The sequence below is a fragment of the bacterium genome (assembly GCA_030530825.1).
Taxonomy (GTDB): Bacteria; Patescibacteriota; Saccharimonadia; order Saccharimonadales; family Saccharimonadaceae; genus Nanogingivalis.
The window spans coordinates 45622-94689 of record JAUMUF010000002.1; the positions used below are offsets into that span (position 1 = coordinate 45622).

Genomic DNA, 49068 nt, shown 5'->3' on the forward strand with positions numbered 1-49068 from the left:
CGAAAGAGATGGGCCGAATTAGATTACGAACGCGGTAAGTTGGGAATGCCTACTGGTCCAGAAATCTGGAGTGGAAAAGGATGGTACCAATCTTACGAAAAAGGCTTCATCATTGGAACTGGCAGAACTGGATACTGGGAGTCTATGGGCGAAATTCGAAAGAGATGGGCCGAATTAGATTACGAACGCGGTAAGTTGGGAATGCCTACTGACGGAATAAAAACCAACGAAGACGGTTTAGAGAGTCAAGATTTTGAAGGTGGATACATATCAAATAAAAGTGAAGAATTCGTTGAATATATAACTAAAAATAGCCTTTGAGTAGGCTATTTTTTAGTTATATTAATGAAGTTATTATTCAATAATGAATAATTCGTTATTTGTTTGGAATTATGGAATTCAAAAAAGCAAGATTCATCATCCTTTGAATATTTTATCATATTGTCTTGGTGATGCTTATTAGAATATCTTAAAGATGCATATATCTTCATTTTACTACTATTAAAAATATCTAAATCTATGTGGAATTTATGAGTATTGACACCCTTTTTAGCGTCGTAGTTTTCACTATTGAAGACTATTCCGCCACGACCAACATCGACAATAACAAAATTAAAATAGGTTTTTTCTTTAATTTCATTATTATATTCTATACTAAAGTCAAACCCTTTCTCTGCTGTGGTGATATGCTTATCTGAATAAACCTTAATATAATTATTGTCGTCCTCAGACTTACTCTTTTTGGTCTTAGATGACGAATTTGATTCAACATAATAGTTAACAGCATCTTCAACGCTACCATCTACAGTTAAATCACCCCCATCTATCACAATCGCTTTATTACAATATTTGCGAACACTTTCCATAGAGTGAGTTACAAGAATAACCGTCTTTGTTTTATCTTTCTTTATCTCAGAGAAGAAATTATCGCACTTTCTCTGAAAAGCCTCATCGCCAACAGCCAAAACTTCATCCAAGACGAGAATGTCGCCCTGCGCTTTGATCGCGATAGAAAACGCCAAGCGCACCTGCATTCCGCTCGAATAATTCTTGAGTTTCTGATCCATAAATTGCTCAAGTTCAGCAAATTCGACAATATCATCATACATCGCCGAGATTTCCTCCCTAGAAAATCCTAACAATGCGCCGTTCAAATAAATATTCTCGCGACCAGTTAGTTCTGGATTAAAGCCAACACCAAGTTCAATAAACGGAATCAGCGTGCCATTCACCTTGACCGAGCCTTTTTCTGGCGTGTAAATTTGCGAAATAATTTTAAGTAAAGTTGATTTTCCGGAGCCATTTCGACCAACAATTCCAAAGAAATCACCCTTTTCAACCTTAAACGAAATATCCTTCAAAACTTGATATTCTTTATATCCCTTCACCCCTTTTGTCCAGTTAACAAAAGCCTGCTTTATCCCATTAGCCTGTTCTGTCGGCAGACGAAAACTCTTCGATACATTTTTAACTTCTAAAGCATATTTACCCATTACATCATCTCCGCAAATTTCTTTGAATTCTCACTAAAATACCACAGTCCAAAAACGACAAGACCCACAACAATAACAATAGGAATGACAACTAGTAAGTGATTGGGAAAAATCGTCCAAAATGTCGGAACTTCTCGCGCTACAAGATTATGTCTAAGATCTTGAATAGCAAAAGCAATTGGATTAATCATCATAATCTTAGAAAGAGAAATACCGAAAATCGCAACCTTTGACACTAATGAAATTGGGTACATTATCGGCATCGAATACATCAAAATCTGCATAAACACGTCCCAGATATGAGAAATATCACGAAATTTAACATAAAGCGTTGCGAGGATCAGCGAGAATCCAAACGCTGCACCAAACAGAAGCAGAATATCGAATGGAACCAAAATAATCTTCCAACTAAATCCGACCCCAGAAATAATCGCAAAAAGCAAAACTACACCAAGGTTAATAGTTAGCGAAATTAACGCTGTCGCCATTGACGATAAAATCACGATATATTTTGGAAAATTAATCTTTCGAAGTAGGTCGCCACGCGCCACAATAGAGTTCATGCCAAGACTTGTCGCTTCAGTAAAGAATCCCCAAAGACTGATACCAAGAAGAAGTGTTATTGGATAATGCGGAATATTAGGATCTGTAATTTTCAAAAATCTAACAAACACAAAATACATCACCACAAACATCATCAGCGGCTTCAATACACTCCATAAAATGCCAAGAAAAGACCCTTGATAACGCAACTTGAAGTCGGTTTTTATGAGTTCATAAAGAAGCACACGATTCTTCTTTTCAAATAGTCCAAAATTCTTCATACTAATTTCAATTATATCAGATTTTATGTTAAAATAAAAGAATGAAACCGCTTATAACTATTATGATTCCTGCTTATAATGAAGAAAAAGTCTTGCCGCTTCTCTTTCAGCGTCTCGCAAATTTGGCGAAGAAAACCGCAGATTACGACTTCGAGTTCTTGTTTATTAATGACGGCTCAAGAGATAAAACCTTTGAAATCATCAAGCAAGCATCAACTCGTGATCAAAGGATTTCTTATGTCAACCTTTCTCGAAACTTTGGTAAGGAGCGTGCGATGCTCGCTGGGTTTGATACAGCAAGTGGTGATGCAGTGGTAATTATAGATGCTGATCTTCAAGACCCGCCAGAGTTAATTCCACGGATGATAAAATTCTGGGAGCAAGGTTATGATGATGTCTACGCCAAGCGCGAATCTCGCGAGGGTGAAACTTGGCTCAAAAAAGCAACTTCCAAGTGGTTCTACTCAATCTTGGAAAAAATTTCCGATGTCGAAATTCAGCGCGACACAGGCGATTTTCGCCTCCTCGACCGTCGAGCAATAGAGGAACTAAAAAAACTTCGAGAAAACAATCGATACACCAAGGGTATGTTCTCTTGGGTGGGTTTTAATAAAAAGGAAATAACTTACGCCCGCGACCCTCGTGCGGCTGGAGAAACTAAGTGGAATTATTTCAAACTAACCAATCTGGCGATTGAGGGTATCACCAGTTTTACAACTTCACCACTTAGAATTTCATTTTTTGCAGGACTTATAATTTCAACATTTGCGTTTTTTTGGATTGCATATCTTTTAATTCGGCCTCTATTTGGAGTGCCTACTGGTGATGGATATTCTTCTTTGATGAGCGTCATTTTATTCCTTGGTGGAGTTCAACTGCTCTCGCTTGGAATTATTGGCGAATATATCGGCAGGATTTTCACCGAGACCAAGAATCGCCCCGTCTATATCGCGCAAGAAATTAAAAAATATCAAAGGAATAAAAATGAAAAATCTCGCAAGTCTATCTAAAAATCAAGGCTTCCGCTTTGCTATTATCGGCGGATTGAATACAATTCTCGATATTGTAATTTTGGTGATTTTGACTAATTTTGGAGTGAACAAAATTATTGCCAATATTTTTTCAACTGGCATTACTTTTTTGAATAGTTTTGGCTTAAATAAAAAATACACCTTTAAAAGTGAGTTAAAATCAAAAAAACAATTAGCAAAAGAAATGGTCCTTTTCACTATAGTTACACTTTTCGGGCTTTGGGTAGTTCAAGGTTTTATAATTTTTTTGCTTAGCCCAATTGCCAAAAACTTAATAAATAATGATGGGATCGCCACAATATTGGCTAAAATCCCAGCCACAGCCGTAAGCATGATTTGGAACTTTATACTCTATAAAAAAGTCGTTTTCAAAAAATAAACCTTATAAAACCCGAGAATTTACAACTCGGGTTTTAGTTTACTTTTTAGAAATTATCAAGTATCGCTCGCGTCCCTCGCCCTCAGAATGCGTCTCAATGTCGGAATAATCTTGGGCAACTTTATGGACGATTCGGCGGTCTGCCGCGTTAAGATTGAGTTTGAAGTCCTCACCGTTTTCTCGGACCTTGCTGATCCAGCCTTCGGCTTTCTTAGCAATTCTGTCCGCTCGTTGCTTTTTATAATCGGCAACATCAACATTAACTCGGATAAGTTCTGCGTTCTTTATCGCCAAAGCACCAGAGATAAGTGATTGAAGCGAGCGGATATTCTCAGCATTCTTACCTATTAAAATCGAATTTAATTCGCTCGAAGGCACAGAAAGTTGTATAACATCATCTTCCGCCGTCGAGTAAACGGCCAAATTCACCCCATAAAAACTCAAAATATCCTCTAAAAACCTTGTAGCAAAAACAATTGATTCTTCCCTATTCATTACTTTTTCCTCCCATCTTTTGCTTTAATCCGCCGGACTTTTGCCCCGCTTGAAGTCACCCTTTCGACGACTTTGGCTTCTTTAGCCTTCTTGACTTTTTTGTCGATAGGTGAAGTTTCTTCTTTTTGATTCAAAATAATTCTCTGTTGAATCAATTGAATCAAGTTGGAAACAAAGTAATAAAAAGTTATCGCACCATAAAAGTTAATCATTGTCAAAAACATTAGGATCGGCAACATTGTGCTCATATTTTTTGAGACAATCCCGTTAAGTTCGGCTTGATCAGCCTCTTTACCTTCTGCCGCTTCCTTCATAATTTCACTAAATTTACGCATCTTTTTGCCGGCGTTCACCTGCTTCATCAGATAATATTGAACCCAACTCGAGAAAATCGCCGTCACGAACAAAAACACGCTCGAACGACTCTCAAAAGGATATGCCTTTTCAGAAAGATGAATCACGCCAAACAACTTTGGCTTAAACTCTTTGTCAGAGGTCAATTCCTTTACGCGAGAAAATTCCGCCACTGGTTTATATGCGAATTTGGAAATTTCTGTTCTTCGGACCACAATATTTAACGCAGTAAAAAGCGTAATAAAAATCATAACTTGAATAATCGAAGTTAAGATCGTCCTGCCTTGCTTGATGCCATTTTCTCGATAAAGCGCCATCGTTTGGATCAACTCGGCGTTTCGATTACCCTTGGTGTTCTTTTTAATTTCTGCCAATTTCGGCTGAAGATCGCGGATTTTTTTGCTTTGTTGAAGGTTAGCGCGGGTAATTGGCCAGAGAGCAAACTTCACAATTACCGCAAAAAGAATAATTGAAACTCCAAAGTCACCAATAATTTGATAAATGGTCAAAAGTAAGTTCAAAATCGGTTGAGTAATCAGTAATTCAAATAAATTCATACTTTTAATTATATCAAACCCCGTTATTTTTTACAATAAAATCCGGCTTCGCTGAAAATCTCTTTAATTGAATCTCGCAATTCTTCGTGCGGCATCTCGCGAACACTTTTATGAAACACCATCACCGCAACATCAAAAACACCTTCGATCTCGGGTAATTCGTGGCGAATAATCTCATAAACTCGCCTCCGAATCCGGTTGCGCCCAACCGCAGACTTCAAGACTTTCTTCGAAACAACCACCGCAAATCGACTATCTTTTCGTCGTGAATTTGGTGTAAATTTGACAACGATTTTCTGCGTTCGAACAGCATCACCTTTGGCGTAAACATACCGAAGGCTCCCGTGTCCATGAAATCTGTTTTTATAGGCTAACATTTCTTTAATTTTACCATATTTCCGCGCAAAATAAAAATTGCTTTTTCAAAAAACTTATGCTATAATTTCAATAATGAAAACGGGTAGGCAAAACAGGAAGGCTTTTGAAGTTGACGAATTAGTGAAGACCATCGCTGAAGAGATTTTGAGCGAAGGATTTTCTAAAAAAGCAACTGATATCCACATCGAACCAAGAGAAAATCACACCTTGGTTCGTCTTAGGATTGGTGGAATGCTCAAAACAGCCAAAACTCTTCCGCTTGAACTTTCTGCCAAACTCGCCAAATATTTCAAATTTTTAGCAGAACTCAATTTTTCAGAAAAGACTTTTACCCAGATTGGGCAATTTTCGAGAGAAGATTATCGCGTCCGAGTGTCAACTTCGCCAGTTTTTTTGGGCGAGAAAACAACTTTAAGAATCCTTCGGAAGCAAAATTCTGTTCGTAAATTAGATCAGATTGGTCTATGGGGCAAAAATCTTCAATCTGTTGAAAAGGCATTATCGCAACCCCGTGGCGTGATTATTACTTTTGGTGAAGGCAAAAATTCAACCAACTTTGCACTTTTGGAGCGTTTGATTTCAGAAGAAAAAAATATAGTTTCCGTAGAGCGACAAATCGAGAAGATTTTGACGGGCGTTAATCAAATCGCTATCAATCCTAAAATAGGACTGGACTATCCGCAAGTTCTTCATGCCGCACTTTCACAAAATCCAGATGTGGTTTTGGTTGACTCTGTTAAAGATAAGCAAACGGCTGAAATTATCTTTGAAGCCGCAATGAGCGGAAAACTCATCATCGCATCCCTCCCTGTCCATAAAACCAGCCAAGTTGTGCCGTTTTTAAAATATCTCGGCGTGGATTATTTCTTGAGTTCCGCCAATATTTTAGCGATTATTGGTCAAACTTTAATCCGCACAACAGATGAAAAAAATCTTATTTTTGAAGAAATTCCGCCACAAGATAGTCAAGCGATTTTGTCAGATTTCAATATTTCAGCGCAAAATCTTCATAATCTTGAGATCGCCGCTCGAGAATATTTTAGCCAAAATTCACCGCTAAAAACAACTTCCGCGTCAATCAAAAAACTCGCTAAATTCCCTGAAAATAAAGAGATTTTTACGGGATCAACTGCGATTTTCGAAGCTATCAATCTATATGAAGCGCCTATTGGTAAAGATTTTCGAAATTTTCTCTCAACTCAGCCTAATTCATCCGAGATTGAAGAATTTCTGCTCGAAAATAACTATATTACAATTAAAATTGACGGACTTGTCAAGAGTTTAAGAGGACAAACTTCGCTCAAAGAAGTTATAAGAAGGACTGGGTTTTAACTAAAACTTGCCTTTGGTTGTCGCTTATGTTAAAATAATACTATGCTAATCCTATCTTCACGCCTCGAGAATACCCCTGTTATGGCTCTTCAAACAGGTTCACAGTTGGCTGTTGCGGGCGAGCCTGTAATTGACCCCCGCAATCTACAGATCGTAGCGTATCATTTGGAGGCTAATGTTTTTTCGAAAGAAAAAATGCTTCTTCGAATCGCAGAAATAAGAGAGCTCTCTCGTCTTGGCTACATCATCGACTCTGGTGAAGATTTTATTTTACCTGATGACGTTATCAAAATTAAAGAAATTCTAGACCTTGACTTTCATCTTAAAGGCATTAAAGTAGTTGATAAAAATGGAAAAAATGTCGGAAAAGTCGTAGATTTTACTATAAATCTTGCAACTTTCACAATTCAGCAACTCATCGTAAAAAGAAGTCTTTTTTTACGACTGTCCGACACTGAACTTACAATTCCAACCCAGAAAATAGTGGAAATAACAGATGAAAAAATCATTATAGATAACGAGATCGAAGAAATACATACAAGAAGCAAAAAAGAAGATTTCATCCCTAATTTTACTAATCCGTTCAGAAATTAATATCGCTTAGCGCCCGATTAATATCATCAAAAGAGAAGCCTTGTCTGGCTAAATATGCAACCAACTTTTGCTTATCAGGATATCTTTTTGCTTTTTTGTCAATGATTTTACGAATTTCTTCCATATCATTTCGCCCAGATTCTTCAAAAATCCTATCTTGAATCTCTTTCGAAACACCTTTTTGAGTTAATTCTACTCTAAGTTTTTTTATCGAAGATCCCTTTCTAAGATTGCGATTTTCTACCCAAAATCGAGCAAATTTCTCATCATCAATATAATTCTTCTCTTCAAGACGAGCCAAAACCTGCTCAACACTCAACTTTAAAACTCCAGATTTTTTATAAAATTCTCCTGTTTTACGATTTTTAAGATTTTTGTCAAGTGTCTTTTTCATTAAATAATCGCGAATTTCCCTTTCGGAATGCGGCCGCATCAAGCAATAATTGAGAGCCAAGGCGTATAATTTTCCAAACTCCGACTGTTGCTCAAGGTGTAAAATTTCACTTTTTGAAAAAACAGCGCCAACTTTAATACCCAAATCCGTCAATTGGAAAATATCCAATGAAAAACGATACTTCCCGTTAATAAAAATATTCGCCCTATTGGGGTTTTTGACGGCTTGCTTTATTTCTGTTATAATAAATTCTTCTTGGGGGCTTCGCTCAATTTTATCACCAATTCTAAGCCTTTTCGAAAGTTTTTTCTCTTTCGAATCAATAAAATCATTTTGCGAAAAAATCTCCAGCGCCATTATTCTTCAACCTTAAAGTTATCAAAAATAATCTTAACTATCTTAACAAAATCATCTTTTGTGACTTTGTCAAATTCAGCAAGAAGATCTTCCAAACCATATCCGCCAAAAAGTAAAAAATTCCAAACGTGCCAGTTTACGCGAAGTTCAACTTTCCTTAGTTTCATACAAATTTTATTTTTAGAAATAATACGTAATCTCTCAAATTCTTCATCGGAAAATTCAGCATTTTTAGCAAATGAAATCCACTTTTCTATAATTTCAATAATTTTATCAAAATTTTCACTATCAGCAGAAAACGAAAACTCGAAATTAGGTAAACTATTCTGATCTAAATTAAGCCCCAGATAAATTGAGTAAAGCAACCCATTATCTCTAACCTCTCGGTAAATCTTGCCAGTTTCAAAATCCATCAAGAAATTTCGCACCAAGAGCCAAGCCGCACGTAAACGAGGATCACTTCTGATTTCAGCAGAGTACGGTATATACATCAGATGTGTTTTATCTTCATTTTTTGAAATTTTAGCACCCCTCTTATCTGATATTTTAATCCCAGGAAATGTTTTTTCTTCTCCGCGAGGTAAAGCAAAATTCTCAATTCTTTTAATAACTCTGGAAATCTCTTCTGTTGAAAAATTTCCGAATATTAAAATTCGAACATTATCTGTAGTATAAAATTGATCGTAATGGCGACGAATATCCCCTAAAGTAATATTATCAAGACTACTCAGTGCAGTCTGATCATTGATAGTATTAGGGAAAATTTCCTCCATTTTTATATCATAAAGTTTATTAAGAGGTGTTTGGCGACGATTAGAAAATTCACTTCTAACATTGGAAATTTCACGCTTCACCGACTCATCAGAAATTTTAGGATTTTCAATAGCCCGAAGTTGCAAATCAACCGCTTTTTCAAAAAATTCAGGGAGAGTCTCTATAAAATAGCGGGTATATTCTTCCCAAGTCTGAGCATTAGTTTCAGCACCAGATCGAGCAATCCAATCTCGATCCTCATTCGATAAATCACACAAAATATGCTCTAAAACATGCGCGATTTGATTCTTTTCACGAGATTCACTTAAGTATCCAGAATTAAATTTTACGATAATTTTACTAGACTTAAATTCTTCGGAATTCAAAATCCTTAGTTTAACGCCGTTTTTTAATTTTCTGTCAATAACTTTCACTTCTTCAAACTCCCTCCCGCTACTAACAGGAAAAATATAAATGCAATAGCTAAAGAACGCTTAAGATATTACTTTTCTTCAGGGTTAGGAACTTCTTCTTCAATAATCTCTTCACCATTAACTTGAGCGCGAACTTTGCGTTCAATTTCAGCCATAACTTCTGGATTTTCTTTCAAGAAAAGTTTAGCCTTTTCACGACCCTGGCCGATAGTTTCATCATTATATTTGTAGAAAGCACCAGATTTAGCGACAACTTCATACTCAACAGCGAGGTCGAGAATGTCACCAGTTTTGGAAATTCCCTCGTTATACATAATGTCAAATTCAGCCACACGGAACGGCGCCGCAATCTTATTTTTTACAATTTTCACCTTAGTGCGGTTACCGATAACGTCATCGCCATTTTTAATTTGCGCGATCCTTCGAATATCAGCACGAACAGAAGCGTAAAATTTAAGCGCATTTCCGCCAGTTGTGGTTTCTGGGTTGCCAAACATAACACCAATTTTCATCCTAATTTGGTTAATAAAAATAACCGTTGCCTTGGACTTATTGATAATTCCAGTCAATTTTCGAAGGGCCTGCGACATCAAGCGTGCTTGAAGACCCATATGAGCGTCGCCCATATCGCCATCAATTTCCGCTTGCGGAGTTAGGGCAGCAACAGAGTCGACAATGATCAGGTCAACGGCATTTGAGCGCACAAGCGTTTCACAGATTTCGAGAGCCTGCTCGCCGTTATCAGGCTGGGCAACAAGGAGATTATTAGTATCTACACCGAGTTTTCGGGCGTAGGCTGGATCGAGAGCATGTTCAGCGTCAATAAAAGCAGCAGTTCCGCCCTGCTTTTGAATTTCCGCAATAGCATGAAGAGTCAAAGTTGTCTTACCAGAAGATTCCGGGCCATAAATTTCAATAATTCGACCTTTTGGATATCCGCCACCAAGCGCGAGGTCAAGGCTCAAAGCACCACTCGGCAAAAGTTCAACATCAACTTTAGAATTTTCACCCAAAGTCATAATTGCGCCATCACCAAATTGCTTCGAAATCTGCGCAATCGCCAAATCAAGCGCTTGTTTCTTGCCGCTATCCGCTACATTTTCCGTTTTTTTAGCCACTTTTGCCATTTTCAATCTCCCTTAAGTTAAAATATACCTTAATTATATCTGTTTTCACACCAAAAATCAAGCAAAACGCTTGCGATTTTCAGGCATACTCTTGACTTATTATTATTATGCTATAATACAGTCAAGGTTGAAATCAAGAGATTTTAACCAGAACTTTCAAAAAGAGTTAGAGATACTTTTCCGTTTAGGCCGAAAGATTTTATTTCTTGCGAAGATTTTTCGAAAAATAAAACTGCTTCGAAATTTCCTCGCAGGAAATAAAATTCCAGCAAAAATAAATGCTGGCGAGCAAAAAACGCGAAAGGAAAACTATGTTTAACGCAATAAAGAACCTATTTAGCCGCAAAAAAATAAATCCGGAAGAAATCCGTATGGATGTACGTCCAGATTATACGATGAAGACATATCAAATCCCAAGAGTCGTTACAAGACTCAGCGGTGAAATGATACTGTCATCTGGGCTTAAAAGTAAACCGCATAAAAGCGGCAAAATCCTTAAAGTCCAGTGTACGGAAAGACTTGAGTATGACAGAGGTGCACTACATTACTTAGTCGCAACAAGCGACGAACTAATAAGGGTTTTGGTTTATATCTAACTCTTCGCCCCTTCGATATTATTTCGAAGGGGCTTTCTCTTGGCTTAAATTATCCCCAGATGGATTCAATAGTATCTTGAATCTTCTTCGAAGTAGAAAAATCGCCCCGTCTCGAAAATTCATCCGCCCGTTTTTCTAAAAATTCAAGCACGAATTTTTCCGTATCGTCCATATATTCTCGGCCCTGCTTCTTGATAGAAACAGATCTCGCTTCACCACCATCGGATTTTTCAAGACATCCAAGCATTACAAGATTGTCGATATGTTTAGCGACAGTAGCCACAGACTTATAGCCAAGGCCCGCCATAATCTCACGATAGGTTGGGCTATAGCCTTGGCTGACAATAAAATTGTCAATATACTCCAGAATCTCGGCTTGCTTTTTAGTTAAATTCACTCGTTCTCCCCCAGAATAACCAAGATATCGGCTTTATTTTTCCAAGAATTTAATTTCGAAGGTAAATCTTCTACTTTTGAAATGCTCAATTTTTCTTGAAGTTTTTTCAATGTTAAGGGTTTTTCTTTAGATATATCATAAATCTTGGTGGACTTAATGCCCTTTTCCGCAGAATCGCCAATTTGCGCAACCTCGAAGCCATCTTTCTCTAACTGTGCTTGTTTTTTACCTGCTAAACCAGAAATTTCCGTCCCGTTTAAGATAATAATTTTGGCTTCTTCGCTTATGAAGTCACCAGTTTTGGTGTTTTTGGCCACAAATTTACGGATTGCGGAATAATCATAGAGTCCAGCCGTTGGCACAACCGCACTCACACCACCGATATTATCGTTGGTTAAGAGATTGGTTTTTTCATCAACCATAGGTAGAGATTTAACCTTATCCGCAGAAGTTTTTAGCGCCAAGTCAAGACCCGAGCGAATATCTTTGATAGTGAAGTCGGATTTAACATTATCGCCAAGTGCATTCGAAATCTCCATCAAGGCATCAATGTTAAACTTTTCTTTATTAATTTTTTCAAGCGTAGCCTTTAAGACTTTTTGCTGATTGCGTTCACGGTCAAAGTTGCCACCGCTCAAACCATATCCGCCAGCCGAGCCTCGAGCGCGAGAAAATGCCAAAGCCTGCTCACCGTTCATGTGGGCAACTTCGCCATTTTTATAGCGCACTTTGGTTGCCACATCGTACATATAAGGTGAGCCGTCCCAAACTTCGACCTTAACGTCAATTCCGCCAATCGCATCAATCGCTTGAACTAAAACTTGCCAGTTAGCGTGAACAGAATAATGAATTTTTAATCCTAAAACTTTCTCAGCCGCAGCGGCGATTTCTTGCTGACCCAACTTTTCACCCTGCTTCTTTTTTTCTTCTGAAGCGGTTTTATTATTATAAATTCCTTCGCTGAATTTTCCGCAAACATAACTCTCATTCAATTTCCCAGCCGTGGTACCAAGAAGATATGGACAATTATGCTTCACCCATAGGTCGCGGGGTAGTGAGATCGTGTAAGATTTACCTGTTTCTTGATTAGTGGACAGCACCATAATTGAGTCCGCCAAGTCTTCTCCATCCCAACCTTCTGGCGAAGTTCCAAAAATCAAAATATTAGTACGGCCATCCTCATCCTGTTTGAGTTTTTCAACAGGAGAAAGAACGTCAAAAATATTGCCGCCACTACTAATTTTATTCAAATTACCGATTCCATTAGAAATTATCGAATAGATTTTCGAACCAAAAAACAACAATCCAATTATCAAAAATACAGCCAGCACCCTTCGAATTTTTCTTCGAAATAAAAATCGCTTAAGAGAAAGTGGGTTTTTACCCTTTCTATCGCGTTTACTGTTGACTTTGTCCAACTTTTTTTCAATCTTGGGGGAGATTTTTTCTCTTTGTTCTCTCCTTCGAGATCGCTCACCTCTTATGTGGTCGGTTTTTTGTTGAGGGCTGTCTTCAATCTCGATAGTATTTAGAGCATCATCAAGAGATTTTTCTCGCTCGGCTACCTGCTTTTTTCGCTCAATAGCAGGCTTTTTGTCATTTTTTTCAATTTTCGAAACAGCCACTCTAGGCCGTCTTGGGGTAAATCCATCAATAGTTTGGCGTTTTTTATCCATAATCATTTTCTATTTTAGCAAAGTTTGGACGAATTTTCAAATTCTACCCGCCAGCAAATTGACAATATCACGGCAAGAATTAAATAAATGTGAAGCGCATTTGGCAGTCCAGAAAAGAAGTTCCACTGCAATAAAAATGCCACCAAAATTGCCCAAAAATGTTTTTTGTATCTAGTGATTTTGAAAAATCCAATAATTATCACCAGCCAAATAATCGCTCCGATAAGCCCATTTTCTAATAAAATATTAAGATATTCATTTTGAATGATTTCAAATTCCCAACCCGTGCCAGCACCTTCTTGATGAAGGACTCGTCCAGCCGAGCCAGTTCCAACACCAAAAATCATTCTAATAGGATTTTTAATCCAAGTTTTTATCGCAAAGTTAGAAAGACTTGTTCTTTCATCTGTAGATTTCTCTACATAGCCATCAAAATGGGCTTTTTTCTGAGATTTTTCCACAGTATTTTCAACAGTTTTATTCACAGACTTTTCAACAGAATTGTGGATTTTCTGCTTCTTCGGTAAAGAGACCTTACCAAGGCTCATTTGATTAACACTCTTCGAAACTGAATCATAAAATCCATCAGTTACTCTCGGATTAAGAGCCGTCATTGTGGCATGAATTAAAATACCAGAAGTAAACGCCAAAGAAATTATTGCGAAAAACCACAAAAATCTCTTTTTTATCGAAATCGAAGATTTATCGGTCCAAAAAATCGCCAAAATCATCGCAGGTATTAGCGAAAATATTGCCCCACGAGATAGAGTCAACCACATCGCCACTAAATCTAAAAATAAAATTACAAGATTTTTCTTAGATTCTTTACTTCTTAAAACTTTATACCAAGCGATTAAGATCGGTGCAATCAATAAACTGCCCAAAAATTGAGGCTCAATCGCAAATACGCTTGGTCGAACAAACCCAAACCCTTCTGCTAAGCACCCTCGACACAACCCCCAATCAATAAACGCCCCATAAATTACTTGTATAACTGCCAGAATACTCACGACCGATGACGATAATAGTAAAGATTTTTCAATTTTTTTCCATAAATTCTTTTCTTTTCTAAACGATAAAACCACCAAGAAATCTAAAAACAAAACTCCCCAAACTCCAGCAGTTAATACTGCGCGCACAGGATTTTTAGCCCAAAAAATTGAAATAACCTGCCACAAAATCCAGACAAATACAAGCCTAACCGCTCTCGAATCTCGAAGTTTAATAATCTCCCGCCATCTCTCAAAGATCCCAAAAACAGCCAAAATAAGACAATAGATTAATGTAATTGAAAGTTCAAAATTCATCCCTTCGCCCCGACCAAAATGAATCGAAGGAAAATACGAAAACCAAATCGCTATCGGCGCAAGCAACAATAATCTTCGAGAGATGTTTAGTTTTCTCATAGAATTAAATTTCTTTTTCTATAATAAACCTAGGCCTTGCCTTAACTTCAGAGTAGATCTTACCTATATATTCACCAATAATACCCAGAGCAACCATCTGAATACCACCCAAAATCCAAATAGAAAATATAACAAAAGTCCATCCGCTCACTGTATTCCCTAAAATATGCTGAGCCAATGAATATAAAAGAACTAAAATCGAAACGCCAGAAATCAGAAACCCTAAACTAGCCACCAGTCTAATCGGTTTCACAGAAAAACTAGTAATCCCATCAATCGCAAAATTAATCATTTTCTTCAATGGATACTTCGACTCGCCAGCAAAACGCTCAGCCCTATCATATTCAACAATTGAAGTCTTAAATCCAATCAGCGGCACAATGCCTCGCAAAAAAAGATTTATCTCTCTAAAGTTGGCGAGTTCATCTAAAGCCCTTTTACTCATTAAACGATAGTCCGCATGATTATAAACACTATCAACACCCATTTTCGACATCAATTTATAAAAGAAGAGTGCTGTATTTTTCTTGAAGAATGTATCAGTCTTTCGACTATTTCTTACTCCATAAACGATATCACTTCCATTATAAAAATCATCGATCATTTTATCAACCGCATCAATATCGTCCTGAAGATCAGCATCCATAGATATTACAAAATCCGCCTTATCTTTAACAGTCATAAGTCCTGCAAGTAGTGCATTCTGGTGTCCACGATTTCTAGAAAGTTTAATACCGCCAAAAGTAGGATTAGTTTTATTTAATTTTTCGATCTTATCCCAAGTATCATCCTTAGACCCATCATCAACAAAAACAATTCGACTCTCTTTAGAGATTTTCTTGCTTGAAATTAAACCTGAAACTTTATCCAATAATCTCTTCGAAGTTTCTTCAATCACTTCACTTTCATTATAACTAGGTATTACTATATATAAAATTTTAGACATTTTTACTCCTTTTAATTAATCCATCCAATCCGTAACCAGCCATCAACATAAAGAAAGGAAGGTATAAAAATAGATATCTAGCACGGCTCTCGAACAGCCCCTGATACATAGCAATTCCAACTATGGCGACACTTAGGATGGTTACGATTATTATATTATACTTATTCGCATTCTTAAAGCCTCTATATGATCCTACTGTTATTAGAACTACGACAATAAACCAAGTAGCATTCCATAAATAGTTTATTTTATCAAAGTATCTTCCGGCAGTTGGTTCAAAATTATTTTCAACTGCTAGAAACCTCCTAATAAAGCGAGAAGCCTTGTCTTGATTCAAGAAATTAAGTTTATTACTCTCGCCATCCCACCAAATAAGGAATGATCCTTTACTGAAAGCCCTGCCGATTTTATCAATCGCAAAACCCAGATATCCAACTGGAAAATCTCTACGTAAACTATCTTTAAAAACTTTTATATTCTTCTCAAAGCGACTACTCTTTAATCCATCCGAAATCATATCTACGACATATTCATGACAATATTCACCATTGCGGCATTTATCGTATTTATTTCCACCTCTTAAAGAGCCAAGAGCTAAAAAGTGAGAAGCATCGAAAGCATACCTATCTATCATATTTTTATCTTGATACTTTAATTCACTAAATTTAGATCTTAAAATCACATTAACAATCACCCCAGAAAAAACGCCCATCAATATAGACAATCCGATCAATATACTCTTTTTATTAATGTATTGTTTAGAAAAAGAGAGAAATAGCGTCGCGAAAACTGCCAAGACCAATATAAAAGATGTAGCCTTCATATAAAAAGAAAATATAATTGCAATTCCGAGAAGTAACGCAGATAAATAATTCTTCTTCCTAGTAAGAAAATCAGCCGACAAAATAATTATAGATACACCAAAAAATCCAACGCTATCAGTATAAAATTGAGAAATATATGGAGATAGTCCAACTAATATTACAGAAAGTATCCAGACACACACATAAACTCTTAAATTAAATCTCCTATACACAACCCATAACACCGCTATAGTACCAGATATCATCATAAGAGCGTTAACGATAGATGAAAGAGTAAAACCATCTATATTCAGCACGCCCGCTATCTTATATATAATCAACAAAAACATTGCTATTGGCGTATTATTATCGTATCTTGTTAGATAACTTTTATATTCGATATCTTTATTATTTTCAATATAATAGTTAACTATATTTCTAACAGTAGCGATATCCCATCCACTTTTGCTAAAAGTCGCATACGCAACAATCGCCTGAATAACCAACAAGACTAATATAGACGTTACAAAAATATTTTTTCTCGAAATATTTTTAAATTTATTTTTATCAACAAATAAAACTACACCTAAAATACCAGAGAGTATACCAAAAAATAACCAAAACCATAGACTTCGGTAGTTATCTTTTAATATATAAATAGACGCCAGAGCAGTTATAAGAAGAGAGACCGAAATTATAATTTTTCGCAAAATATCCATATATAGATTATATCACTCTATAACTAAAAAACAAAACCGCCCCTCCAATATGAAAAGGCGATTTTTCTTAGACTGTAAGTTTTTTGCGGCCTTTGATTCGGCGACGCTTCAAAACTTTAATACCAGCCTTTGATGACATTCGAGCGCGGAAACCGTGAGTTCGAGAACGATGTCGCTTGTGTGGTTGGTGTGTTCTTTTTGGCATATCTTCCCTATTTTATAACTTATTATTAAAAATTTCAAGCATTAACGTTTTACTTTACGCTAAAATAATCCATAAAATCTTGAAATTCCTCGCAATTCATTTTGTAGTATATCACACTTTTCCACAAAATTCAACTACTTTTCCACAACTTTAACAGTAGTTTCGAAAATCTGGGGAAAAATTCTTACTACTGTTTCAAAATTAAAACATATTTTCGAAAAATAATTTTCGGGGGTTGTGGAAAACCGCCAAATATACTACAATAGAAACATGGATGAATTGTGGAAAAGTGTTTTAGGGGAGATGGAACTTGAGCCAACCATTAGTTCCGGTGCTTTTGTCGCTTTCCTCAAAGATACAAAACTTCTTAGAATTGACGATAATATCGCAATCATTGGTGCTAAAAATTCCTTCACTATCAACACTCTACGCATAAAATACTATGATATTTTCAAAAAAATTCTCGCCAAAAATGGCTACACACCAGCAAGAATAGACTTCGAAACAATAAAATACCGCAAAAGCAAAAAGCCAGATGATAAAAAAATCTCGGCAGAAGATCTTATTTCTGGTGCTAAAAATTCTTCTAAATCCACTTCGAGCATTTCGCCCAAATCTTCTCGAACCTATAATGACGGGCTCAATCCACGATATACCTTCGATAACTTTATTGTCGGATCAAACAACGACTTGGCTTTCGCTGCTGGGCAAAATATCGCCAAAAATCCTGGCGAAAAATACAACCCTCTCTATATTTATGGCGGAGTAGGACTCGGTAAAACTCACCTTATTCAAGCAATCGGCAATGAAGTGAAGAAAAACCACCCACATCTTCGAGTGCTCTATATCACTATAGAAAATTTTTATAAAGACTACCTTGAAAATGTCCGCTCCAAAAAACAAGGTTATGCTGACAAATATCGAAATGTCGACGTTTTGATAGTTGACGATATTCAATTTATTTCTGGTAAAGAAAAATCTCAGGAGGAATTCTTCCACACCTTTAATGAACTTCACCAAGCCAATAAACAGATTATCATCTCTTCTGACCGCGCACCGAAGAGTATTCCTACGCTAACAGATAGGCTGAGGAGTCGTTTCGAATGGGGAATGCCAATCGATATCCAATTACCAGACACTGAAACTCGCCAAGCAATCATCGAGGCTAAATCCGAGCAGAATGGATTCTCTCTCGACCCTGAAACAGTTCAATTTTTAGCGGCAAATATCAGGACTAATATTCGAGAACTCGAAGGAATTCTAAATCAGTTAACCGCAATTGCAGAACTCAGAGGTGTTAAGCCCGATATCGAAATGGCCCGCGGACTAATGACTTCCGAAGCCAGAAGTGGTGTCAATCGTCGCAGTCTCACAGCCAAAAAAATCATAGATAAAACCTGTAAATTCTACAATATTTCGCGAGATGATATCTTAAGTAAATCTCGAACAAAAGAAATCAACCACGCTCGACAATCCGCTTGCTACTTAATGAAAAGCGAGTTAAAAATGAGTTTTCCGGCCATCGGCAAAGAATTTTCTCGAGATCATACAACCATTATGAATGGTGTAAATAAGATAGAAAAACTCATAAAATTCGATATCGAAGTCCGCGAGCAAATCAGCGCATTGAGTGAATTAATCTACGAATAACCCAACACATTCCAAATCTCCAATCTGTTATTTTGACAATTGGAGATTTTATTTTATAAAAAGCGAACAGTTTTGTTATTATATTTTCGATGTTTTTAGACCTTTTATTGTTCGCTTGAAATTTTGCAAAAATATTGTAAAAGTTTTTCGAAACTTCGCCCTTTTATTGTCTTCACCCTATTTGACAAAATCAAAAATCATTTCAGAGAATAACTTGACAAAAATATCAAAAGATTATAGAAAAATGTTAAAATCTTGTGGAAAACTTTATATATATTGAACAAAACCACGTTGAAAAATTGTTATAAAATTTTCTACAATTTCCACATTTACGAGTTTGGGTAATTCGAAGACCAAAAATCCTGTATAAAAGTCCAAATTTTACACAAAATTCTAACGTGGTTTTGCTTGAACTTTCCACAGTAAAAATGGTATAATTTAAGTAGTGAATTTGTGCTTTTCCACAATTTCCACAATACCTATTATTAAAACCACCACCCCTAAAGGAAAGAGAATTAAATTTTTATGGATCTGACAGTAAAACAGGAGCATTTTTCTAAAGCATTCAATAATGTCTCTAAAATTGCAAGTTCAAAAACGAGTTTGCCAATTTTAAATAATGTTCTACTTAGAACTAATGGCTCTAGGCTTTTAATTGCTGCTACAGATCTTGAAATTGCTATCTCTCAAAATATAGGGGCTAAGATCGAAAGCGTCGGCGAGATTGCTGTTCCTGCAAGATTGGTTTCTGAGTTTATTTCTAATCTTCCTAAAGAAAATGTTCATATTAAGGTGGTTGGTGAGGATGTCTTTATAGAGAGTGGAAATTATAAATCAAAAATTAAAGGTATTTTTACTGAAGATTTTCCAGAATTGCCATCTGTCGAAGAAAAATCAGCACAAAAAATTACTCTTAAAGTTGATGATTTTAGAACGGCTGTTTCTCAAACTATTTTTACTGCCAGCACGGATACCTCTCGGCCAACTTTGACTGGTGTGTTTTGGCATACTTTTGAAGGTAATTTATATTTGGCGGCAACTGACGGATATCGCTTGAGCGAAAAGCGCGTTTGCCCTATTAATGAAGAAATTTCGGCTATAATTTCCGCCTCTAGCCTAAATGAAGTTATGCGCGCGATTTCTGATAACACTGAAGAGATCGAGATATTATTTGATGAGAATCAAGTGGAATTTCATATTGACGATATGATGATTGTGGCGCGATTGATTGATGGTAAGTTTGTTGATTACCGAAGGCTGATTCCGAGCGATACCGAGACTAAAGTTGATATTTTGAAGGCTGATTTTATGCGAGTTGTTAAGATTGCGTCTCTTTTTGCCCGCGAGAGCGGAGAGAGCGTGACGCTGCGAGCGGATGGCGATAATTCTAAATTATCTATTCATTCTATTGCCAGCGAATTTGGCGAGAATACTTCCGAGGCTGACGCGGAGATATTTGGTGATGGCGAAGTTACTCTTAATCCCAACTTCCTGATTAAAGGAATTAGTGCTATTTCTAGTCAGGATCTTCAATTTGGATTTTCCGGAAAACTTGCGCCAACTGTTCTTAAAAACCCTGCGGATGATTCTTATATTCACATTATTATGCCACTAAAAAGTTAGGTCGAGGGAGTGAAACTTACTCATCTTCGTGTTCAGAATTTTCGAACTCACAGTGAATTTTCGCTTAATATTGGTGAAGGTTCAACTTTAATTTTGGGTAAAAATGGTAGTGGTAAGACTTCACTTCTGGAGGCAATTTATTTTGCGCTTCGAGGGACGAGTTTTCGAAGTAGCGATAAAGAAATTTTGAAGAATTATGGCGCCGCTGATTGGTTTCGAATTGATTTAGCGGGTGATAATCAGACGCGTGTTGTGAAATTTGATAATTCTCGTGCGAGTGGAAAAAAAACTTTTGAAATTGATGGCAAGAAATCGCATAGGCTGTCTAATTCTGACAAGCGTCCGGTTATTCTTTTTGAGCCTGATGACCTCCAACTTCTAAGCGGTAGCCCCAATCGGCGACGAGATTTTTTAGATAAATTTTTAAGCCAAATTTTCCCTAGTTTTTCAACAATTTTAAGTAGGTATAATAAGGCTTTGAAACAGAGAAATAATCTGCTAAAGCGCGAAATTTTAACGCCAGATGAGATTTTTCCGTGGAATGTGATGTTGGCGGAATATGCTGCGGAGATTATCTCGCGAAGGCACCACCTGGTTAATATTTTGAACGAAAAAATTGAGGATACTTATTTTAAGATTTCGAAAGTACGGGATGAAATTGAAATTATTTATCAGGCCGAAGAACTATCCAAGGATAATATCTTGCGGATTTTGGAGAGTAATTTTGAGCGGGATAGGATTTTGGGCCACACTAGTTTTGGGCCGCATAAGGATGATTTGAGTTTTATTTTTAACGGAAAAGAAGCGCAAAGTGTGGCTTCTCGAGGTGAAAATCGAAGTTTGGTTCTTGCGCTGAAATTTATTGAGACTGATTTTTTGGCGGAAAATTCTGACTTTAAGCCGATTGTTTTATTGGACGATGTTTTTTCTGAACTTGACGAGATTAGGCAAAAAATGCTGACAGAACACTTCGGTAGATATCAAACAATAATCACCTCAACTTCGGGAGTTGAGGTGAGCGGTGGTGTGGTAAGAATTTAATTTATTATACAAGGGTTTACTGTATAATTTATTTTGTATTTACCTTTTTCTTGATCTTTTAAATTATTATCTATCCAGGATTTTGCTCTAGACTTTCTATACTCTTCAGAATCTATCGATGAATTTTTATTGTAGCACGAATTTATATTTACATCTATAGATTCAACATATTCTCCATTTTTATCGGTTGAATAGGATATTGTAAATCTGGATTTTAAAGTATCCTTGTAAGGTAGTTTTTTTGCTATTGGCGAATTTTTTGTTAATTTGTCCATATTTACTCGAATATTTTCATATCCTGCTCCACCTCTAATAATATCGTCCTGACGATCTCTTAAGTACCAGTTGTCTGTGCCGTCCTTTGTGTTTAGTGCGAATGTAATTTTTTTGAATTCTTTTGATTTAATCTCGAAATCTAAAGATTTTTCTATGAACTCTCGATGGTCGGCTTTAATTGTGTATTTACCTGGATTGAGGTAATGTACTCCATTGGAGATTTTTTTGCCGTTTAGTGTTATATTACCAGATCTTGGGGCTATCAATACCTCTATTTTTCCGGCTATATTACTTTCCCACACCCACCTAAATATAACAAGTATGATCAGCATTACGAAAATAATTAATCCGAATAGAATTTTTTTATTCTTGAGTATATCTTTAAATTTCATACATTAACCCTTCCACCTCCATATTTCAACTTCACCTAAACTCTCCATAATGGATAGATTTAGAGGTTCTATAACTCCTGTTGTTCGGCTCCAACCTGCATTAGCGACCTTTCCTTCTCCGCCGATCTCTACATATATCTCTATATGAGCTCCAGCGCCTCCGCCCCTACCAGCCGTTATTATATCGCCAGGCTTTAAGTTTTCTCTACTATATGTAATTTTGTCATATTTTTCAGGATTATTAGACATGTAATCTCTAAGGTTAGCTACTCCGCAGCAATGTTTTACAAATTCAGGGTCTACGGTAGTTGATATAACCATAGAAACAAACGCATCGCAACTTGCACCTTTTTGAACCCATGGCTCTCCGTAATTTATTAACCCTGTTTTTTCGAGAGCTTGTCTCTGCTTGTCGGAAACCTCAAACGCATAACCTCTACTTTCCTGTCCGTCTGGGTGCGCCAACTCTATAGCTCTTTCTGCTATATTACTGGAGTTTCCGCTACTTAAGCCGTCATCGCATCCCCCTGATTTTAATAACGCTCCCTCAGATATTGATTTTTTGAGGAATTCTATATATAGATTTTCACCTTCTGCATTTAAGTGGTATCCGTCGCTGGCGTAATTTTTTTCTCTTCCGCCATTTTTTTCGACTTCAGACTTCCAATCCAGTACTGTCACATAGCCATTTCCTTCTGTGGCTGACTTTATATTGTTGTTTATAGCTTCAAAATTAGCATTTCCTCCGAGACCAAAGTTATTTACTATAAATACTTTTTTACCCTGTAGGAGGTTTAACATTTTTTTAGCTTGATCAACAGGGAAATTATCGTTGGTTCCAATATTTATAATTATTGATCTTCCGAGGTTTGATTGATTTTTTTCAAGGAAGTCTAATACCGAGTCTCCAGATATCCCTGCCTGAGCTATACCTCTTCCTATATATGCATTGACCGACGAATTAGGAAACGCCGAGGTCAGTTTACTTCTTGCTGATTCTGTAATTGAGTCTCCTATGAAAGTGAAGCTTCCATCATTGGTAGTTTTTTCTGACGAAGATGAACTACTATCTCCGCTTCCTCCTGCGGATGTTCCTTTGAAGGTTTCATAGGCTTCTTCCGCTGCCTGATATCGAACTTCCCATCTAGGTATACCTGCTCTTTCGAATGATTTTTCGAAAGCTTCAACCGCTTGGCGGATATCTGTCATTTTTTTAAGTCCTTCTAAGCCCCCGTAGTTAGAGTTGAGTATTGAGGCTGTCGTAGGGTCCTCTCCCTCAAGTTCTTTAATAACCCATTCGAGCTGAGCTTGCAGATCTGTCCAATCTACGCCTTTTGATCTTGCATAGTTTGCCATATTAGCCCATCTTCCAGATTGGGTTGCATAATTTTCCCACTGAGCTAATCCAGCTGCAGGTCCACCATCCTGAAGTCTTTTTGAATCATACCCACTCTCAGCGAAGAAATTTCCCATTATCCCAGCCGTAGCTTGCTCCGAAAATCCTTGAGACCTTAAGAAGTTCCATATTTTTTCTGCTTCCGTACTACCAGACAATAATATAGAACTTGATTTATTTGGTATACATTCTTCGTGTCCATCATAATAATTTATACCATTAAGATTGAAGAATGTTTTGTCGAAAGTTTTTGAATCTGTAGCCCATGCTGATATTGAGCTGTTTAAAATTATTAATACGGAAATTACTACAGATATTAGTTTTCTATTCATTATTTCTCCAGTACTTTTAATGGGTCTATTGCAAACTGCTTACCAAAACCACCTTTATGTATCTCAAAATGTAGATGAGCACCGTAAGACCATCCCTCATTCCCAACTTCACCTATCTTTTGTCCCTTTTTAACATTATCTCCTGGGTTAACTATATGAGTGCTCATATGTAGATATGCTGAATATACATCATTATTATGTTTTATTATTATTGTATGCGGACCTCCACCTCCAGAGGTGTAACCATATGTATCTTGAATGACTTGACCGTCTGAGGTTGCATACACAGGTGTACCAGTAGGGTAGCCTAGGTCTATTCCGCCGTGATTGTTTGGTTGTCCTTCAAGGACTCTAGGCCCGAATCCAGAAGTTATATTTTGAGATGAAGCTCCCTTTATCGGCCATATAAAATCATCCGGCAGACCTGCTAGATCAGAGTCTACTTCAGAAGAGTTATGTCTATTTGTTGATGGTTCTGAGTCCTCTAGACCTTCCTCTATGCGATGATAGGTCATTAATGTAGCATAATAATCTACCATAGGTATTTGCTCTTTGTTGCACTTTTCGCCATAATCAGTATCGTCATCGTTGGTAGCTATACCTATAGGATATTTTCTATCATAGCAAGATTTTAGGTACTTCTTAAAATCTCCTTTTGCTAAGGTCTCAATATTGTCAGATTCACTATCGGTCGCTAAATCACCATTGGATTGCATTTTTTCAATAATTTCATCAAGGGATTTATTCTTGGCTACATTTGTATCTATGCCAATAATCGGATTGCAGAAAATATCAGTGGCGGCGCCAGTACCTTTAATTATTGTATCGTCGCAAACTTCCATATTGGCACTAAATCCAGCAGCATCATCAGCATGTGATGTTGGTATTATTGAAGAAAACGCCCTTGAAGCTATTGAGCTTATTGCCGGCACGAATCCGCCCAAAGTTGCCATCTGCCTTTGATATGGCATTGTGGTAGCTATAATTGAGCCAAGGAACGTGTGATGTGATGTAGGATCGAATGGGCTTCTGGTAGCTCGTTCGTATTCTGCTTTTTCTGCTATCATTTTTTCATTTTCGAAGTATAAAGCCAAAGCTTGGCTCTTATTTAATGACGCTCCTCCTCCTGCTGAAGCATTCTTGGACATTGTCGCTCCAGCTCCAGAAATTATGGCGTTGCCGTAGTCTTGACCAAGAGTCTTACTATTAACTATTTCTCCCACTAAAAAGCTACCTATATATGTAACTATTTGCTCCTTGAATAGTTCAAAGGCCAATTGTGCTACCGATGCAAGAACAGTAAGTCCACTTACCGCTCCGGCCAAAAATGATCCGATACATCCAAGCAGTGTCACGCCGCCTACTACGCAACCCACAATTGTAGCAACTGCAGCTGTCGCGGCAAGTGCAGCTCCGGCCATTGAGATTGTTTTGCACATTTTTGAACCCCAAGTCAACAGGTCTTTCATGCCGTTCATTATTTCTTTTATTTTGCCGGTTAGACCAACTGAGTAATTCTTGGCGGAATCATCAAGTGAGCCGACACTATCATTATATGCCAATGCCCTCCAGCCCTGGGATTCTGTGAAGGATTTTGTTGAATTATTGGCTGAATTTACGCTAGCTAAATATTTTAACGATCTTTTGAAGAATGAAGATTCTTTATTCTCTGATTTTTCCCCATCTTCAGGAACTGGTATACCCATTGTTGGGTTACCTAAAGATTCGACCTCTTCGGTGGTTGCTTGATTGGCTTTCATTTTTGATGCTGTAGATAAGAATAGGAAAGCAAATCTAGCTAAAACTAAAAATCTAGTCAGTTTGATACCTGATATCACAATAGATGTCCCCGCAAAAACAAAGCACAGTTTATTTATCGGATTCAGATATCCTTGAGCTTTATTCACGAACCCCTGAGCTTTAGAAGCGCCGGCAGCTAACTTATCTTTCATTGATAAGCCTTTCATTTCTTCACCGACCTCTTTGCCCATTTTTGCGAGGTCGGCCTCGGCGGTTCGAGGTTCTTTTTTTGCATTTTCGTCGAGATTTTTAAGTTCATCGTCATTATCGTAATCTGGCGATTGTGAGGCTTCTGTGGAATTGGTTTTATCAGAGTCTTTATTGGAAGTTTCGAGTCCGTCATCTTGAACTTGTTTGGTGCTTTTTCCTTTATTGTCGGGCTTCGCGCCTTTAATATTAAACCATTTTTTGAATTTTTTATTAGCCTTATCTAAAAATGTATGAAAATGCCCCTTATAACCTTTATCCCAAGATGCTTTAAGTTTAGGGTCTCTGAGCATACTTTTAATTGAGCGACTATCGTTGGTTATATTAGTACCGCTCTCGATATGTTCAAGGCTGGTAATTTTATTTTTACCGAATAAAGTCTTGCCGTTAGTCTCAACCTTAAATCCTGCCTTCTCAATGTTTTTGACTTGCGCGTCAGATACTGAAGCAAAACGGCAGTAAAGCCGAGTTTTACAATTTATCCCAGGTTCTTTAATCTTTAAATGCCAAAGTTTATCTTTAATAAGATCTGTTGAAGCGCCAGACCAGCCGATTTTTTCAGTGATTATTTCCATTATGTGGATTGGTGCGAGCATTGCCCCAAAAAATGAGAAGAACATAAAACCACCACTAATTCCAATAAGCCCCGCTCCACCAAGAATTGCGGCTTTTTTACTCTTGAAGAAGCCAAATTTTCCCGCACCTTTAATTTTTGCGTTTCGAGATTTGTGTGTCCCGCCACCGGTATAATTAAAGCGGTTGGAAGGTGAATTTTCTCCTCCTAAGACTGATTCTTCACTTTGATTTCTTGAAGCAGAAGTAGCGGAATTTTCTGCCGCTATCAAAGAATCTGCATCATAGCCGTTAGAGGTTTTACTCGAAGAAGATTTTCCGCCATCAAAAACCTGAGCGTTACCCCATCGTTCTTGGGCTCGCCCTAAAGCGGATTGATTTTGATCGCTTAAATCGCTATAATCGCGATTTTGATCATCGTCATAATTATAATCTCTCGCTCCCATAAAACCTCAATTTATAAAACTATTTTACCATAAAATTATTATTTTTGAAAATGTTTTTGCTAAAATAATTCATTTGGGTCGGCGTATCCGTAGGCGCCATTATTGTCTCGAAGTGGCTGTTGATTTGGGTTGGTTGTAATCAGTGCGTCCTCTGTTGGGCTGGCTGTTATCTGGATATGAACATGGCTCTGCCCAGCAAAGAACAATCCTTGACCAACTGGGAAATTAGCTAGACGCTTGCGTTCTTCTTCTGTCAGTTTGAAGACATCGCTCAAGACATCCACCGCCGATGAAGATTGCTTGAGAAGAAGTTGCATCGAACTGTTAGACACGATTGCGCGACCCATCTTCGACCCCATAAAGTCTTCAACGTCCTGCGTGATAGTTGTAAGTCCGAGATGGTATTTTCGAGCCCTTTTCGCCAAAGAAAACAAGAAATTGGCGGAATCTTCATATTGCATCAATTGCCAAGCCTCGTCTACGATGAGCATTCGTTTTTTCTGATCTGTTCTAACGACATTCCAGATGTGAGACAGCACAATATACATCGCCACTGGACGAAGGTCATCTTCGAGGTCGCGAATGTTAAACACCACCATTGGATTATTGATGTCAATATTGGATTGTTGTGAAAAAATCCCCGCGAATGTACCAGTGGTGTATTTTCGAAGTCGCTGAGCCAATTGCGGGCCACTTCCACCCATATGAACTAATGTATCATAAAGATGGATTATTGTTGGCGGCGTAGAATTGTGCGTGAGTGGATCAGAAGTAATCCCCGCGCGAGCATAAGTATCGATGATTGCCTGATCGAGATCTGCTTCTTCAGCCGGAGTAAGCCCGTGACCGTGAGTTCCGCCAAGCATCAAGCGGAAAAGTCCATGAAGCGTCACGATATTTGCGCGGAGCGCATTGTCGGCTTCATCCTGATCAATAACTCGCGGAAGGTCGAATGGGTTAATCCGCGTATCACTATTCAGACTTAAGCGAATATAACTTCCGCCAGTTGCATCGCATAATTTTTGATACTCGTTTTCTGGGTCGATAATCACCACATCGGCTCCCATCATCATTGTTCTAAGCGCCTCCAATTTAACGGTGTAAGATTTACCTGCACCAGATTTGGCAAAGACCACCATATTGGCGTTTTCCAAGGTGAAACGGTCAAAGATAACAAGCCCATTATTGTGCATATTTACGCCATAAAGTACGCCGTTTTCTTGCGTAAGATCGGCTGAAGTAAATGGGAATGAAGTCGAGATCGCGCCCGTATTCATATTTCTTCGAATTTGAAGTTTATCAGAAAGTTGCGGCACGGTAGCATTCAAGCCCTGCTCCTGTTGAGAACTCGCCACTTTGGAGAAAATCAACTGCTGGCCAAGCATTGTTTCGATGGCGTTTTTATTAAAAGTAAGTTCATCCAGACTGTCCGCATAAAGTGTAATGTAAAGCCCAAAGCGGAAGAATTTTTCTGCGCCAAGTTGAAGTTGATCTCGAAGTTCCTCGGCGTCGGCAATGGCGGCTTCGAGCGCTGGATCGCGGACCTTACCCTTTTCGTTATTCAATTGAAGTGAGGCTTCAAGTTCTGTAACTTTGCGGCGGAGGTTTTTCATCACGACATCAGTTTCTACAGGGTAAATAAACATCGAAATATCTAAAACGATATCAGTGTTAATGAGCCCCGAGAGCCAGCCAGTGTAAAGTTGGCGGGGATAGCCATAGACGTAGAGTGTTTGGCCGTATTTAGTGCCGAGTCGGAAATATCCAGAATGAAGTTCAAGGCTGGACGGCGCTATCAGATCTCGAAGTGTATTAATACCTGTCAAAAAGGCTTTTTCGACTTCTGCTTGCTCTTGTGCTCGTTGCTGGGCGGCAATATCTGCCGCGGTTTTTTGCTTTTTAGCCATTAAAATTCTCCTTGTTGTGTTTTGCTTGGGGCTTTTTTGGTGTAAAGCGTGGCGATATTTTCGAAGTCACCTAGCGGTTCATATACGGCTGTGTCTGGATTGTAGAAGTTATAGTAGAGTTCACCAAGTTCTTTAGTGTTGAGTTGGACGCTTTTTACGCCAATTTGAAACAATCCACCAGTGATCGAGTCGACCCGTTTGCGAAGTTCATCTCTTGCCTTTTCCCAAGTGTCGTGATCGATTTTTTTAACAGTTGTAGTTTTAGGAAATAGCCCTGAGAAAAATCCTTTGGCTTGGTCGGCGGCCGTTGTTCCATCACCAAGCGGATAGTATGGCACGACAATAAAGAAAGACTTATCCATAATGTTGGCGGCTTGAGAGAGTTCTTCAATAAAGCCAATATAATCATCCATTAGGCGAGCGAGAAGCATATTTCCTTGATTGCGGTTGATATCGGCGAGTTTATTGAGATAAGGCTCGATATCAATGCGTTGGGAGCGGACAAGAATCTGAACCGGATGGTGGAGCGCATTCAAAAAACTCTGATAAGAGTATTCCACACCCTCTTTCTCGCGCGTACTCATAAGATCGTAGTTGATCGATTTACACGCAATTACTGAGCGAAAACTGCCGTCCTTCATCACTACTATACCTTCTCGGATTTCAGCGATTTCGAGAGAATTTTGTGTCGAAGTTGGATTGGCTGGAGCACTGGCGCTCATTGGTGGTTGAGGTTGTTGGTTGGGTGCGATATTTGGTTGCGGGTTGAATCCTTGCGCCTGATTTGGACTAAACCGCTGATTTTGTTGCGCATTAAAGCCGGCTCCATTTGGTGCTAAATTCTGTTCCCGATTTACTTGAAATTGTTGTCCGTTATCCATATTACCTCAGTGAAATTATAACTTCTTCTTCTCCTAATTTTGTCTCTTTTTGCTGAATTTTTTCCGCCTGCTTGGCGAGAGTTTCTACGCTTAAATCTTTTCCATCTTCGACCAATTTTTCGATATTTTGTTGATGAATTTCCTGCTTAACTCTCTCGGCTGGACTAATTGGCGGTGAGACTTGTGGATAATTCTGTGGAAAAAATTGTGAAAAACTCGCTTCTGGTGAAACTGTTTGATTTGATTGCGAAGTGTAAGCCTGCTGTCCGATTGGTGAAATCACACTCTGTCTAACACCTTCTGGGTAAGGATTATATTGAATTTGTTGCGGCAAAACATCTGGCGTCTCCAATTGTTGAATTTGCCTTTCTCGCCCTGCGTAAAGATTCATTGGATTGACGGCGTAAGTTCTTTCTGTGATCTGCCCCGCATTCAATCCTGAATAATCCGCCAAGTTTCGAGCGGTGTTCATATTTTGCATAATCTCTGCCTTTCGAGAATTTTCCGCTCGCGCAAGAAGATTGTCGATGTTTCGATTAAGAATTGGGTCTTCTGAAACATCGATCGGGTTACCGCTTTGACCATGCTGTGCAGAAACGGCGTTTTTGATCGCCCAGCCTTCCGTATCCACGATATCGGCAAGATAACTGAGACGGCGTACGGCTTCTTCTTGGCGGATACCTTTAGTCCTGTCGCGTTCAGGATTTTTGGGTGCGGCAATTTCGATCAAGTGTTCTTTTCCGTCTGGTTGCCAGAGGCGTTTATTTGGCTTCAGGTTAAAAGAAATTACAGCCGCAAAATACGCCTCCATCGGTTGATCTTTGCGGATAGGTAGCGCCAGCGCGCCAAAGAAGAGGATAAACGGCAAAGGTATAATTATAAGCCCTGGATAAAGTGTAAATAAAAACCACGCCAAGCCAATGAAGCCCGCGGTTATAAGTAAATAAACAAACTGCCTCGGACTAAATGGCCCGAGCAATTTATCATCTGCCTCAACATCTTGGGGAACTTTATAAACACTCATTTTTTCTTGCCCACTAAACTACTTATGATTTATTATAACATTTTTTTGGGAAGAAAAAAAGCCCCAATTAGATTAGGGCTAAAATTTGTAAGTTGTTCGGAAAGATTCGATTTGCTCTTTCTGCTTCTTGGACATCTTGCGTTTGAGCTCATCTGCGTTGTTGAGCTCATTGAGGCCTTCCGTAATTTTAATTGAATTTTTAGCGAAGACTTCATTGATTGCTTTCTGGATTTCAGCCTTCTTGATAATGTCTGATTCTTTTCCGATAGGACTTCCGTTGTCGGATCCGCTGTAGTTGAAGAGTAATTTCATCGCGCTATCAGCCATTTTGGAGGCTTTTTCTGATGAAAATTCTGTCGAGAATTTGGTTGCGATATGCTTCATGATCTCGGCTTCACTTTTTCCGCTTAATGCGAGTTCATCCAAGAAGCCTGCGCCCATAAACTGGACGTCGTCTTTTTTGTTCTTTTTGAAGGCTTCCACAAGGCTCGCTCTGACACTGGACAGTTCTCCGCCATCAGTAGTTTTACCAAGGGTGTGAATAATATCCGAAATGTCGGCTGTCTGCATAAATCGCTCGGCGGCGGCTTTGCGCAAGTTATCATTGACTTTGAGTTTAATACCGTTCTTCTCGATATCTTCGCCCTGGTTTTTGTCCATTACAGACTGATAATCTTTACCGGAAAAGTCTAGAGAAGACATAAGTTTGGAGACAGATTCGATCTCTTCTTTTGACTCTTTTGAAGCGGCAGCCATCGCGCTAGCGAGAGCAGAAACACGACCTTCTTCTCCTCTGATACCAGAGGCTTTTTTGAGAAGATCTTCATTATTTTTAAGATGGTTGGCGATTGCAGAATTGGTTGCGAGATTATTGTTGCGCTCGGCTTCCTTGTAAGCATTGGCCTCGTTGGTGTTATGAAGAAAATCAACAGCCTTTTTACCATATTTTCTGCTCATTTCTTTTAATTTGGACTCATCAACGCCAACAACAACACCTTTGTCGTCGAGCTTAAGTGTACCTTTAATAATGTCTGCTTTAATTTCAGAAATTTTGGCGGAATAATTCGCTGAGGCGCGATCCAGATTCTGTTGCGCGTCAAGTTCGTTTTGTATAATACTTCGAGAAAGCATAAAGTCTTTAAATATACTTGGTGACATTTTTGTCGCCTTTTCATGCTTGGCGATCTCGCTTTCTTGGAAGCGAGCTTTTTGATATTGCTCGGCGATATTTTTATTCGAAGCCCATCTTGCGTTTCTTCTATATCTCATACCATGCGCAGCGGCCGTCGGATTAAATTTTCCGCCCTTAGCGATTTGCCTGTTGATGTTTGCTTCTTGGTGCCCTTTTATCCAGTTTCTCGCACTATCAACGGGACCTTTATTAGGATTATTAATAATACCAGCAAATTTGCCAAGTAAGCTTCCGCTAACTTTCATAATTGTTGGTGTTATGGCTAATGGTATAACTTGAACTGCCATTCCGAGTATAAGTGTTGCAAGATTGCCATTAGCATTAGCTATGATTGTTAGACCTACCAATTGAGACCCTCCAAAAACCAGAGCTATCAAAGGATACATTAATAGCATTGTTGTGAGAAGATCTTTCCATTTTTCAAACCATTTTTCTGTATTTGGCAAAATTGAAGCCGCAAAGGCCAAAGGTGATAAGAAAATCAAAACAGTTATAATCGCCTGTCTGGCGGCAAGCACCATAAAAGCCACGAATGCTGAATAAATTAACCCTAAAAGCACTAATGATACCAATATCCCAACCCCTAAAATGTTGGTTGCTCCGGCAATAGCTAGAGAATATCCAGCATATCCTGCGCCAGATAATAATCCGGTCATTAATGTTGCCCAACTCAAGCCACTGAGTCCTTGGACATTAATTTTTTCGCCACTTTCAGAAAGTCCACTTTCGAATATATTTTTTCTTATATCCACTAACATATTTTGAACTTGATGACCAGAAATATTTGATATATCGACAAGTATTGCAGAAATATAATATGAAAGATTGATTAAAATCGCAGCTATAATTAGTTTAGGAAGAATTTTTTTAATTCCGTAGTTAGATACTCCTACATTGGTTATTTGAGAGTATACTACCGCAATCATGATTATTGCGAGAACTATGTTGGCGATATCTTTCATATAATTCCATACTATAAAAACGCCAGATCTGTCGGATGTTTGAAGAGGTTGGACTTTAAGAAAATTCTCAACAAATCCATAAAGAGCATCCATGCCTCTTGCTAGCGTATTTCCGATCATACATATAATCCAGCCTCCTCCACCTTCTACGGCGCAAGAGGTTTTGCCCTGTTCTGCGTCGGATGCTACACCTTGACCTGTTATATTTTGTGAATTTCCCTGCTGTGAGGCGTTCCCTAGAGCAGATACTTTAATTGTCGAAATTTTTCCGTTGATTTTATCTTCGATTTTATCCAAAGTAATAACGCGCGCGGTTTGCTCGCCCTGCGAAATGCCGACATCTTCGATAAAAACTTCTCCATTTCGAAGGTTTTCTGGCAGTTTAGCCTTTTCAGAAGCGGAGGCCTTTTTAAAATTTTTACCATCATAAAAGATCGCACTTTTACTGTTATCGGTCCACTTGGCGCCATCAAGGGCGTGCGTAATTGGGCTGAAATTAAAAATCCCGATAGCAAGCATCAGAATCATTAATAAAATCCCAATTTTTTGCGTAAAAGTCCGCTTCATAAGGTAGATTTTAGCATAAAAATTGATTTTTGTCAATCTAAAAACTTGAATTTATAGCATAAAATGCTTGCTTTTTTTCAGATTATATTGTATATATAAAGATATGAATAGTAAAAATAAAAAGATAATTTTCGGGCTTGTGTTGATTGTGGCGAGTTTTATGAACTCGATTTCGATTTTTTCGCCGATTAAAATACATAATAATGTATATGCGGAAGAAGCTCCAAAGGATGGTGGAAGTGGTGGTTCTGGAAACTCTTCGGCTCCGGGAGGTCCTTCGACGGCCGTTCTTCCTGACGATTGGAAAATAGAAGACATATTAAATATGATCTTAACCACGATAACTATTGGTATCGGCGTATCGGCTACACTTTCGATAGTGATCGCTGGCGTAATTTATGCTACCGCCGCCGGAGATAGCGGTAAAGTTTCTAAGGCTAAAACTATGATTATGAATACGGTTATAGGTTTGGTTGCGTATGCCTTTATGTGGGCATTTTTACAGTGGTTAATACCAGGAGGAGTATTTTAATGAAGAAGATTTTATATAGTTTAATTGCAGTGTTTGTTGGCGCTTCTGCTCTTAACTTGGTTTTTAGTAAAGCGAGTTTGGCGGCTGGTTGTGATTCGACATTTTTCGGTATTCCATCTTGGTGTCGTGGTCTTGGAGAAGGTGACGGTGTGAAGCCGATTGGAAAAGATGGTATATCTATTCAACAGTTTATTTGGACTGTAGTTGGCAATATATCTGACGGTATATTCAGAATAATTGGTGTTATAGCAATGGGCTTCATTATCTGGGCCGGATTCCAATATATGATTGCGGCGGGAGATAGTGGTAAGGTCGCCAAGGCTAAAGCTACCTTAACCAATGCGATTATTGGATTAATTATCGCTGTTGGTGCGTCAATGATTGTTCAATTGATTATGGGGGTATTTTAATGGCTAGTTCTAATCCTGGATTTGATAAGAAAAAAGTCTTTGAAAATGTAAGTCTTCCTCAGAAAAATGCTAACGACGACTCCATTAAGAATATTCTCAATAATGTGTTTTTCTGGGCGGGCGTTGTGGCGGTTGTTGTAATTATGGTGGCAGGAATTTATTATGCGATTTCCGCTGGAGATAGTAGTAAGATAAGTAAAGCCAAGAATGCCCTAACCTACGCTATCGTTGGTTTGTTAGTTGTGATATTCTCTGCCGTAATTGTTAATTTTGTATTGGGAGTGTTTTAATGAAGAAGATTTTTGCTTGGATTTTTGTGGCTGTTCTTTCTGTTTTTAGTCTTAGTAGTTTTATTGATAATACTACTTATGCGACTAATACAACCAAGGATGCTTGTGATTATATGAAAGGCTCTGCGATATGTCAAAAAACACCTGAGGCTAAAAGTATCGTTCCTAATGTTATCCGAATTTTAGCCTGGGTAGTAGGTGTTTTATCTGTAATAATGATTATTTGGGCGGGTATTCAATATGTGATCTCATCTGGTGATAGTGGTAAAATTGGCAAGGCTAAGAACACCTTAATATATGCGGTTGTTGGTCTAGTGATTGCCATTTCGGCGGGTGCGATTGTAAGTTATATTTTAAATAAGGCGTAAATTATTAAAAGAAAGGAATATATGAAAAAAGGTATAATAATTTTAGCGACAATCTTAATGAGTGGAATTGGGATGGTTTCTGTGCCCGCTTTGGCTACTGGTGGTAGTTCTGCTCCTACTACTAACTCTGCGGCAAAAAGTGCAATTGATGGCGTTAATTCTACGGGCACCTCATCATCAACTAACGTAAACGGTATAATCAAGACGGTTGTCGGCGTTATGATGTTTATTTTGGGTGCATTGTCTGTGATTATGATCATCTACTCAGGTATCCAATATGTTATCTCTGCTGGCGATAGTGGTAAAATCACTAAGGCTAAAAATACGCTTATCTACTCTATTGTTGGACTTGTTGTTGCGATTTTTGCGTATGCTATCGTTAACTTTGTTTTGACAGAACTGGGTAAATAATAGTTGATTTTAAGTTAAAGTCTGATATAATTTATTTAAGAAATAATTCAAGAAAGGAAATTATAAATATGTTATCAAAAATTAAAAATATTGTATTCGCAACAGTTTTAGCGGTCTCAGGATTGGCTGTTGTTACCCCTACCGTTGATGCTACTACTGGAACTTCAGGTGGACAATCAAGTAGCGTAACTTCCGGTGGATTGCGAGGGGGTATTGATACTGGCGCAACCGACAATACAAGAAAAGACCTATTTGGTGATGGTGGTATTTTTACTACTATCATTAATGTTATGCTATTCATAATTGGTGCGCTTTCTGTGATTATGCTTATCTACGGTGGTATCCGATACACAATTTCTCGCGGTGACTCTGGTGAAGTTAATAACGCTAAAAATACCATTCTTTACGCGATTGTTGGTTTGATTGTTTCTATCCTTGCATACGCGATCGTTAACTTTGTTGTTACTGAATTCCAAGAAAAATAGTAAATACAAGAGTAATAAAACCGCCCTATTGACGGCGGTTTTATTTTTTGTTGGTATGAACGATAAGCACCATTCTATAAACTTTTTCCGCTCCGCTATCGCGCAGGAGCCTTACGATATTCTTGGTTGTGGCGCCAGTGGTATGAACATCGTCAAGGACGATATAGATTTTATCTTTTTGCGGAGTTTTACTGAGTTTATAACTTTTTGACGCCTGATCGATTCTTGTTTCTCTATTGGCTCCAATTTGAGTGAGATTGCCGACTCGTTTTATTTCATCCCCTATTCTGATGGGTAATAGATCTTGTAGATTATTCAAAATCAAAGAGGTGTGACAAAATCCTCTTTGTCTGATATGCTTATATGAAGTAGGCACACCCACGAAAATAATTTTATTGAGATCATCTCGAAGTTCTGGCGTTTCTCTGATGCCTTTTGTGAGAATTTTTGCTAAACCTCTGGCGTTGGCTTTTCGCGAGAATTCTTTCATCTCGTCAATAATAGCCCTGATTTTGCTTTGATCTTGATCTGATTCAAAGTAAAATAAGTCGCCGTCTTGCTTCATTGTAAAGTCTTCTACACAATCGTTGCAAATCGCATCACCGATCCGCTCGCAATAATAACACTTATCTGGCGCTAAAATATCCAAAATCGCTTCGAGCCAATTTTTCTTCAAAAAATCCTCCTTTTTTCTTGATTATATCATCAAAGTGCGATATAATAAAGAAAATAAATGCCAAATATTTTGAAAGTGGAGGAGAAATGGCACGAAGACAAAATGATGATTTTCTACAAGATGAACTAGAGGCGGCTTTTGACTTTGGCGATGAGCTTTTAGGCAATACTGCCGAAGATACTTTTGCCGAGGAAGAAGTTATTGTTGAGCAAGAAGAAGCGCAAGAGGAACTTCCTGGACAACTTGCAGTTGATGTTTATGAGACTGAAGATAAGTTGTTTGTTAAGGCTCGCACTGCTGGTGTCAACAAGCACGATTTGGACGTTTCTTTGAGTGATAATATCTTGACAATTAGCGGAACTCTAAGTTCTGGTGAAGAAGATGGCGTTATCGCGCATCACGCTCAAGAGTGCTACTGGGGAGAATTCTCTCGAACGCTCGAACTTCCTGTCCCTATTAAAGAAGATGAAGTTGAAGCGATGCTCAAAGATGGAATTTTGACAATTTCATTTAGTAAAATCAAACAAGAATCAAAACGAATCCAAGTTTTGTAAAAATCTGCCCCGCACTTGCTTGTTGCGGGGTTTTTATTGTCGAAAATTTCGAAAGCGGTTGATTTTTGCTTCGAGATGTGTTAAAATTGAAAAATCTGGAGAGGTGGCCGAGTGGTTGAAGGCACCGGTCTTGAAAACCGGCAAGGTGTAAAAGCCTTCGAGGGTTCGAATCCCTCCTTCTCCGCCATAAAGCGAACCCCACCTTGAGTGGGGTTTGGTTTATGTTTTGGGGCTTCGAATCCTCGAGAGGGTGCGTTCGCGAAGCGGTTCCATAGGAACCATCCCTCCTTCTCCGCCAAGAAAAGAATCTCGAAGTTTCGGGATTTTTTTCTTATTTCGAAAAATAAAACTTCGCCCCATAGAGCGAAGTTTAGTCTACTTTAGATATTGGTTGGTGCTGGTCCGCTACCGCTTCCGCCGCCAAATCCGCCATCCATAAATTGCCCGACTACGAATCGCACGATTGCGTAAGCCATAATTGCTACAATTAGACCTACGATTGCGTATAGAATGGTATTTTTGGCTGCTTCAACCGCTTTAGAATCTCCTCGAGAAAGCACATATCGCAGTCCTCCCCAGATTAGCATCATAACGCTCAAAACACCAACAAGGAAAAGCATCGTGTTAATGATTTTGCTAAAAACACCGCCATTTCCAGAAATGCTGTTAAACAAATCCGTTGGAACACCTTCTCCTCGCCCTGCGCTAATTCCGCGTTGAACGGCGCTCGCGGTCACTCCCACCACGCCTTGAGCAATTAAACTTGATGAAAGAATAGAAATTTTGACAAACTTTTTCATAATGTGTTTATTTTATCACAAATTGGCTTAAAAGTCAATATTGGCATAATTTCTTTGAAAAACTTTTTGCTTATGCTATAATAAAAATATGGACTTCGAAAGAGAGAATAACTTGGAGCAAACACCGCAAATCACTGGTTTGCCGGATGATAATTTTGTATTACCAAAGGAGACGCCTTATATGGCGCAGACTGATATGGAGAGAGTTGACCCATCTGAGGCGCCAGCATTTCACCAGATTCAGCCGCAAGAAGATGTTGAAGAAACGGAAATTGTTAACTGGCAAGCCCAAGATCTTTTAATTGGTGAAAAATCTCAAACTTGGTATATATACTTCTTTATTATAGTGGTGGCGATGATTGCGGCGGCATGGTTTTTGATGGGTGGCTGGCAATCTTGGAGTTTTATTCTTGTGATTGTGATTTCTGCGGCGGCGATTGTAATGACTCGATCCACCAAGCACAGCAAAATTATCAATTATGCCCTTTCTACGCGAGGTGTTTACATCGGTAATGACTTTTATGAATACGCCAATTTCAAGGCATTTGGTATTTTGAAGGAAAAGCAGATTTATTCGATAATTTTGATGCCAAGAAAGCGATTTTCGCCGAGTGTTTCAATTTACTTCCCTAAAGAAAATGGCGAGAAAATCACTGATATTCTTGGCGCTCGTCTACCGATGGAAGAAATTCATCTTGATTTAATTGATAGAATTATCCGCAAAATCAACCTTTAATCTTGATTTTTTGAATTTTTTCTGATAAAATAGACTTTGTCCGAAAGGAAGAACTTCAAAATTTATGCTACTTTAAGTAGCGTTTGCACCCGTAGCTCAGCTGGATAGAGCGTTGGCTTGCGGAGCCAAAGGTCGTAAGTTCGAATCTTGCCGGGTGTACCAGAGAAAGTCCGTCAGTTTATGCTGGCGGATTTTCTTTTTTCGAAAATTGAAAATTGCTCTCAATTATGCTAAAATGGAGAAGTTGGAGAGGTGGCCGAGTGGTTGAAGGCGCACGACTCGAAATCGTGTATGCGGTTTCCCCGTATCGGGGGTTCGAATCCCCCCCTCTCCGCCATAAAATATCGCGCAAATTTTGGGCGATTTTATTTTATAAAAAAGGCCGCGGTTGCGACCTTATTTTGCTATATTGACCGGAAAACATTTGCCGGTATATTTATGAAATATCACTCTATCTCGCAAATCAAGATATTCTGGCAGAATATTCTCAATATCTGATAATTCTGCATTGAATAACTCGATACAATAGATATCATTATCCCTGTGTGTCCATATAACAAGCATAGGTCTTTCGCCTATATTCTCGACCATTTCTTGATATTTTTGCTCGATAGTTATTTCGAAAGTTCTGACTTCTAATGATTTCATAGTAGTCCTCCTATTTTTGATAAATAATATAATAACATATTGACTTATAATTGTCAATATACTTAGATCGCCTTTATTTTTATACCCAAAAATGATATAATTAAAACATAAAATTTAACAGCGTGATGCGTGGCAGAGAAAAGTTTTGGCGGCAAGATTTTTCCCTGAAACTCATTGCGCGAAAGGAGAAAATATGATTATCAATCCTCGAGGAAAAGATATTGTCGAAGTTTCGACCAATTTTATGGGGAAAAAATTAACTCTCGAAGTCAACCGTGTTGGCTTTCGAACCACATCAAGCGTTATCGCTAAGTATGGTGAAACTGTGGTTCTCGGCACTGTTCAAGTCGGCAACAAACCCGTCAGCGGAATGGACTATTTCCCGCTTTCGATTGATTATGAAGAAAAATGGTATGCGGCTGGTCGGATTTCTGCGAGCCGTTTCATCAAGCGCGAAGGTCGGCCATCAGATGATGCCATTTTGGTTGGGCGCCTTATTGACCGCCCTATTCGACCACTTTTCCCTAAGGGCTATCGACAGGAAGTTCAGGTTGTATCGAGTGTTCTAAGCGCCGATCCAACTTTCCGCCCAGATATGATTGCGATGCTTGCGTCCAGTGCGGCTTTGATGCTCGCCGGTGTACCTTTTGATGGTCCAGTTGCGGGGCTTCGAGTTGGAATTGTTGATGGCGAATTTAAGGCTTTCTTGAATCCAGAAGAGCGCGACAATTCTCCGCTCGACCTCGTTGTTGCGGGAATTTCCAGTGGAATTACAATGGTTGAGGCTGGCGCTAATGAAGTCCCAGAGGAAAAAATCATTGAAGCGTTGTCGTGGGCGCACGAGCAAATTCAGCCGCTCATCGCGCTTCAAAATGAACTTCGAAGCAAAGTTGAAGTTAAAGAAAAGGAGTTCGAACTTATCTTACCGAATGAAGAAATTTTGGCGGAAGTGGCCGAATGGTGTGAAGGTAAATTTGGCGAAAAAATCCGCTTCGAATATCCTATTCGAAATGATAAAATTGCTGAAATTCGCGCTGATTTCCACGCGCAGATGGAAGATCGTTACGGCGAGAATTACGAGGAACTCCGTGCTGAATATGACGACGCCTTCACTTCGGTGCTTCATAAAGATGTCCGCCGTGGGATTGTTGAAGATGGCGTGCGTCCAGATGGTCGCGCGTTGGACGAAATCCGTCCGCTTTCGAGCGAAGTCGGCTTTTTGCCCCGTGCTCACGGCTCTTCTCTCTTTACTCGTGGCGTTACGCAGGGCATGAACATTGTCACACTTGCGCCGCTTTCATACAGTCAACTTGTTGATACGATGGAGTATAACGAAATTGAACGCCGTTACATGCACCACTATAACGCGCCAGCCTACACTGTGGGCGAAGTTCGCCGCCTTGGCGCTCCGGGTCGCCGAGAAATTGGCCACGGCTATCTCGCTCAGCGTGCGCTCGAAGCCGTTCTTCCTTCGATCGAAGAATTCCCTTACGCCATCCGCAGCGTTACTGAGATTATGTCGCAAAATGGTTCAACTTCGATGGCGGCGACTTGTTCCAGCACTTTGGCGCTGATGGACGCTGGTGTTCCGCTTAAAGCGCCAGTTTCTGGAATTGCGATGGGTCTAATGATGGACAACGAAACGCCGTATATTTTGAGCGATATTGCTGATGCGGAAGACTTTGCCGGCGATATGGACTTCAAATGTACGGGTACCCGCAACGGTATCACCGCCCTTCAGATGGATATGAAGGTTCATGGCTTGCCTGTCTCTGTGCTTGAAAAAGCGATTTTGACTTCTCGAAGTGGCAGGAATTTTATTTTGAATCATATGCTCAGTGTGATTTCTGAGCCAAGGAGCGCAATTTCTCCATACGCCCCACGGATTGAAAAAATCAAAATCAATCCAGATAAAATCGGCGCCGTCATCGGTAAAGGCGGTGAAACAATCAATAAAATCACGCAAGAAACTGGTGCAGAAGTTGATATCAAAGAAGATGGCCTCATTACTATCGCCGCCGCCGACACTGTCAAGATCGAAAAGGCTCTCAACTGGATCAAATCTCTTACCGAAGAGCCAGAAGTTGGTAAAATCTACCGCGGAAAAGTTGTTTCGATTAAAGAGTTTGGCGCTTTCGTGAATATCCTGAGCGGCATCGACGGAATGCTTCATATTTCGCAAATCTCCGACAAGCGCGTCGAGAAAGTCACGGATGTCCTTAAAGAAGGTCAAGAAGTTGTTGTTAAACTCGAAAAAATCGATGACAAAGGTCGCCTCGCTCTCACAATGAAAGGTATTGAACAGAAATAGCTCGAAGTTTTTCGAAATAAAAGAAAAGAGCTCTCGAAATGAGAGTTCTTTTTTAAGGCAAGAGAAAAGCCCACGTGATTTCCCCGTGGGCTGAAGAGAGTTATGCGCAAACCTCCCCATTATCGCTGACGATCTTATCTACAACGATAGAGAAGCCGTCTTCATAGGAGCTTGTTGTGTCAAAGCTCCCCAGGAATTTACCAACTTCGATTTCATAGCCGAAGTTGGTCTTCCAGAGACCTGGAAGTAGAGGAACTAACTCCTCGTATACTTCCGCCGATCTAGAATCTGCAAACACGCCAGGGTTTGCAGTGATCACATCGACCTCCATTGCAGGCTGATGTAAGAAAATACTAATTATTTTCTTACCTGCGATTCTGAGATCATCGATCTCGATTTCTTTGCGGCTAATGTTTTTAAGGATTAGTTTTGTCATGTCATTGTACCCCTCCCACCCATGACATAGGTGGAAGTTCCTTTCTTTTAATAAAATTTTTTTTGCCCACAACTTTTCGTGTCGGGCTTATTCCTTGTAGGATTCATACTCCGAAATTCGGAAAAAGATTTACTTTCTTCAAAATAAACCTATTTCCGAATTTCGAAAATATAAAAGCATAGAATGACAATTTTTCGATAACTCTCTTTTATAATGTTCTTAGCTGAGCATTTCTCAACTATGCCTACATTATAGCACAAACACATTAAAATGTCAATAGCCTTACGCTTTTATGTAGTTTTGTCAATATCAAAATAAACTTCAAAATATGATAAAATATCCACTCTTCACCCAGCAGTCCAAGTAAAAAAGTGTGAGAGCGAGTTCTTCTCGCTCTTTATAATTCCCCGATAAAATTGTAGTAAATCTTAATCTGTTTTTTGCTTCTGCTGATAACTGAAACTTCGATTTTGTCAATCAAATTATTCACGATTTCAGGCGTTAAGGTTTCCAGCTGGGTGCATTTTCGAACTTGTTTGAGAAATTTCTCGATATTCGAAGACGTCTGGACTTGCTTGGATATTTCCCTTTCGAGGTGAGCAATTTCTGTCGAAAGCGTTGTTTGTTCCGCCTCGTACTTTTCGCTCATCTTGAAAAATCGCTCCGCCGTCAAACTACCAGAAATTTTATCTTCGTATAAATTGGAGATAATCTGGTCAATTTGCTGATGGCGATTTTTCAGTTCTTCCAAGGTCTTCTGGCTTTGAATCAGTTTTTGATTTTGCCCAACATTATAACGCTGACGAAGTTTCTTCGCAAAGGCACCTTCATCCAAAGCAATCTGAGCCAAAAGCTCCCGAACATCGTCGCCAATCAACTTGGTAAGAACCTCTTTTCGAATGTAATGGCTGTGCGAACAGGTCGTTTTTATCCTTCCGTAATGCCGACACTTGTAGTGGTCAAGGTTGAGGTCGCCTTTTTGTTGCGGACAAAAGGTCAATTTATGCCCATTTTGGCAATAGACCAAGCCTGCGAAGGTGTTCTCATGCCCCTCCTTGTCTCGCCACTGATGACGCTGGGTGACACGCTTGTGGCTCCGCATTTTTTGAACGGTCTGAAAGGTCTCTTTATCAATAATCGCTTCATGAGTATCAGGAAAAACCAGCCATTCGCTCTTGGGTTTGATAAGTTGCTTTTTACTTTTGTGAGATGGCTTATCCCACTTCAAGTTAACCGTCGCCCCCGTGTATTCTTCACGGTCTAAAATCGCCCAAATCATCTGTGCTCGCCAGTGATAGGTTGAGCCAGCCGAAGTCACGCAACCTTTTAACCCAAGTTTTCTCTTGTGATGAACTGGGGTGAGAATCTTATCGTTTCGAAGTTCGTGGGCAATTTCCGTTGGCGTTTTGCCAGCCAGAAATTCTCGAAATACCCGCTGGATATTTTTTGAAGCCTCCTTATCCACCGTCCATTCGTTACAATTATCAGGATTCTTGATGTAGCCATAAGGGGCTTGCCAAGCAATCTTTTGCCCACTTTTTGCCTTGGTATGCTTGGAAAGTTTTATCTTCTCACTACATTGCCTGCTATACCATTCGTTGAAGATATTTACAAGGGGTAACATATAGGCATCCTGAGTAGAAACTTTGAGGCTATCCACTTGTTCGTTGAGTGAAATAAAACGGATATTTTTGGCAGGAAAAACACTTTCAAGCAGCCGCCCAACCCGCAAATAATCTCGACCAAGGCGAGAAAGGTCTTTGACGATGACTGTCTTGACCTTACCCAAGTCCACAAGTTCGAGAAGTTTAGTGATGGCTGGACGGTTAAAATTACTGCCAGAAAAGCCGTCATCTGTGAAGAAGACGGGATTTCTGAGATTTTCTTTTAAAGCAAAATTGCCCAAAATCTGCCGTTGGTTGGCGATGGAGTTGCTTTCTCCCTCATTTCCGTCCTCGGCAGATAGACGGCAGTAAATAGCAGTTAGGTTGCTGAGGCTCGAAAAGTCCGTGCTTGTCCAATCTTTAATTGTCAATGTTCTTGTGTTCATAGTGTGCTCCTTTCGATTCACCTATAACCCACTGACAGGATACCTCGAATGGGCGAAGAAGTCCAGTCAATTCTGCTCCAAAATCAAGCGTTGGAGTTTCTTTTTGAGAGGTTCTTTCCCGACAAATTTTCGCAAAATGATATAGGTTGCCTGTCCGATTTTCTGTGTTTTTTCTTTAGTCATCTCGTCCTCCTTCTATAAATCCTGAAAATTCGTCCAAAGTCACCACTTCGAGCAGTTCCCAATAAGCGTCCAAATCCTCCCTGATGCGGTTCAAAACCGCCAACTTGCGTTTGTCATCTGGCACAAGCCAAACCACCAAAGGGAAAATTTCGTTTTCTCGTTGCTCAATGCCAGTGTTGAAGTAGGCGATGTATTGCTTACACTTGGCAATAATCCTGCCAAGGTGCTCCGTCGCATTATCCGCCTCGAAGAAATAAGCTTCTTCGAAATCGCCCACCGTCAGCTTCGCAAAAGCATCGGGTTTGAGCGTCAAGCTTGAAAACAAGGTCGCAAAACTCCGCCAACATTTTGGTTCGAAGGAAAAAGTATCAAGTAGAATTTTACCCTCCAAATGAAGTGTGTTCAACTCTACAAAAATCTGTGTCACAAACAATTGGTGTTTGAGGTGGTTTTGGCTGGGTTCGTAGCGATTCTTTAGGCGAATCTTAACGCTCTCGTCCACCTTTCGAAGCTCCTTTATCCCCCTATGGGTGATGTGCCAGACATAGGAACCACTCCCAGCTCTCACACCACCAATTCGGCGATTTAGGTGGGCGATAAGCCCTAAATTGTTCAATTTCTTAGTCAAAAGATTGGTTCGTCTGGTGGCAGTCTTAGGTTTGTTTTGTCTAAAATAAAGCTCTACCAACTGCCTTGTTGTGGCGTAGCGACAGCGGTTTAGCAAGTTCAATACCTCAACATCCTGCTTAGTTAGTCTCATCTGGAATCTCCTTTTTTCTTCGTCCGATTTTCGAAACGGGTTTCGAGGTGATTGGTGGCGGACTTTCTTCATTAGGCATTGTGCCATATCGCTTCAAACTATCACCATAAATCTCAGCTTTTCTTCGAAAAGCAGGCGGAGCTGGCAAGGTTTTGGCGGAGAGCCATCTAAACTGGTTGCCAGAGGTCGCCACCCTCGCATAAACTTGAAACGGAGGCAGGTTGTAAAAATCTTCCGCAGAAAGTTCAGGCACAAGTCCAGCCAATTCCTTGGCCTCGTTCATGCTCAACCCAAAGATAATCTGATTGTGGCAGTTGGCATAAATGGACTCTCGAAGCGATTTTGGGAGCTGTTTCGAAAACTGATTTGCCAAAACATAACCTACGCCCAGGCTTCGAGACATAGATAAGGCGTCGCCCAGAGGAACAGGCAATTTGAGGTAGTCTGCCACTTCGTCAATATAGATGAAGACAGGTTTCCGAACGCTTTCTTTGGCTCTCAGAAGGGTCAAATGGTATAAACAACCCAGCAAAATCGCTCCAACAAATTTAGCCGTTTCCACCCCAATCAAGCCTTTGTTTAGTGATACAAGCAAAATCCTTGGTTTGTCGAAAATGTCTTTTAAGGAGAATGCATTTGAAGACTTACCAAGCATTCCTCGAAGAGCTGGTCTTAACAAAATTCCTCGAAATTTATTGAGAACTGGCGAAATCATGGTTTGTCGAGCTTGTTCGCTCAGGTTGTCATAGCCTTGCCAAAAATCCAGCAAAAATTGGTCTGAAATGCTTTTCAAAATCTTGTGCCGAAAGGCTTTGTTGGTTAAAAGTTTGGGCAAATCCAGAAGCGTTGAACCATCAGCCTTCACCAAAGTGTGAAAAGCGTGGCTGAGAATGTCCTGCGTGTAAACACCCCAAGAATCCTCAAAAATCTCCTGAAAAACACCCAAAAGCATATCCGCCACCAACTCCGCTGGCACGCCCAATTTAACCAAATCAAAGAGGTTAATCGAAATGGTTTGTCCAGCTTGGCTTGGGTCAAGAATAACCACGTCCTCGTCTCGCTCTTTTGGTAGGCGTTCCAAAATATCTGAAACCAGCGTTGCCTTGGGGTCGATTACGACCGCAGACCGCCCCTCACGAGCATCCGCCAGAATCAAGTTAAGCATGGCGGTGGATTTTCCGCTCCCAGTTCCACCCAAAAGCCAAGTGTGAGACAACCCGCTTTGAGTTGGAATACCAACCAATCTTGGTAGATTTTCAAGGCTCAGACCGAAGGGTCTTTGGGCTTGAGATTTTAGTCCGATTGGTGGTAAAATAGTCTTAGGCGACAAAGATGAAACGCCTGCGTATTGAGCATCGCCAGCTGGCAGACAAAAGAGGCTGGCGAGTTCAATGCTTGAAAGAACAGTCTGGAACTGCCACGGTATCTTGCCGTGGTTTAGTTTTTCTACCCAAGTTGGCTTGGCGGAAAATTGACTTCCTGCTCGCTCTAAAATTCGAAGTGAAGCCAGCACGCTTTTCAACATTTGGATTTCTCGTGCCTTGTTTTCTGCTCGAATCCCCAAACGCAGACTCACTTGGAACTGGCTATGGTGGAGTTTTTCTCGAAGTAATGCTTTACTATCTGACGAAAGTGGTGGGATATTGCCTGTCACTTTTTGCCAAATCGTGGCATCTGGATTGCCAAGGTCTTTGAGAATTGGTTTTGGCGAGGAAGATTTTCCAACAATCAGCTGGAGAACGATTTCTTCTTGTTTTTTCAAAGTGCCAGATTGGGACAGGAGGCTTCTAACAACGTTTTCTACCTCCTTGGTTTTGAGGGCGTAGTGGTGTTTCGAAAGTGTGATGTCGTAGGCGGAAGTCACTTTGTTTCGCTTAGTTTTTTCGAAACGAACGGCATTGTGAGAACTCATCATTTCGGTTAAAAATCGCATATCCAGTGGGTCAGCTCCGATAAGGTGGCTGGCTTTTTCTGGTGTCAAACGAATTTCCCAGATAAAGGGCTGGCGACGAGAATAGCCGTTGAGTTGGGTAGTAAAGTTACAGACTGTTTCGAATTCGAAAGGTCTCGCCCAGTCCATACTTTGCCACGATAGATTTTGGGGTCTTTTCATATTACCTCCAATCTTGATGATGTTTGATGACAATGATGGCGATATAAAATCCCAACGCAACGAGTAGAATAATTACTAATTCCAGCCAAATATCGGCAAGGAGTCTGACAGCATAATTGACCAATATTGCCAAAAGGCAGAAGCCGACAATGTAGCCTATTAACTTTTTCATTCATGTTGACCTCCTTGAGTGAAATCTCGAACTTCTTTAGCATAACTTGGCACTGGATAGTTCGGAATAATAATATCGCTCTGGATTTCATTGCCCCAGACCGACCAGCTTTTATCTGATGGCACGGGACGGCGGGCGAAGAGTTCGAGGTAGTCACCGTCTGAACAGCGTTCGATGATATTGTAAAGTTCTTCGGGCTTGTGAGAATGGTCTTGAACAGGGAACATACCCCAGTTGATTTGCCCTTTGAACTTAATGGGAGCTCTTCCTCGTGTGGCGAAGATAACCTGCTCAGTGGCGTTTCGAAGGTAATTGCCCAAACCGAGACGAGGCTTAACCCAAGTGAAGATGGATTTTGGCTCGAAGCCCCAAGTTCGCACCACATCGAACGATTGTTCGAGAACGGCTGGATAAGTCCAGAGCCAGAGATGGGCGTTGCTTTCTGCGAGGTCGGCGACAGGCATCTTTTTGATTTGGTCGATAGTCATCAGCTTGTAGTGCTGGCTTGCCCCAAGTTTGCCTTTTTGAGCCACGTCCCAAGGTGGATCGGCAAGAATGGTTTTGAACTTCTTAGGTGAATGTTGGGTTGTTGTGTCTTGATGTTTTATCATTTGAAAATCCTTTCTGTCTTGTCAGACGCTCCAAGCATACCGCAGAAGGTAGGCATTTCAAACCACGAGCGGTTTGAACTTTGGGAGCGGTGCGAACACAAGGAACAGAGGTCAGGCGGAGCTTTTCCGCCCAACTTGTCCGTTGTTGTAAAAAATACTTAGAATCGCCTCCTCTCATCAAATAATTCTTTCAGCAGTTGGTTTTGTGCTTTTAAGAAGTCCTCGTTAACTGCTTGGCGGGTTTCGAGAAATTCTAACAGAGCGAGGTCTTCTTTCGAATAGGCTTCAGTATGTTCGGCTTGATTTTGTTCGTCTTCTTCGCTTAGAGAAAGCAATAATAAACCAAGCAAGAAGAGAAAAGCCAGACCAAGAAAGTACCAGATTTGCCAGTTTTCCATAAACACCTCCTACTTGAACCGCTGAGCAGAGGCGTAAGTGAACGCCTTGATGATAAAGTCCGTCCGCCCTTGGGCTTGGGGATTTTGGGCAATAATCTGGCTCTCCAGCTCCGAAAGTGTGGCAACCTTGTTCAAAATATCCTGAGCCAAAAGCTCGTTGGCTTGAACAACCGCCATATCTTGGGACAGGTTGCGGGCGATTGCCAGATTGGCTGGATTGAGAGCGGTAGCTGGCAGAGCTTCTGCTTTGTAATGTTGGGGTAGATTGGACATGAGAATCCTCCTTTTGGTATAATTGGGTTAGCTAACTTGATTATAGTATAGCAAGATTAAAAGCCCAATTTTTGCCAAAGCCTTGCGATTTTATTGCGAAAAGGAGAGAAAATGTTCACGGTCAAAAACTTACTTCATTTACTAGAAAAAGAAAATCGAGGTTGGAAAAATCCAACCTCGATGACGAAGGTTATTTTGAACGCCTTAACAGGGAGAGAATATCCCAGCGACATTGCTTCGAAAGTTTATTCTGGCGTGAACAGAGGTCGAAATATCCGCCTCGACATGGTAGAAGCAGTTGAAGAACAAGGCTTTTCAGCCTATATTCAAGC

General features: G+C 39.5%; 51 protein-coding genes and 3 tRNA genes. 22 read left to right on the forward strand and 32 right to left on the reverse strand.

What is annotated here, in order from left to right:
• Positions 1 to 321, forward strand: a 321-nt coding sequence (locus Q4A21_03340) for a hypothetical protein (protein ID MDO4902554.1), incomplete at its 5' end; no start/stop codon positions are given.
• Between the two features lie 5 nt (positions 322 to 326).
• On the opposite strand, the gene Q4A21_03345 is transcribed toward Q4A21_03340, so the two are convergent.
• Both Q4A21_03345 and Q4A21_03350 read right to left on the reverse strand, forming a co-directional pair.
• On the reverse strand, positions 327 to 1493 hold the full coding sequence (locus Q4A21_03345) for an ABC transporter ATP-binding protein (GenBank protein MDO4902555.1): 1167 nt from the start codon (positions 1491 to 1493) through the stop codon (positions 327 to 329).
• Entirely contained in the window at positions 1493 to 2317 is an 825-nt protein-coding gene (locus tag Q4A21_03350) for an ABC transporter permease (GenBank protein MDO4902556.1), read from the reverse strand. Before Q4A21_03350 ends, Q4A21_03345 begins: the two co-directional genes overlap by 1 nt.
• 41 nt (positions 2318 to 2358) lie before the next feature.
• Between Q4A21_03350 and Q4A21_03355 the strand changes: the two genes are divergently transcribed.
• Positions 2359 to 3327, forward strand: coding sequence for a glycosyltransferase (locus Q4A21_03355; GenBank protein MDO4902557.1), 969 nt, complete (start codon positions 2359 to 2361; stop codon positions 3325 to 3327).
• A complete protein-coding gene (locus Q4A21_03360; protein MDO4902558.1) occupies positions 3302 to 3727 on the forward strand; it encodes a GtrA family protein in 426 nt (141 codons plus the stop codon). Before Q4A21_03355 ends, Q4A21_03360 begins: the two co-directional genes overlap by 26 nt.
• 39 nt (positions 3728 to 3766) lie before the next feature.
• On the opposite strand, the gene Q4A21_03365 is transcribed toward Q4A21_03360, so the two are convergent.
• Genes Q4A21_03365 through rnpA form a run of 3 tightly spaced genes read right to left on the reverse strand, consistent with a single transcriptional unit; the run spans position 3767 to position 5510 of the window.
• Positions 3767 to 4222, reverse strand: a complete 456-nt coding sequence (locus tag Q4A21_03365; protein ID MDO4902559.1) for a R3H domain-containing nucleic acid-binding protein — start codon at positions 4220 to 4222, stop codon at positions 3767 to 3769.
• A complete protein-coding gene (gene yidC / locus Q4A21_03370) occupies positions 4222 to 5133 on the reverse strand; it encodes a membrane protein insertase YidC (protein MDO4902560.1) in 912 nt (303 codons plus the stop codon). Before yidC ends, Q4A21_03365 begins: the two co-directional genes overlap by 1 nt.
• A gap of 23 nt (positions 5134 to 5156) precedes the next feature.
• Positions 5157 to 5510 carry a ribonuclease P protein component gene (gene rnpA, locus Q4A21_03375; protein MDO4902561.1) on the reverse strand — a complete coding sequence of 118 codons (354 nt, stop codon included), beginning with the start codon at positions 5508 to 5510 and terminating at the stop codon, positions 5157 to 5159.
• Positions 5511 to 5583: 73 nt separating this feature from the next.
• Between rnpA and Q4A21_03380 the strand changes: the two genes are divergently transcribed.
• Together Q4A21_03380 and Q4A21_03385 are read left to right on the forward strand one after the other, a co-directional pair.
• Positions 5584 to 6843, forward strand: coding sequence for an ATPase, T2SS/T4P/T4SS family (locus tag Q4A21_03380; protein MDO4902562.1), 1260 nt, complete (start codon positions 5584 to 5586; stop codon positions 6841 to 6843).
• A gap of 42 nt (positions 6844 to 6885) precedes the next feature.
• Positions 6886 to 7437 carry a PRC-barrel domain-containing protein gene (locus Q4A21_03385; protein ID MDO4902563.1) on the forward strand — a complete coding sequence of 184 codons (552 nt, stop codon included), beginning with the start codon at positions 6886 to 6888 and terminating at the stop codon, positions 7435 to 7437.
• Here the strand turns inward: Q4A21_03385 and Q4A21_03390 are convergent.
• From Q4A21_03390 to recA, 3 genes are all read right to left on the reverse strand, one after another.
• Entirely contained in the window at positions 7427 to 8188 is a 762-nt protein-coding gene (locus Q4A21_03390; GenBank protein MDO4902564.1) for a regulatory protein RecX, read from the reverse strand. The genes Q4A21_03385 and Q4A21_03390 overlap by 11 nt on opposite strands.
• Positions 8188 to 9375, reverse strand: coding sequence for a pitrilysin family protein (locus tag Q4A21_03395; GenBank protein MDO4902565.1), 1188 nt, complete (start codon positions 9373 to 9375; stop codon positions 8188 to 8190). The genes Q4A21_03390 and Q4A21_03395 overlap by 1 nt, the downstream gene beginning before the upstream one ends.
• Positions 9376 to 9443: 68 nt before the next feature.
• Positions 9444 to 10502, reverse strand: a complete 1059-nt coding sequence (gene recA / locus Q4A21_03400) for a recombinase RecA (protein MDO4902566.1) — start codon at positions 10500 to 10502, stop codon at positions 9444 to 9446.
• Positions 10503 to 10813: 311 nt separating this feature from the next.
• On the opposite strand from recA, the gene Q4A21_03405 reads away from it, so the two are divergent.
• The gene (locus Q4A21_03405) at positions 10814 to 11098 is read left to right on the forward strand and encodes a hypothetical protein (GenBank protein ID MDO4902567.1); all 285 of its coding nucleotides are present in this window, start codon (positions 10814 to 10816) and stop codon (positions 11096 to 11098) included.
• Positions 11099 to 11147: 49 nt separating this feature from the next.
• On the opposite strand, the gene Q4A21_03410 is transcribed toward Q4A21_03405, so the two are convergent.
• The 6 genes from Q4A21_03410 to rpmH all read right to left on the reverse strand — a co-directional run bounded on the left by Q4A21_03410 (position 11148) and on the right by rpmH (position 17250).
• Positions 11148 to 11495, reverse strand: a complete 348-nt coding sequence (locus Q4A21_03410; protein MDO4902568.1) for a hypothetical protein — start codon at positions 11493 to 11495, stop codon at positions 11148 to 11150.
• Positions 11492 to 13171, reverse strand: coding sequence for an LCP family protein (locus tag Q4A21_03415; GenBank protein ID MDO4902569.1), 1680 nt, complete (start codon positions 13169 to 13171; stop codon positions 11492 to 11494). The genes Q4A21_03410 and Q4A21_03415 overlap by 4 nt, the downstream gene beginning before the upstream one ends.
• Positions 13172 to 13185: 14 nt before the next feature.
• Positions 13186 to 14577, reverse strand: a complete 1392-nt coding sequence (locus Q4A21_03420; protein MDO4902570.1) for an O-antigen ligase family protein — start codon at positions 14575 to 14577, stop codon at positions 13186 to 13188.
• 4 nt (positions 14578 to 14581) lie between these two features.
• Entirely contained in the window at positions 14582 to 15523 is a 942-nt protein-coding gene (locus tag Q4A21_03425; GenBank protein MDO4902571.1) for a glycosyltransferase family 2 protein, read from the reverse strand.
• Positions 15516 to 17045, reverse strand: coding sequence for a hypothetical protein (locus Q4A21_03430; GenBank protein ID MDO4902572.1), 1530 nt, complete (start codon positions 17043 to 17045; stop codon positions 15516 to 15518). Before Q4A21_03430 ends, Q4A21_03425 begins: the two co-directional genes overlap by 8 nt.
• 67 nt (positions 17046 to 17112) lie before the next feature.
• Positions 17113 to 17250 carry a 50S ribosomal protein L34 gene (gene rpmH / locus Q4A21_03435; GenBank protein MDO4902573.1) on the reverse strand — a complete coding sequence of 46 codons (138 nt, stop codon included), beginning with the start codon at positions 17248 to 17250 and terminating at the stop codon, positions 17113 to 17115.
• 270 nt (positions 17251 to 17520) lie between these two features.
• Between rpmH and dnaA the strand changes: the two genes are divergently transcribed.
• The 3 genes from dnaA to recF all read left to right on the forward strand — a co-directional run bounded on the left by dnaA (position 17521) and on the right by recF (position 21564).
• Positions 17521 to 18900: a chromosomal replication initiator protein DnaA gene (dnaA, locus tag Q4A21_03440; GenBank protein ID MDO4902574.1), complete on the forward strand. Its 1380-nt coding sequence runs from the start codon at positions 17521 to 17523 to the stop codon at positions 18898 to 18900.
• A gap of 525 nt (positions 18901 to 19425) precedes the next feature.
• On the forward strand, positions 19426 to 20523 hold the full coding sequence (gene dnaN, locus Q4A21_03445) for a DNA polymerase III subunit beta (protein MDO4902575.1): 1098 nt from the start codon (positions 19426 to 19428) through the stop codon (positions 20521 to 20523).
• Positions 20524 to 20532: 9 nt separating this feature from the next.
• Positions 20533 to 21564 (forward strand): DNA replication and repair protein RecF, encoded by a 1032-nt coding sequence (gene recF / locus Q4A21_03450; GenBank protein MDO4902576.1) that lies wholly within the window; start codon positions 20533 to 20535, stop codon positions 21562 to 21564.
• On the opposite strand, the gene Q4A21_03455 is transcribed toward recF, so the two are convergent.
• The 7 genes from Q4A21_03455 to Q4A21_03485 all read right to left on the reverse strand — a co-directional run bounded on the left by Q4A21_03455 (position 21561) and on the right by Q4A21_03485 (position 33519).
• Positions 21561 to 22232, reverse strand: coding sequence for a hypothetical protein (locus Q4A21_03455; GenBank protein ID MDO4902577.1), 672 nt, complete (start codon positions 22230 to 22232; stop codon positions 21561 to 21563). The two genes, recF and Q4A21_03455, sit on opposite strands and share 4 nt — an antisense overlap.
• 3 nt (positions 22233 to 22235) lie before the next feature.
• Complete coding sequence (locus Q4A21_03460) at positions 22236 to 23960, reverse strand: phage tail tip lysozyme (GenBank protein MDO4902578.1); 1725 nt, start codon at positions 23958 to 23960, stop codon at positions 22236 to 22238.
• Entirely contained in the window at positions 23960 to 26986 is a 3027-nt protein-coding gene (locus Q4A21_03465; protein MDO4902579.1) for a M23 family metallopeptidase, read from the reverse strand. The genes Q4A21_03460 and Q4A21_03465 overlap by 1 nt, the downstream gene beginning before the upstream one ends.
• A 59-nt stretch (positions 26987 to 27045) precedes the next feature.
• Positions 27046 to 28893, reverse strand: a complete 1848-nt coding sequence (locus tag Q4A21_03470) for a DUF87 domain-containing protein (protein ID MDO4902580.1) — start codon at positions 28891 to 28893, stop codon at positions 27046 to 27048.
• A complete protein-coding gene (locus Q4A21_03475) occupies positions 28893 to 29774 on the reverse strand; it encodes a hypothetical protein (GenBank protein MDO4902581.1) in 882 nt (293 codons plus the stop codon). The genes Q4A21_03470 and Q4A21_03475 overlap by 1 nt, the downstream gene beginning before the upstream one ends.
• 1 nt (position 29775) lies before the next feature.
• Positions 29776 to 30798, reverse strand: a complete 1023-nt coding sequence (locus Q4A21_03480; protein MDO4902582.1) for a PrgI family protein — start codon at positions 30796 to 30798, stop codon at positions 29776 to 29778.
• Positions 30799 to 30876: 78 nt separating this feature from the next.
• Positions 30877 to 33519 carry a hypothetical protein gene (locus Q4A21_03485; GenBank protein MDO4902583.1) on the reverse strand — a complete coding sequence of 881 codons (2643 nt, stop codon included), beginning with the start codon at positions 33517 to 33519 and terminating at the stop codon, positions 30877 to 30879.
• Positions 33520 to 33622: 103 nt separating this feature from the next.
• Here Q4A21_03485 and Q4A21_03490 point away from each other — a divergent pair, with 103 nt between their 5' ends.
• The 6 genes from Q4A21_03490 to Q4A21_03515 all read left to right on the forward strand — a co-directional run bounded on the left by Q4A21_03490 (position 33623) and on the right by Q4A21_03515 (position 36015).
• On the forward strand, positions 33623 to 34051 hold the full coding sequence (locus Q4A21_03490) for a hypothetical protein (GenBank protein ID MDO4902584.1): 429 nt from the start codon (positions 33623 to 33625) through the stop codon (positions 34049 to 34051).
• A complete protein-coding gene (locus tag Q4A21_03495; protein MDO4902585.1) occupies positions 34051 to 34461 on the forward strand; it encodes a pilin in 411 nt (136 codons plus the stop codon). Before Q4A21_03490 ends, Q4A21_03495 begins: the two co-directional genes overlap by 1 nt.
• Complete coding sequence (locus Q4A21_03500) at positions 34461 to 34751, forward strand: hypothetical protein (protein MDO4902586.1); 291 nt, start codon at positions 34461 to 34463, stop codon at positions 34749 to 34751. Before Q4A21_03495 ends, Q4A21_03500 begins: the two co-directional genes overlap by 1 nt.
• A complete protein-coding gene (locus Q4A21_03505) occupies positions 34751 to 35119 on the forward strand; it encodes a hypothetical protein (GenBank protein ID MDO4902587.1) in 369 nt (122 codons plus the stop codon). Before Q4A21_03500 ends, Q4A21_03505 begins: the two co-directional genes overlap by 1 nt.
• 21 nt (positions 35120 to 35140) lie before the next feature.
• Complete coding sequence (locus Q4A21_03510) at positions 35141 to 35530, forward strand: hypothetical protein (GenBank protein ID MDO4902588.1); 390 nt, start codon at positions 35141 to 35143, stop codon at positions 35528 to 35530.
• A 68-nt stretch (positions 35531 to 35598) separates the two neighbouring features.
• Positions 35599 to 36015, forward strand: a complete 417-nt coding sequence (locus Q4A21_03515; GenBank protein MDO4902589.1) for a pilin — start codon at positions 35599 to 35601, stop codon at positions 36013 to 36015.
• A 40-nt stretch (positions 36016 to 36055) separates the two neighbouring features.
• Here Q4A21_03515 and Q4A21_03520 read toward each other — a convergent pair whose 3' ends face one another.
• Complete coding sequence (locus Q4A21_03520; GenBank protein MDO4902590.1) at positions 36056 to 36691, reverse strand: hypothetical protein; 636 nt, start codon at positions 36689 to 36691, stop codon at positions 36056 to 36058.
• Positions 36692 to 36777: 86 nt separating this feature from the next.
• Between Q4A21_03520 and Q4A21_03525 the strand changes: the two genes are divergently transcribed.
• Complete coding sequence (locus Q4A21_03525; GenBank protein MDO4902591.1) at positions 36778 to 37245, forward strand: Hsp20/alpha crystallin family protein; 468 nt, start codon at positions 36778 to 36780, stop codon at positions 37243 to 37245.
• 97 nt (positions 37246 to 37342) lie between these two features.
• Positions 37343 to 37432, forward strand: a tRNA-Ser gene (locus Q4A21_03530).
• A 193-nt stretch (positions 37433 to 37625) separates the two neighbouring features.
• Here Q4A21_03530 and Q4A21_03535 read toward each other — a convergent pair.
• Positions 37626 to 38045: a hypothetical protein gene (locus Q4A21_03535; GenBank protein MDO4902592.1), complete on the reverse strand. Its 420-nt coding sequence runs from the start codon at positions 38043 to 38045 to the stop codon at positions 37626 to 37628.
• A gap of 88 nt (positions 38046 to 38133) precedes the next feature.
• Between Q4A21_03535 and Q4A21_03540 the strand changes: the two genes are divergently transcribed.
• The 3 genes from Q4A21_03540 to Q4A21_03550 all read left to right on the forward strand — a co-directional run bounded on the left by Q4A21_03540 (position 38134) and on the right by Q4A21_03550 (position 39118).
• Positions 38134 to 38781 carry a hypothetical protein gene (locus Q4A21_03540; GenBank protein MDO4902593.1) on the forward strand — a complete coding sequence of 216 codons (648 nt, stop codon included), beginning with the start codon at positions 38134 to 38136 and terminating at the stop codon, positions 38779 to 38781.
• An 85-nt stretch (positions 38782 to 38866) separates the two neighbouring features.
• Positions 38867 to 38943, forward strand: a tRNA-Arg gene (locus Q4A21_03545).
• Positions 38944 to 39027: 84 nt separating this feature from the next.
• Positions 39028 to 39118 (forward strand) — tRNA-Ser (locus Q4A21_03550).
• A 59-nt stretch (positions 39119 to 39177) separates the two neighbouring features.
• On the opposite strand, the gene Q4A21_03555 is transcribed toward Q4A21_03550, so the two are convergent.
• The gene (locus Q4A21_03555; GenBank protein ID MDO4902594.1) at positions 39178 to 39429 is read right to left on the reverse strand and encodes a hypothetical protein; all 252 of its coding nucleotides are present in this window, start codon (positions 39427 to 39429) and stop codon (positions 39178 to 39180) included.
• 193 nt (positions 39430 to 39622) lie between these two features.
• Between Q4A21_03555 and Q4A21_03560 the strand changes: the two genes are divergently transcribed.
• Entirely contained in the window at positions 39623 to 41740 is a 2118-nt protein-coding gene (locus Q4A21_03560) for a polyribonucleotide nucleotidyltransferase (protein ID MDO4902595.1), read from the forward strand.
• A 100-nt stretch (positions 41741 to 41840) separates the two neighbouring features.
• Here Q4A21_03560 and Q4A21_03565 read toward each other — a convergent pair whose 3' ends face one another.
• The 8 genes from Q4A21_03565 to Q4A21_03600 all read right to left on the reverse strand — a co-directional run bounded on the left by Q4A21_03565 (position 41841) and on the right by Q4A21_03600 (position 48736).
• Positions 41841 to 42176: a hypothetical protein gene (locus tag Q4A21_03565; protein ID MDO4902596.1), complete on the reverse strand. Its 336-nt coding sequence runs from the start codon at positions 42174 to 42176 to the stop codon at positions 41841 to 41843.
• 397 nt (positions 42177 to 42573) lie between these two features.
• Positions 42574 to 44226 carry a recombinase family protein gene (locus tag Q4A21_03570; protein ID MDO4902597.1) on the reverse strand — a complete coding sequence of 551 codons (1653 nt, stop codon included), beginning with the start codon at positions 44224 to 44226 and terminating at the stop codon, positions 42574 to 42576.
• A gap of 175 nt (positions 44227 to 44401) precedes the next feature.
• A complete protein-coding gene (locus Q4A21_03575; protein MDO4902598.1) occupies positions 44402 to 45169 on the reverse strand; it encodes a replication-relaxation family protein in 768 nt (255 codons plus the stop codon).
• Positions 45156 to 47282, reverse strand: a complete 2127-nt coding sequence (locus Q4A21_03580; GenBank protein MDO4902599.1) for a type IV secretion system DNA-binding domain-containing protein — start codon at positions 47280 to 47282, stop codon at positions 45156 to 45158. Before Q4A21_03580 ends, Q4A21_03575 begins: the two co-directional genes overlap by 14 nt.
• Before the next feature lies 1 nt (position 47283).
• On the reverse strand, positions 47284 to 47454 hold the full coding sequence (locus Q4A21_03585) for a hypothetical protein (GenBank protein ID MDO4902600.1): 171 nt from the start codon (positions 47452 to 47454) through the stop codon (positions 47284 to 47286).
• Complete coding sequence (locus tag Q4A21_03590) at positions 47451 to 48065, reverse strand: MT-A70 family methyltransferase (GenBank protein MDO4902601.1); 615 nt, start codon at positions 48063 to 48065, stop codon at positions 47451 to 47453. Before Q4A21_03590 ends, Q4A21_03585 begins: the two co-directional genes overlap by 4 nt.
• Positions 48066 to 48223: 158 nt before the next feature.
• The gene (locus tag Q4A21_03595; GenBank protein MDO4902602.1) at positions 48224 to 48463 is read right to left on the reverse strand and encodes a hypothetical protein; all 240 of its coding nucleotides are present in this window, start codon (positions 48461 to 48463) and stop codon (positions 48224 to 48226) included.
• Positions 48464 to 48472: 9 nt separating this feature from the next.
• On the reverse strand, positions 48473 to 48736 hold the full coding sequence (locus Q4A21_03600) for a hypothetical protein (protein ID MDO4902603.1): 264 nt from the start codon (positions 48734 to 48736) through the stop codon (positions 48473 to 48475).
• A gap of 111 nt (positions 48737 to 48847) precedes the next feature.
• On the opposite strand from Q4A21_03600, the gene Q4A21_03605 reads away from it, so the two are divergent.
• On the forward strand, positions 48848 to 49068 hold a 221-nt coding region (locus Q4A21_03605; GenBank protein MDO4902604.1), incomplete at its 3' end, for a hypothetical protein.

Bases quoted from the DNA above. Each gene is read 5' to 3' on its own strand.
- Q4A21_03345 (MDO4902555.1), bottom strand. From the start codon at position 1,493: ATGGGTAAATATGCTTTAGAAGTTAAAAATGTATCGAAGAGTTTTCGT.
- Q4A21_03350 (MDO4902556.1), bottom strand. From the start codon at position 2,317: ATGAAGAATTTTGGACTATTTGAAAAGAAGAATCGTGTGCTTCTTTAT.
- Q4A21_03355 (MDO4902557.1), top strand. From the start codon at position 2,359: ATGAAACCGCTTATAACTATTATGATTCCTGCTTATAATGAAGAAAAA.
- Q4A21_03360 (MDO4902558.1), top strand. From the start codon at position 3,302: ATGAAAAATCTCGCAAGTCTATCTAAAAATCAAGGCTTCCGCTTTGCT.
- Q4A21_03365 (MDO4902559.1), bottom strand. From the start codon at position 4,222: ATGAATAGGGAAGAATCAATTGTTTTTGCTACAAGGTTTTTAGAGGAT.
- yidC (MDO4902560.1), bottom strand. From the start codon at position 5,133: ATGAATTTATTTGAATTACTGATTACTCAACCGATTTTGAACTTACTT.
- rnpA (MDO4902561.1), bottom strand. From the start codon at position 5,510: ATGTTAGCCTATAAAAACAGATTTCATGGACACGGGAGCCTTCGGTAT.
- Q4A21_03380 (MDO4902562.1), top strand. From the start codon at position 5,584: ATGAAAACGGGTAGGCAAAACAGGAAGGCTTTTGAAGTTGACGAATTA.
- Q4A21_03385 (MDO4902563.1), top strand. From the start codon at position 6,886: ATGCTAATCCTATCTTCACGCCTCGAGAATACCCCTGTTATGGCTCTT.
- Q4A21_03390 (MDO4902564.1), bottom strand. From the start codon at position 8,188: ATGGCGCTGGAGATTTTTTCGCAAAATGATTTTATTGATTCGAAAGAG.
- recA (MDO4902566.1), bottom strand. From the start codon at position 10,502: ATGGCAAAAGTGGCTAAAAAAACGGAAAATGTAGCGGATAGCGGCAAG.
- Q4A21_03405 (MDO4902567.1), top strand. From the start codon at position 10,814: ATGTTTAACGCAATAAAGAACCTATTTAGCCGCAAAAAAATAAATCCG.
- Q4A21_03415 (MDO4902569.1), bottom strand. From the start codon at position 13,171: ATGGATAAAAAACGCCAAACTATTGATGGATTTACCCCAAGACGGCCT.
- Q4A21_03420 (MDO4902570.1), bottom strand. From the start codon at position 14,577: ATGAGAAAACTAAACATCTCTCGAAGATTATTGTTGCTTGCGCCGATA.
- Q4A21_03425 (MDO4902571.1), bottom strand. From the start codon at position 15,523: ATGTCTAAAATTTTATATATAGTAATACCTAGTTATAATGAAAGTGAA.
- Q4A21_03430 (MDO4902572.1), bottom strand. From the start codon at position 17,045: ATGGATATTTTGCGAAAAATTATAATTTCGGTCTCTCTTCTTATAACT.
- rpmH (MDO4902573.1), bottom strand. From the start codon at position 17,250: ATGCCAAAAAGAACACACCAACCACACAAGCGACATCGTTCTCGAACT.
- dnaA (MDO4902574.1), top strand. From the start codon at position 17,521: ATGGATGAATTGTGGAAAAGTGTTTTAGGGGAGATGGAACTTGAGCCA.
- dnaN (MDO4902575.1), top strand. From the start codon at position 19,426: ATGGATCTGACAGTAAAACAGGAGCATTTTTCTAAAGCATTCAATAAT.
- Q4A21_03455 (MDO4902577.1), bottom strand. From the start codon at position 22,232: ATGAAATTTAAAGATATACTCAAGAATAAAAAAATTCTATTCGGATTA.
- Q4A21_03460 (MDO4902578.1), bottom strand. From the start codon at position 23,960: ATGAATAGAAAACTAATATCTGTAGTAATTTCCGTATTAATAATTTTA.
- Q4A21_03465 (MDO4902579.1), bottom strand. From the start codon at position 26,986: ATGGGAGCGAGAGATTATAATTATGACGATGATCAAAATCGCGATTAT.
- Q4A21_03470 (MDO4902580.1), bottom strand. From the start codon at position 28,893: ATGGCTAAAAAGCAAAAAACCGCGGCAGATATTGCCGCCCAGCAACGA.
- Q4A21_03475 (MDO4902581.1), bottom strand. From the start codon at position 29,774: ATGGATAACGGACAACAATTTCAAGTAAATCGGGAACAGAATTTAGCA.
- Q4A21_03480 (MDO4902582.1), bottom strand. From the start codon at position 30,798: ATGAGTGTTTATAAAGTTCCCCAAGATGTTGAGGCAGATGATAAATTG.
- Q4A21_03485 (MDO4902583.1), bottom strand. From the start codon at position 33,519: ATGAAGCGGACTTTTACGCAAAAAATTGGGATTTTATTAATGATTCTG.
- Q4A21_03490 (MDO4902584.1), top strand. From the start codon at position 33,623: ATGAATAGTAAAAATAAAAAGATAATTTTCGGGCTTGTGTTGATTGTG.
- Q4A21_03495 (MDO4902585.1), top strand. From the start codon at position 34,051: ATGAAGAAGATTTTATATAGTTTAATTGCAGTGTTTGTTGGCGCTTCT.
- Q4A21_03500 (MDO4902586.1), top strand. From the start codon at position 34,461: ATGGCTAGTTCTAATCCTGGATTTGATAAGAAAAAAGTCTTTGAAAAT.
- Q4A21_03505 (MDO4902587.1), top strand. From the start codon at position 34,751: ATGAAGAAGATTTTTGCTTGGATTTTTGTGGCTGTTCTTTCTGTTTTT.
- Q4A21_03510 (MDO4902588.1), top strand. From the start codon at position 35,141: ATGAAAAAAGGTATAATAATTTTAGCGACAATCTTAATGAGTGGAATT.
- Q4A21_03515 (MDO4902589.1), top strand. From the start codon at position 35,599: ATGTTATCAAAAATTAAAAATATTGTATTCGCAACAGTTTTAGCGGTC.
- Q4A21_03525 (MDO4902591.1), top strand. From the start codon at position 36,778: ATGGCACGAAGACAAAATGATGATTTTCTACAAGATGAACTAGAGGCG.
- Q4A21_03535 (MDO4902592.1), bottom strand. From the start codon at position 38,045: ATGAAAAAGTTTGTCAAAATTTCTATTCTTTCATCAAGTTTAATTGCT.
- Q4A21_03540 (MDO4902593.1), top strand. From the start codon at position 38,134: ATGGACTTCGAAAGAGAGAATAACTTGGAGCAAACACCGCAAATCACT.
- Q4A21_03555 (MDO4902594.1), bottom strand. From the start codon at position 39,429: ATGAAATCATTAGAAGTCAGAACTTTCGAAATAACTATCGAGCAAAAA.
- Q4A21_03560 (MDO4902595.1), top strand. From the start codon at position 39,623: ATGATTATCAATCCTCGAGGAAAAGATATTGTCGAAGTTTCGACCAAT.
- Q4A21_03565 (MDO4902596.1), bottom strand. From the start codon at position 42,176: ATGACAAAACTAATCCTTAAAAACATTAGCCGCAAAGAAATCGAGATC.
- Q4A21_03570 (MDO4902597.1), bottom strand. From the start codon at position 44,226: ATGAACACAAGAACATTGACAATTAAAGATTGGACAAGCACGGACTTT.
- Q4A21_03575 (MDO4902598.1), bottom strand. From the start codon at position 45,169: ATGAGACTAACTAAGCAGGATGTTGAGGTATTGAACTTGCTAAACCGC.
- Q4A21_03580 (MDO4902599.1), bottom strand. From the start codon at position 47,282: ATGAAAAGACCCCAAAATCTATCGTGGCAAAGTATGGACTGGGCGAGA.
- Q4A21_03585 (MDO4902600.1), bottom strand. From the start codon at position 47,454: ATGAAAAAGTTAATAGGCTACATTGTCGGCTTCTGCCTTTTGGCAATA.
- Q4A21_03590 (MDO4902601.1), bottom strand. From the start codon at position 48,065: ATGATAAAACATCAAGACACAACAACCCAACATTCACCTAAGAAGTTC.
- Q4A21_03595 (MDO4902602.1), bottom strand. From the start codon at position 48,463: ATGGAAAACTGGCAAATCTGGTACTTTCTTGGTCTGGCTTTTCTCTTC.
- Q4A21_03600 (MDO4902603.1), bottom strand. From the start codon at position 48,736: ATGTCCAATCTACCCCAACATTACAAAGCAGAAGCTCTGCCAGCTACC.